General features: G+C 74.4%; 48 protein-coding genes (2 of these 48 only partly in view). 20 read left to right on the top strand and 28 right to left on the bottom strand.

The genetic code is table 11. The features are described 5' to 3' along the window. On the top strand, positions 1-1,357 hold the 3' portion of the coding sequence (gene kstD / locus ACFY15_RS18560; protein ID WP_390686536.1) for a 3-oxosteroid 1-dehydrogenase. The gene continues 443 nt to the left of window position 1, outside the view; 1,357 of the gene's 1,800 nt are visible here — the last part of the coding sequence; its start codon lies off the left edge, out of view; it ends in the stop codon at positions 1,355-1,357. Positions 1,358-1,385: 28 nt separating this feature from the next. Here the strand turns inward: kstD and ACFY15_RS18555 are convergent, their stop codons facing one another. Then, a complete protein-coding gene (locus ACFY15_RS18555) occupies positions 1,386-1,886 on the bottom strand; it encodes a hypothetical protein (RefSeq protein WP_390686537.1) in 501 nt (166 codons plus the stop codon). Positions 1,887-2,210: 324 nt separating this feature from the next. Between ACFY15_RS18555 and ACFY15_RS18550 the strand changes: the two genes are divergently transcribed. The 3 genes from ACFY15_RS18550 to ACFY15_RS18540 are packed head-to-tail and all read left to right on the top strand — an operon-like array spanning position 2,211 to position 4,587. After that, complete coding sequence (locus tag ACFY15_RS18550) at positions 2,211-2,834, top strand: hypothetical protein (protein ID WP_390825797.1); 624 nt, start codon at positions 2,211-2,213, stop codon at positions 2,832-2,834. A 14-nt stretch (positions 2,835-2,848) separates the two neighbouring features. Beyond that, positions 2,849-3,379 (top strand): toxin-antitoxin system, toxin component, encoded by a 531-nt coding sequence (locus ACFY15_RS18545; RefSeq protein ID WP_390686722.1) that lies wholly within the window; start codon positions 2,849-2,851, stop codon positions 3,377-3,379. Positions 3,380-3,381: 2 nt separating this feature from the next. Continuing rightward, on the top strand, positions 3,382-4,587 hold the full coding sequence (locus ACFY15_RS18540) for an MAB_1171c family putative transporter (RefSeq protein WP_390686539.1): 1,206 nt from the start codon (positions 3,382-3,384) through the stop codon (positions 4,585-4,587). Between the two features lie 18 nt (positions 4,588-4,605). Here the strand turns inward: ACFY15_RS18540 and ACFY15_RS18535 are convergent, their stop codons facing one another. From ACFY15_RS18535 to ACFY15_RS18505, 7 genes are all read right to left on the bottom strand, one after another. Next, a complete protein-coding gene (locus ACFY15_RS18535) occupies positions 4,606-5,424 on the bottom strand; it encodes a maleylpyruvate isomerase family mycothiol-dependent enzyme (protein ID WP_390686540.1) in 819 nt (272 codons plus the stop codon). Between the two features lie 35 nt (positions 5,425-5,459). Further along, a complete protein-coding gene (locus ACFY15_RS18530; protein ID WP_390825796.1) occupies positions 5,460-8,126 on the bottom strand; it encodes an ATP-binding protein in 2,667 nt (888 codons plus the stop codon). A gap of 726 nt (positions 8,127-8,852) precedes the next feature. Next, complete coding sequence (locus tag ACFY15_RS18525) at positions 8,853-9,092, bottom strand: DUF397 domain-containing protein (protein ID WP_390686542.1); 240 nt, start codon at positions 9,090-9,092, stop codon at positions 8,853-8,855. A gap of 112 nt (positions 9,093-9,204) precedes the next feature. After that, complete coding sequence (locus ACFY15_RS18520) at positions 9,205-10,389, bottom strand: thiolase domain-containing protein (protein ID WP_390686543.1); 1,185 nt, start codon at positions 10,387-10,389, stop codon at positions 9,205-9,207. Continuing rightward, on the bottom strand, positions 10,386-11,453 hold the full coding sequence (locus ACFY15_RS18515; RefSeq protein ID WP_390686544.1) for a thiolase domain-containing protein: 1,068 nt from the start codon (positions 11,451-11,453) through the stop codon (positions 10,386-10,388). The genes ACFY15_RS18520 and ACFY15_RS18515 overlap by 4 nt, the downstream gene beginning before the upstream one ends. Beyond that, complete coding sequence (locus ACFY15_RS18510; RefSeq protein WP_390686545.1) at positions 11,453-12,415, bottom strand: Zn-ribbon domain-containing OB-fold protein; 963 nt, start codon at positions 12,413-12,415, stop codon at positions 11,453-11,455. The genes ACFY15_RS18515 and ACFY15_RS18510 overlap by 1 nt, the downstream gene beginning before the upstream one ends. A gap of 443 nt (positions 12,416-12,858) precedes the next feature. After that, a complete protein-coding gene (locus ACFY15_RS18505) occupies positions 12,859-13,659 on the bottom strand; it encodes a crotonase/enoyl-CoA hydratase family protein (protein ID WP_390686546.1) in 801 nt (266 codons plus the stop codon). Positions 13,660-13,833: 174 nt separating this feature from the next. Here ACFY15_RS18505 and ACFY15_RS18500 point away from each other — a divergent pair, with 174 nt between their 5' ends. Then, on the top strand, positions 13,834-15,471 hold the full coding sequence (locus ACFY15_RS18500; RefSeq protein ID WP_390686547.1) for an acyl-CoA synthetase: 1,638 nt from the start codon (positions 13,834-13,836) through the stop codon (positions 15,469-15,471). Here the strand turns inward: ACFY15_RS18500 and ACFY15_RS18495 are convergent. Beyond that, entirely contained in the window at positions 15,417-16,205 is a 789-nt protein-coding gene (locus ACFY15_RS18495; RefSeq protein WP_390686548.1) for an alpha/beta fold hydrolase, read from the bottom strand. The two genes, ACFY15_RS18500 and ACFY15_RS18495, sit on opposite strands and share 55 nt — an antisense overlap. A 107-nt stretch (positions 16,206-16,312) precedes the next feature. On the opposite strand from ACFY15_RS18495, the gene paaK reads away from it, so the two are divergent. The 3 genes from paaK (at position 16,313) to ACFY15_RS18480 (ending at position 19,568) form a co-directional block, all read left to right on the top strand. After that, positions 16,313-17,665: a phenylacetate--CoA ligase PaaK gene (gene paaK / locus ACFY15_RS18490; protein ID WP_390686549.1), complete on the top strand. Its 1,353-nt coding sequence runs from the start codon at positions 16,313-16,315 to the stop codon at positions 17,663-17,665. Positions 17,666-17,785: 120 nt separating this feature from the next. Continuing rightward, entirely contained in the window at positions 17,786-18,640 is an 855-nt protein-coding gene (locus ACFY15_RS18485) for a YhjD/YihY/BrkB family envelope integrity protein (RefSeq protein ID WP_390686550.1), read from the top strand. Between the two features lie 70 nt (positions 18,641-18,710). Continuing rightward, entirely contained in the window at positions 18,711-19,568 is an 858-nt protein-coding gene (locus ACFY15_RS18480) for an oxidoreductase (RefSeq protein WP_390825795.1), read from the top strand. 54 nt (positions 19,569-19,622) lie between these two features. Here the strand turns inward: ACFY15_RS18480 and ACFY15_RS18475 are convergent, their stop codons facing one another. Both ACFY15_RS18475 and ACFY15_RS18470 read right to left on the bottom strand, forming a co-directional pair. Further along, the gene (locus ACFY15_RS18475) at positions 19,623-21,122 is read right to left on the bottom strand and encodes a fatty acyl-CoA synthetase (RefSeq protein WP_390825794.1); all 1,500 of its coding nucleotides are present in this window, start codon (positions 21,120-21,122) and stop codon (positions 19,623-19,625) included. 115 nt (positions 21,123-21,237) lie between these two features. After that, positions 21,238-22,341, bottom strand: coding sequence for a calcium:proton antiporter (locus ACFY15_RS18470; RefSeq protein WP_390686553.1), 1,104 nt, complete (start codon positions 22,339-22,341; stop codon positions 21,238-21,240). A gap of 166 nt (positions 22,342-22,507) precedes the next feature. On the opposite strand from ACFY15_RS18470, the gene ACFY15_RS18465 reads away from it, so the two are divergent. After that, positions 22,508-22,783, top strand: coding sequence for a DUF664 domain-containing protein (locus tag ACFY15_RS18465; RefSeq protein WP_390686723.1), 276 nt, complete (start codon positions 22,508-22,510; stop codon positions 22,781-22,783). Positions 22,784-22,796: 13 nt separating this feature from the next. On the opposite strand, the gene ACFY15_RS18460 is transcribed toward ACFY15_RS18465, so the two are convergent. Both ACFY15_RS18460 and ACFY15_RS18455 read right to left on the bottom strand, forming a co-directional pair. Next, entirely contained in the window at positions 22,797-24,350 is a 1,554-nt protein-coding gene (locus ACFY15_RS18460) for an acyl-CoA synthetase (RefSeq protein WP_390686554.1), read from the bottom strand. A gap of 5 nt (positions 24,351-24,355) precedes the next feature. Then, entirely contained in the window at positions 24,356-25,471 is a 1,116-nt protein-coding gene (locus ACFY15_RS18455; RefSeq protein ID WP_390686555.1) for an NAD(P)H-dependent flavin oxidoreductase, read from the bottom strand. 411 nt (positions 25,472-25,882) lie between these two features. Between ACFY15_RS18455 and ACFY15_RS18450 the strand changes: the two genes are divergently transcribed. Beyond that, the gene (locus ACFY15_RS18450) at positions 25,883-27,970 is read left to right on the top strand and encodes a serine hydrolase (protein WP_390686556.1); all 2,088 of its coding nucleotides are present in this window, start codon (positions 25,883-25,885) and stop codon (positions 27,968-27,970) included. Between the two features lie 220 nt (positions 27,971-28,190). On the opposite strand, the gene ACFY15_RS18445 is transcribed toward ACFY15_RS18450, so the two are convergent. Further along, positions 28,191-28,610 carry a MarR family winged helix-turn-helix transcriptional regulator gene (locus tag ACFY15_RS18445; RefSeq protein WP_390825793.1) on the bottom strand — a complete coding sequence of 140 codons (420 nt, stop codon included), beginning with the start codon at positions 28,608-28,610 and terminating at the stop codon, positions 28,191-28,193. Positions 28,611-28,671: 61 nt separating this feature from the next. On the opposite strand from ACFY15_RS18445, the gene ACFY15_RS18440 reads away from it, so the two are divergent. Further along, entirely contained in the window at positions 28,672-29,523 is an 852-nt protein-coding gene (locus ACFY15_RS18440) for an alpha/beta fold hydrolase (RefSeq protein ID WP_390686558.1), read from the top strand. Here ACFY15_RS18440 and ACFY15_RS18435 read toward each other — a convergent pair. After that, a complete protein-coding gene (locus ACFY15_RS18435; RefSeq protein ID WP_390686559.1) occupies positions 29,496-29,924 on the bottom strand; it encodes a DUF6234 family protein in 429 nt (142 codons plus the stop codon). The genes ACFY15_RS18440 and ACFY15_RS18435 overlap by 28 nt on opposite strands. A gap of 166 nt (positions 29,925-30,090) precedes the next feature. On the opposite strand from ACFY15_RS18435, the gene ACFY15_RS18430 reads away from it, so the two are divergent. After that, complete coding sequence (locus ACFY15_RS18430) at positions 30,091-30,276, top strand: hypothetical protein (protein WP_390686560.1); 186 nt, start codon at positions 30,091-30,093, stop codon at positions 30,274-30,276. A gap of 50 nt (positions 30,277-30,326) precedes the next feature. Then, complete coding sequence (locus ACFY15_RS18425) at positions 30,327-30,776, top strand: nitroreductase family deazaflavin-dependent oxidoreductase (protein ID WP_390686561.1); 450 nt, start codon at positions 30,327-30,329, stop codon at positions 30,774-30,776. A 35-nt stretch (positions 30,777-30,811) separates the two neighbouring features. On the opposite strand, the gene ACFY15_RS18420 is transcribed toward ACFY15_RS18425, so the two are convergent. The 3 genes from ACFY15_RS18420 to ACFY15_RS18410 are packed head-to-tail and all read right to left on the bottom strand — an operon-like array spanning position 30,812 to position 35,768. After that, positions 30,812-32,404 carry a phytoene desaturase family protein gene (locus ACFY15_RS18420; protein ID WP_390686562.1) on the bottom strand — a complete coding sequence of 531 codons (1,593 nt, stop codon included), beginning with the start codon at positions 32,402-32,404 and terminating at the stop codon, positions 30,812-30,814. Continuing rightward, on the bottom strand, positions 32,401-34,833 hold the full coding sequence (locus ACFY15_RS18415; RefSeq protein WP_390686563.1) for a tetratricopeptide repeat protein: 2,433 nt from the start codon (positions 34,831-34,833) through the stop codon (positions 32,401-32,403). The genes ACFY15_RS18420 and ACFY15_RS18415 overlap by 4 nt, the downstream gene beginning before the upstream one ends. Beyond that, entirely contained in the window at positions 34,815-35,768 is a 954-nt protein-coding gene (locus ACFY15_RS18410) for an oxygenase MpaB family protein (RefSeq protein WP_390686564.1), read from the bottom strand. Before ACFY15_RS18410 ends, ACFY15_RS18415 begins: the two co-directional genes overlap by 19 nt. A gap of 201 nt (positions 35,769-35,969) precedes the next feature. Here ACFY15_RS18410 and ACFY15_RS18405 point away from each other — a divergent pair, with 201 nt between their 5' ends. Then, complete coding sequence (locus ACFY15_RS18405; protein ID WP_390686565.1) at positions 35,970-36,209, top strand: hypothetical protein; 240 nt, start codon at positions 35,970-35,972, stop codon at positions 36,207-36,209. 435 nt (positions 36,210-36,644) lie between these two features. Here ACFY15_RS18405 and ACFY15_RS18400 read toward each other — a convergent pair whose 3' ends face one another. The 3 genes from ACFY15_RS18400 to ACFY15_RS18390 all read right to left on the bottom strand — a co-directional run bounded on the left by ACFY15_RS18400 (position 36,645) and on the right by ACFY15_RS18390 (position 39,991). Continuing rightward, positions 36,645-37,835 carry an acyl-CoA dehydrogenase family protein gene (locus tag ACFY15_RS18400; protein ID WP_390686566.1) on the bottom strand — a complete coding sequence of 397 codons (1,191 nt, stop codon included), beginning with the start codon at positions 37,833-37,835 and terminating at the stop codon, positions 36,645-36,647. Positions 37,836-38,255: 420 nt separating this feature from the next. Beyond that, positions 38,256-39,092 carry a class II fructose-bisphosphate aldolase gene (locus tag ACFY15_RS18395; RefSeq protein WP_390686567.1) on the bottom strand — a complete coding sequence of 279 codons (837 nt, stop codon included), beginning with the start codon at positions 39,090-39,092 and terminating at the stop codon, positions 38,256-38,258. After that, complete coding sequence (locus ACFY15_RS18390; protein ID WP_390686568.1) at positions 39,089-39,991, bottom strand: SIS domain-containing protein; 903 nt, start codon at positions 39,989-39,991, stop codon at positions 39,089-39,091. The genes ACFY15_RS18395 and ACFY15_RS18390 overlap by 4 nt, the downstream gene beginning before the upstream one ends. Before the next feature lie 184 nt (positions 39,992-40,175). On the opposite strand from ACFY15_RS18390, the gene ACFY15_RS18385 reads away from it, so the two are divergent. Then, positions 40,176-40,955: a DeoR/GlpR family DNA-binding transcription regulator gene (locus ACFY15_RS18385; RefSeq protein ID WP_390686569.1), complete on the top strand. Its 780-nt coding sequence runs from the start codon at positions 40,176-40,178 to the stop codon at positions 40,953-40,955. 134 nt (positions 40,956-41,089) lie between these two features. Here ACFY15_RS18385 and ACFY15_RS18380 read toward each other — a convergent pair whose 3' ends face one another. From ACFY15_RS18380 to tdh, 3 genes are all read right to left on the bottom strand, one after another. After that, positions 41,090-42,004: a LysR substrate-binding domain-containing protein gene (locus ACFY15_RS18380; RefSeq protein ID WP_390686570.1), complete on the bottom strand. Its 915-nt coding sequence runs from the start codon at positions 42,002-42,004 to the stop codon at positions 41,090-41,092. Positions 42,005-42,016: 12 nt separating this feature from the next. Next, complete coding sequence (locus ACFY15_RS18375; RefSeq protein ID WP_390686571.1) at positions 42,017-43,225, bottom strand: glycine C-acetyltransferase; 1,209 nt, start codon at positions 43,223-43,225, stop codon at positions 42,017-42,019. A gap of 264 nt (positions 43,226-43,489) precedes the next feature. Next, on the bottom strand, positions 43,490-44,518 hold the full coding sequence (gene tdh / locus ACFY15_RS18370; RefSeq protein WP_390686572.1) for an L-threonine 3-dehydrogenase: 1,029 nt from the start codon (positions 44,516-44,518) through the stop codon (positions 43,490-43,492). Positions 44,519-44,747: 229 nt separating this feature from the next. Here tdh and ACFY15_RS18365 point away from each other — a divergent pair, with 229 nt between their 5' ends. Beyond that, positions 44,748-45,659, top strand: a complete 912-nt coding sequence (locus ACFY15_RS18365) for an alpha/beta hydrolase fold domain-containing protein (RefSeq protein ID WP_390686573.1) — start codon at positions 44,748-44,750, stop codon at positions 45,657-45,659. Between the two features lie 21 nt (positions 45,660-45,680). Here the strand turns inward: ACFY15_RS18365 and ACFY15_RS18360 are convergent, their stop codons facing one another. Next, positions 45,681-46,409: a class I SAM-dependent methyltransferase gene (locus tag ACFY15_RS18360; protein ID WP_390686574.1), complete on the bottom strand. Its 729-nt coding sequence runs from the start codon at positions 46,407-46,409 to the stop codon at positions 45,681-45,683. Between the two features lie 78 nt (positions 46,410-46,487). Continuing rightward, the gene (locus ACFY15_RS18355; protein ID WP_390686575.1) at positions 46,488-47,441 is read right to left on the bottom strand and encodes a LysR family transcriptional regulator; all 954 of its coding nucleotides are present in this window, start codon (positions 47,439-47,441) and stop codon (positions 46,488-46,490) included. 224 nt (positions 47,442-47,665) lie between these two features. On the opposite strand from ACFY15_RS18355, the gene ACFY15_RS18350 reads away from it, so the two are divergent. The 3 genes from ACFY15_RS18350 to ACFY15_RS18340 all read left to right on the top strand — a co-directional run bounded on the left by ACFY15_RS18350 (position 47,666) and on the right by ACFY15_RS18340 (position 52,917). Continuing rightward, positions 47,666-49,084, top strand: coding sequence for an MFS transporter (locus ACFY15_RS18350; protein WP_390686724.1), 1,419 nt, complete (start codon positions 47,666-47,668; stop codon positions 49,082-49,084). Positions 49,085-49,088: 4 nt separating this feature from the next. Further along, on the top strand, positions 49,089-51,218 hold the full coding sequence (locus ACFY15_RS18345; protein WP_390686576.1) for a SpoIIE family protein phosphatase: 2,130 nt from the start codon (positions 49,089-49,091) through the stop codon (positions 51,216-51,218). Positions 51,219-51,510: 292 nt separating this feature from the next. After that, complete coding sequence (locus tag ACFY15_RS18340; protein WP_390686577.1) at positions 51,511-52,917, top strand: APC family permease; 1,407 nt, start codon at positions 51,511-51,513, stop codon at positions 52,915-52,917. An 84-nt stretch (positions 52,918-53,001) separates the two neighbouring features. On the opposite strand, the gene ACFY15_RS18335 is transcribed toward ACFY15_RS18340, so the two are convergent. Next, positions 53,002-54,795, bottom strand: a complete 1,794-nt coding sequence (locus tag ACFY15_RS18335; RefSeq protein WP_390686578.1) for a glycoside hydrolase family 15 protein — start codon at positions 54,793-54,795, stop codon at positions 53,002-53,004. Positions 54,796-54,907: 112 nt separating this feature from the next. Further along, the gene (locus ACFY15_RS18330; RefSeq protein ID WP_390686579.1) at positions 54,908-55,474 is read right to left on the bottom strand and encodes a DoxX family protein; all 567 of its coding nucleotides are present in this window, start codon (positions 55,472-55,474) and stop codon (positions 54,908-54,910) included. 131 nt (positions 55,475-55,605) lie between these two features. On the opposite strand from ACFY15_RS18330, the gene ACFY15_RS18325 reads away from it, so the two are divergent. Then, positions 55,606-55,799, top strand: partial view of a MarR family winged helix-turn-helix transcriptional regulator gene (locus tag ACFY15_RS18325; RefSeq protein WP_390686580.1) — the start only. It continues 271 nt past the right edge of the window; the window shows 194 of its 465 coding nt (coding positions 1-194); its start codon is at positions 55,606-55,608; the stop codon falls past the right edge of the window.

The following is a 55,799-nucleotide window of genomic DNA, read 5'->3' as shown; positions in this document are numbered from 1 at the left end:
CGTCATGGCGAACAGCCCGCTGAGGTTCCGTTTCATGGACGGCTACAGCGACTACTACCCGAACCTGCCGGGCGGCCTGCCGAACGGCCGCTCCATCGAGCCGGACCAGATCGACGGGAACGTCCTGGGAGCCGAACTGGCCCACCTGAACCCGGCGTACATGCCGGTGCCGGCCGGGATGGTGGTGTTCAGTCAGGACTACAAGTGGCTCAACCTCGCGGCGGTCACCGCGAAGGGGCTCGCGGTGTCCACGGAGTGCCTGGCGCGCGGCACGAAGGCGGCGCTGCTGGGGCAGAAGCCGCTGACGATGGGCCAGGCGCTGGCCACCGGGCTGCGGGCCGGGCTGATGCGGGCGGGGGTGCCGGTGTGGCTGAACAGCCCGCTGGTCGACCTGGTCCAGGAGGGCGGGGCGGTCACCGGGGTGGTGGTGGAGAAGGAGGGTGTACGGGGCGTGGTGCGCGCCCGCCGGGGCGTGGTGGTCGGCTCCGGCGGCTTCGAGCACAACGCGGCGATGCGGGAGCGCTACCAGCAGCAGCCGATCGGCACCGAGTGGTCGGTGGGCGCCAGGGAGAACACCGGCGACGGGATCCTCGCGGGGCAGCGGGCGGGCGCGGCGCTGGCGTTGATGGAGGACGCCTGGTGGGGGCCGTCGATCCCGCTGCCCGGGGAACCGTACTTCTGCCTGGCGGAACGGACCCTGCCGGGCGGTCTGATCGTCAACCGCGCCGGGACGCGGTTCGTGAACGAGGCGGCACCGTACAGCGACGTGGTGCACGTGATGTACGAGAAGGACCGGGGTGCGACGGGGTCGCACATCCCGGCGTGGCTGATCGTGGACCAGAACTACCGCAACCGGTACCTGTTCAAGGACATCCTGCCGACGCTGCCCTTCCCGGACGCCTGGTACGAGGCGGGGGCCGCGAAGAAGGCCTGGACCTGGGACGCGCTGGCGGGGCAGATCGGGGTGCCGGCGGCGGCGCTGCGGGCGACGCTGAACCGGTTCAACGCCCAGGCGTGGAGCGGCTCCGACCCCGACTTCCACCGGGGGGACACGGCGTACGACCACTACTACACGGACCCGAACGTGCTGCCGAACTCCTGCCTGGCCCCGATCTGGGCCCCGCCCTTCCACGCCTTCCGGATCGTGCCGGGCGACCTGGGGACCAAGGGCGGCATCGTCACCGACGCCCGGGCCCGCGCGCTGCGGGCGGACGGCTCGGTGATCCGGGGCCTGTGGGCGGCGGGCAACGCGAGCGCGGCGGTGATGGGCCACAGCTACGCGGGGGCCGGGTCGACGATCGGGCCCGCGATGACGTTCGGCTACGTGGCGGCGAACGACATCGCGGACGGCGCCTGACGGCCGGGCGGCATCCCGGCCCGGATGCCTAGCCCTGCTGGAAGAGCTCGGCGGGGAGCGGCTTCAGCAGTGCGTAGAGGTCGTCGGTGATGGGGCGGTCCCAGCTGGCGATCGTCACGAGGACGTTGTCGCTGCGGTCGAACTGGACGCAGGAAATACGGCTCTCGGAGAGCTTGACCTTGCGGACGATGAGGAGGTTGTCGCCCTGCATGACGGGGCAGTCCTCGGCGCCGGTGACCTCGACCTCCTCGTCGTTCTCGAGGGCGTCGAGGAGCTGGGCCACCTCGAAGGGCACCTGGCCCTCGGCGAGGTCCCGGGCCGGAGACCCCTCGGGGAGGTTGCCGATGATCATCGCGGGGCCGCGTCCGCCGAAGAGGTCGTAGCGGAGGAAGACGCCCTGGCAGCTGCCGTCGGGTGCGGGCAGCAGCCCGGCCCCGAGGTTGCCCGGCCAGTCCCCCGGGTCCATGGCCAGGACGTCGAAGTCCGGGCCGGCGGGTGTGGCGGCGCGGTGGCGGCGGAGGAAGGACATGCGGCCCATGGTACGTGGCCGCGCGGGTTTTCCGGCCCCGGGGTGCCTCCGCCTCCGGGGCGGGCCGAGGGGCCGCGGAGATCGCGGACCTGCGGGTACGGCGCGTCCTCGCGCCGCACTCCTTACCGGCCCGGCAGCCTCCGGCATGCTCCTTTTTCTGCCACCACCAGCTCTCCTGGCTGTATCTTGCTGTCCGTCCCCGCCACCGGTCCGCGATCGTTTTCGAATCGGCGGCTACGATCCGAAGGGGGGATCTCGATGGCCGGGGGGCCTACCGCCATCCCGGGTGCGCAGACGCCCTCGGACGTATGGGAGCACAGCCGGATGACCGTGTCTGCTGGCGATCCGCCGCTTCCCCTCGCCGTGACGCTCGACCGGATCCGGGCGCTCGCCGAGGAGGGGCGGCTCGAGCTGGACGAGATCCTGGACCCCGAAGCCCTCGCGGAGCGGGCCGGCGTCGACCTGGAGGTGACGGCGGCCCTGCTGCGCGGCGAGGAGGGGGCCGATCACGGGCCCGGGGGGACCGGGGAGAGGGTCCGCCGGCGGGCGGCGTTCCTCTACGCGGTCTCCCGCGACGTCCACGGCCACCCCTACCGCGTCGCGGACATCGCGGCGGCGATCGGCGCCCCGGCCCGCTGGGTCGACGCCCTGGTGTCCGGGCGCAGGCCCCCGCACCTGCGGCACTGCAAGGCGTTCGCCGCCTTCTTCGGCCGCGAGGCCTCCTTCCTGACGGACACCCCGGCGCAGGCGGTGAGCCGGGCCCTGCGGCCCACCCTCGAATCCCTCGACTACCGATCGGGCAACCTGATGGCCGACCTCGTGGACCAGTACGGCCTGGTCTCCGTCTCCACCCGGGGAAGACCCCTGACCCGCACGCAGGAGACCCTGCTGCTGGGCATGATCACGGGGATGCTCTCCGCCGAGCGGCACGCCGGGGCGGCCCGGTGAACCTGTCCCGTTCGATGCGCAAGCTGTGCACCGCCCTGACGTCCTCGCTCGACCTGGAGGCGCCGGCCGATCCGCAGACCCTCTTCCGCGCCCTGTGCGACGCGATGAGCCGGACCCGCGGCGGCCGCCCCATCGTGCTGCGCTTCGAGCGCTTCCCCACCGAGCTGACCACCTCGGGCCTGTGGCTGAACATGGAGAAGTACGACATCGTCGTCGTGGAGAAGTACACGACCCCGGACCACCAACTGGTCATCCTCGGGCACGAGCTGTGGCACATGAACGCCGGGCACTGCGGCGAGCACGGGCACCGTGCGGCCGACGCGGCCCGCTCGCTGCCGGACGCCTCCTCGCTGACCTACGCGAGCGTCGCCGCGCGGTCCCACTACGAGGACGCCCAGGAGATCGAGGCCGAGCGGTTCGGGCTGATGCTCGGGGACCGGTGCCGGCCGTGGCTGGCGGGCGGGGAGTCCCCCGGGGCCGGACGCATGAACGGCGTGGCGGGCCGGATAGGCAGCGCCCTCGGCTACCGCGGACCGATCGGCTGACGTTGACCTCGGACAGGTTCTACATCCCGTACCTCATCCCGGCGGCGATCCTCACCCTGGCCCTGGCCATCCGCCTGCCGGTGATCATGAGGTTCTGGCGGATCGACCCGAACGTGCGCTCCCTCGGCGGACTGCTCCTGCTGGGCTCGGCCGTGTTCTACTTCGGCCGTCCCAAGACACTCGCCCTGCTGAACAGCTCCACGGGCGTCAGCAACTTCGCGGCGCCGCTGGTCTACTCGCTGCTGACGCTGTTCTGCGCCTCCTGCCTGATCATGATCATCCACTGGCGGGGGGGCGATCCCCGGCGGGTCCGCCGGACCATCTGGACGATCGGATCCGTCTACGCGGCCGTGGTCGCCGGGCTGTGGATCACCTTCGCCTTTGCCGACGTGCCGGCCGAGCGGCTGCGGGACCTGGACACCTACTACGCCAACACCCCCTGGATGCGCGAGCACATCCTGCTCTACCTGGGGGCGCACACGGCCGCCTGCCTGGTGACCTCGGCGGTCACCTGGACGTGGCTGCGCGAAGTGTCCGGCTGGCTGCGGGCGGGCCTGGTGTTCCTGGTCGTCGGGTTCGTCCTGAACCTCTGCTACGACACCGTGAAGCTCGTCGCGGTGGTCGCCCGCTGGACCGGCCACGACCTGGACTGGCTCAGCACGTACGTGGCCCCGCCCATCGCCTCGGTGTGCGCCCTGTTCATCGCCGTGGGATTCATCCTCCCGCACGCCGGCCAGACGGTGCAGGCGCTGTGGACGGACTACCGCCAGTACCGCTCCCTCGCCCCGTTCGTGCGCGAGCTGGCCGGGCTGGAGGCCCCGCTGCGGCTGCCACGGCGCACCCCGGTGAGCCGGCGCCTGGTCCAGCGCCGGACACAGATCAGCGACGGGCTGCTGCGGCTCCAGCCGTACATGGACCCGGACGTGCGCGCACGGGCCCTCGCCGAGGCCCTGGCCCGCGGCGAGGCGCCCGCCCGGGCGGCGGCGACCGCCGACGCCGTGGCGGTGGTCGCGGCGGCGCGCAGCCTGCGCCTGGGCCCCGCGGCCGGGCCCGGCCGCGGGGCGGAGGGCACGGCCGCGGCCGGGGCGGGCCCGGCCGGCACCCCGGACCTCGTCGCCGTGTCCCGGGCCCTGCGCCGCTCCCCCGTCGTCTCCTCCTTCCGCACCCGGCCGGATCCCCCGGTCCGGCCGGAGGGCGTGCGCCGCTGAGCGGTCTTCCCGGGAGGTTCAGGCCGGGGGGACGAGGTCGAACCAGCGGTCGAGCAGGGCCGGGTCACCGGCGACCTCCAGGCCGGCCGCGGGGAGGCGCTGCCAGAGGAACAGGGTGAGGTCGGAGGCCGTGCCCGTCGCTTCGACGGCCACCGGGCCGGTGCCGCCCGGTTCCAGGCGCACCCGGTCCCCGGTGAACTCCAGCGTCCAGGATCCGGGGCCGTCGCTGCGGCGGAAGCGGTAGCACTCCCCGGCGCCGGCCGGGGCCGGCTTCCAGCCGCGCCGGGCGGGGAGCATCACCTCGAAGGTCTGGGCGACCGCGTCGGCGGCGAAGGCCGGGTCGAAGGGGGCCGGCGTGCCCGTGACGGATTCCGCGTCCCAGCGGTGGACGGCCTGTTCGACGGTCTGGACGCGCGCCCAGAAGCCGCTGGTCCGCTCCGCCGACCAGCTCCACACCGGCACGTCGGGGCCGAGCTCGTCCAGCGTGTCCGCCAGCTCCCGGGCGGCGGCGGCCGACCAGTCGAGGAGTTCCGCGGGGACGGGGCCGCGGTGCGGAGTGGCGTCGTGCCGGGGCCAGGCGGCCCGTACGCCGGGGTCGTCGGGGAGCGCGTAGAGTGCCGGGTCCGTCAGGTCGGGGGGCTCGGTGTACCGCCCCCGCAGGACGTGGGTGAGGTAGCGCTGGACGCTGCCGAGGTGGCCTGCGAGGTCGGCGACGGACCAGCCGGGGCAGGACGGGACCGGCGGTCCTTCCCGGCCGCCGTCGGCGGCCCGCCGCAGGGCCCGTTCGTAGGCCGCCGCCTCGGTCCGGAAGACGCTGAGCCTGGTGGAGTGGTCCATGCGGTCCACCCTGCCCCGGGAGGGCGGCCGGCGCCTCAGCCTGCGCCACGGGCGAACGCGCTCAGGGCCTCGGCGGTCCGCGCCTCCAGGGCGTCGGCCCCGCAGGCGCGGCTGGTCAGGTGGGCGCGGGTGAGCAGGTCGGGGTCGCGGAGCTCGGTGCCGAGCGCGGCGAGTGCGCGGGCCAGCTCGTAGGCCGCCGGGGAGTCCTCCAGCCGGGTGACGGCCTCGGCCAGCAGGGGGGCGCGCTGTTCCGGCGGCGCCACCTCGGCCGAGACCCGCAGGGCCTGTCCGATGGCAGAGGGGGCGCCGAAGGCCCTCGCGCGGTGCACTGCCTCGGCGGCCAGGGCGCGGGCCCTGGCGGGGTCCTCGGGGGCCACCGCGCGGGCCAGGTGCAGCCGCCAGGGGCACCAGGCGGGGTTCTGGATCCCACGCGGCGTCAACCGCCGCTCCACCGCCTCCAGTTCGACGGCGGCCGCCTTGCGGTCCCCGGCGGCCAGGAGCAGTTCGGCGTAGACGGTCTGGGAGTCGGGGAAGACCACGGCGGCGGGGAAGGGCTCCCCGTACTCGTGCTCCCGGGCCAGCGCCCAGGCCTCCTCCGTCCGGCCGCGGCCGAGCAGGGTGGTGATGAGGATGGTGATGGCGTACCAGTGCACGGGAGTGCGGCGGCCCACGCGCTCGGCGAGCCGCAGGCCGGCCCGGGCCAGTTCCTCGGCCTCGGTGAGGCGTCCGCGCCGGTAGCGGATGTAGGCGCGCAGGCTGTAGGCGAAGGACAGGTGAGCGCCGTGCCAGCCCTGGCGTTCGAACTCGGCGGTGCCCGCCTCGAAGAGCTCCTCCGCGCGGCCGGGCATGTCGGCGTACATGTGGACCATCGCGGCGAGCACCGGGACCTCGAAGCCGCGGTCCTCCTGGGCCCAGCTGAAGGGCTGTTCCAGGACCCGCCCGGCGTGGTGGAGGGCCACTTCCAGGGGTTCGCCGCGCAGGCAGGCGTCCCAGGCGCGCAGTCCGATGACGTAGCGCTCGGTGAGGTCGCGGCCGGTGAGCCGGTCGGCGAGTTTGGCCAGGCGCCGGGAGCGGGCCGGGGAGTCGGGTTCGGCGGCGTCGAAGGCGTCCCACATGAACTGCTCGGACTGCAGGCGCAGCCGGGCGCGCGGGTCGTGAACACGCGGTATCTCGCCGGCGAGGAGTTCGGAGGCGGCCCGCAGGTGGTCGCTGTGGGCGAGGACCTGGGCGAGCCGGATGACGATCCCCTGGCGCAGCGCGGGGTCGTCGAAGGGCTCGGCGAGGGCGGCCCGCAGGTGGTTGACGGTGGTGGCGGGCTCGGTGAGGAGGGAGGCGCAGCCGAGTTCGTAGAGGACGGCGGCGCGTTCGCCGAAGTCCGGGGGCTCCTGGAGGGCGCGGGCGAGCTGGCGGCGGGCGGCTTCGGGGGCGCCGGCCCGGAGGTTCTCGGCAGCGGCCTCGCGCAGGGTGCGCACCACCCAGGGGTCGTTCTCCGGGTGGGTCTCCAGGAGGTGGCGGGCGGCGGCGGAGGAGCCGAGTCCGGCGTCGACGACGGCGGCCGCGGCCTTGCCGTGCAGGGCGACACGCAGGGCGTCGGGGATGGCCCGGTAGATGGCGGTGGCGATGAGGGGGTGGACGAACTCCAGCCCGGTGTCCTCGTCGTCGGCGTCCGCCGGGGCCGCCGACAGGATGCGGGCCTCGCGCAGCCGCCAGGTGGCGCCGGCGGCCTCCTCGACCCCGAGTCCGGCGACGCGGGCGGCGAGCTGCCGGGGGATGGCGGTGCCCAGGACGGCGCAGGCCCAGGCGAAGCGGACGGTGGAGGGTCCGAGGCTCTGGAGGCGGGCGACGAGGCCGCTGCCGCGCTGGGCGGCGGCGAGGTCGTGCAGGAGCGGGGCGCTGGACTCCACGGGGGTGATGCCACGGGCCCGGACCTTGGCGGTGAGTTCGACCGCCTCGAAGGGGTTGCCGGTGGTGACGGCCCAGGCCTCGTGGCAGAAGGCGTCCTCCGCGTGCGCGCCGACGGTCTCGCGGACCAGGGTGGCGACGGCGGCCTCGGTGAGCGGGGCCAGGCTGAGGGGGCGCCGGCCGGCCCGGCCGGGCAGCGTACGGAAGGCCTCGGCGTGCGCGGGGAGTTCGTCGGGGCGGTAGGCGACGACGAGGAGCAGCGGGAGGTGCTCGGCGCGCGGGGCGAAGGCGGCGAGCCAGCCGAGGGATTCGGGGTCGGCCCAGTGGGCGTCGTCGAGGACGAGGACGACGGGGGCGCGCTGGACGGTGAGGTGGGTGAGCACCCAGTCCAGACCGTCGCGCAGACCCTGGGGGTCCGGCGGGGCGCCCTGTTCGGGGGCGCACAGGCCCAGGGCGGGGCCGACGATGGCGTACCAGCTGCCGAGTGCGGCGCGCAGCTCGGCCTCGGGGCGGCCGGCCAGCTGGGGCTGGATGAGCTGGCGGGCGACGTGGAAGGGCTGGTTCTGCTCCTGTTCGCCGCCGCGTGCGGCGAGGAGGGTGCAGGAGCGGGCGAGGGCGCGGCGGCGCACCTCGGCGAGGAGGGTGGTCTTGCCGAGGCCGGCCGGGCCGGAGAGGGCGAGCAGGCCGCCGACCGCGTCGGGTCCGGTGCCGGTGAGCCGGTCCAGGGCCTCGTCGACGCTGACGAGTTCCGTCTCGCGTTCGAAGAGCGAGCGCCGTGTGCGGGTCCGGCGGTCCGTCATGGCTCGTACCCCCCAGGCCGGTTCGGAGATTCAGCCTACGCCCGCGCGCGTGCCGGGGCGCCCGCTATCGGGAAAGAATCTGATCTTCTCTTCCGGACCTCGCCCCGTGCGCGCGGGGCCCGGGCCGCCGCGGGGCAGGCGACGGGTTTGACGCGGCCTTCAGCGGACAGCCGCCAGGTGAGGCACCCTGACGTGCCGGTCACCGGCCGGCCCCGGGCACCGTGCGGGGCCGGCCGGTGACCCGGAGGCGAAGCATGGACACGAACCGCGGTCAGGCGGATGCGGAGCGGCGTGGCGTGACGGCCCCGGCACCCGCCCGGTCGCAGTGGCTGACCAGGACGCTCACCTCCGCCGCGGGCCCCTCCGCCGTGCGCGCCGCGGCCACCCGTGCGGGATCGGCCGCGGGGCCCGCGCCCGTGCCCGCCCCCGAGAACATGAGGATCTCTGTCGCACCCGCGGAGCTTCTCTCGTACTGGGCGGCCACGCGTGTGGGCCTGCCCGCAGCAGTGCCGGACGCCTCCGGGGGCGCATCGGCTGCCGGACTCGGCAAACCGTCTCCCGACCGCTGTAGGCGCCACCGAGCAAGGTGTCGGGCGCGGAGTCACCCTCGCGGCCAGAACCGAACCTGCTCCGCAGGACACGGAGGGTTGAACGGCGAGCCAAGGGCCTGTCGTCGCACTCCCGCCCGCCCCGCGACGGGCGACGACGGGAGTGCGACGAAGGACCCTAGGCCAGGTCGAAGCGGCCCGCCCGGGCGCCCAGGACGAACTTGCGCCATCCGTTCGGGGCGAAGACGAGTGACGGGTCGTCGGGGCGGTCGCTGTCGCGCATGGCGATGAAGCCCTCCACGAAGGCGACCTGGAGGTCGCCCGCGCCCCGGCTGCTCGGCTGCCAGTCCGCCCCGCTGAGATCGAGGTCGGGCCTGCCCCAGTGCGCGGGGGTCCGCGCTGTCGTGCTCTCGGCCATCTGCCTGCTCCTCCCGGTACGTCGTCGTCCGGGGGCCCAGGGTAGCCATCGCGGCGGGCGCCGCACAGACCACGGCGGGGCCCCCTGGCCGGTGCGCCGAATCCGGGCCGGCTCAGGTGCCCGGCCGCTCCGCGCCCACCAGCCACATGGCGAAGAACTGCGCGCCGCCGCCGTACGCGTGGCCCATGGCCCGACGGGCGCCGGACACCTGGTGTTCCCCCGCCAGGCCCCGGACCTGGAGGGCCGCCTCGGCGAAGCGGATCATGCCGGAGGCGCCGATCGGGTTGGTGGACAGAACGCCCCCGGAGGGGTTGACCGGGAGGTCGCCGTCGAGTTCGGTGACCCCGGCCTCGGTCAGCTTCCAGCCCTCGCCCTCCTGCGCGAAGCCCAGGTTCTCCAGCCACATGGGCTCGTACCAGGAGAAGGGCACGTACATCTCGACCGCGTCGATCTCCCGGCGCGGATCGGTGATCCCGGCCTGCCGGTAGACGTCGGCGGCGCAGTCCTTGCCGGCCTGCGGCGAGACGAAGTCCTTGCCCGCGAAGAGCGTCGGCTCGCTGCGCATCGCGCCGCCGTGCACCCACGCGGGGGGCCGGGGCGAGCGCGCCGCGCCCGCCCGGTCGGTGAGGACCATCGCGCAGGCCCCGTCCGAGGACGGGCAGGTCTCGGAGTAGCGGATCGGGTCCCAGAGCATGGGCGAGGCCTGGACCTTCTCCAGGGTGATGTCGTGCTCGTGCAGGTGGGCGTAGGGGTTCTTCAGCGCGTTGCGCCGGTCCTTGTACGCCACGAGCGAGCCCACCGTGTCGGGCGCGCCGGTGCGCCGCATGTACGCGCGCACGTGCGGGGCGAAGAACCCGCCGGCGCCGGCCAGCAGGGGCTGCTGGAAGGGGACGGGGAGGGAGAGCCCCCACATGGCGTTCGACTCGGACTGCTTCTCGAAGGCCAGGGTCAGGACGGTGCGGTGGACGCGGGCGGCGACGAGGTTGGCGGCGACGAGCGCGGTCGATCCGCCGACCGAGCCGGCGGTGTGCACGCGCAGCATCGGCTTGCCCACCGCGCCGAGGGCGTCGGCGAGGTAGAGCTCCGGCATCATCACGCCCTCAAAGAAGTCGGGGGCCTTGCCGATGACGACCGCGTCGATGTCCGCCCACGTCAGTTCGGCGTCGGCGAGTGCGCGGACCGCGGCCTCGCGGACCAGGCCGGCGAGGGAGACGTCGTGGCGGGCGGCAACGTGCCGGGTCTGGCCGACGCCGACGACGGCCACCGGCTCCTTGCCCGTGGTGCCGGGCGCGCTCATGCTCGGTCCCCTTCCAGGACGGCGACCAGGTTCTGCTGGAGGCAGGGCCCGGAGGTGGCGTGGGCGACGGCCCGGTCCGACTCCCCGCGGTGGATCCGGGCGGCGGCCTCGCCGATGCGGATCAGGCCGGCGGCCATGACGGGGTTGGCGGCGAGGGCGCCGCCGGAGGGGTTGACGGCCACCCCGTCGCCGAGGCCGAGCGCCTTGCGCAGGACGACCTCCTGCGAGGAGAACGGTGCGTGCAGCTCGGCCGTGTCCACCGGGGCGTCGAAGAGCCCGGCGTGCTCGGCGGCGGTCCGGGTGGACGGGGAGTCGGTCAGGTCGCGCAGGCCCAGGCCGTGGGCCTCGATGCGGTGGTCGATGCCGGTGATCCAGGCGGGCCGCGCGCACAGCCGGCGGGCGGTGTCGCCGGCGGCCAGGACGACGGCGGCCGCCCCGTCGCCGACGGGCGGGCAGTCCCCGGTCCGCAGAGGCGCCACCTGGTAGCCGCCCTGCGGGACGGCTCCGCGGAGCTGGGCGTGCGGGTTGCCGGCGGCCGCGGCCCGGCTGCGGGCGCCGACGGCGGCGAGGGCCGGTTCGTCCGTCTCCCCCGCGTCGATGAGCGCCTGCGCCTGGAGGGCGGCCAGGGCCACGGAGTCGGGCCACAGGGGCGCGAGGTAGTACGGGTCGAGCTGGCGGGTGAGGACGTCGCGGACGGACCCCGGGGAGGACTTGCCGTACGCGTAGACGAGCGCCGTGTCGGCCTCGCCGGTCTGGATCTTGACCCAGGCCTCGTAGAGGGCCCAGGCACCGTCCATCTCGACGTGCGACTCGGAGATCGGCGGCCAGGCGCCGACGCCGTCGAGGGTCATGGTGAAGGAGAAGGCCCGGCCGGCAAGGTAGTCGCTGGAGCCGGAGCAGGTGAAGCCGATCTCGCCGGTCTTCAGGCCGGTGGCGGCCAGCACCCGGTGCAGGACCGGCATGACCATCTCGACCTCGCTGAGTTCGTCGGTGCGGCGCAGGTGGTCGCTCTGCGCGAAGGCGACGACGGCGACCTCGCGGGCGTGGCGCGTGCTGCCGGGCATCAGATGAGCTCCTTGTACGCGTCGTAGTCCGCGTCGGGTTCGCCGGTGGGTCGGTAGTGGTCGGGGTAGCGGCCGCCGTCGGTCCACACGGGTTCGACGCGCAGGCCCATGCGGACCTGGTCGTACGGGATGCCGCCGATCCGGCCGTGGAGGGCGAGGCCGGCGCCGTCGAGGGCGATGTGGGCGTAGACGTAGGGGACTTCGATGTCGAGGTTCTTCGCCTTGATGTTGACGATGCAGAAGGTGGTGACCGTGCCGGCCGGGCCCACCTCGACCCGGTCGGTGGTGGCGACCCCGCAGGTGGGGCAGGCGCCGCGCGGGGGGACGTAGACCTTGTGGCAGGAGGGGCAGCGCTCCCCGACGGTCCGCCGCTCGGAGAGGGCGTTGATGTAGGCGGTCTGGGCGCGGCCGGGGCTGTAGGTGTAGTCCAGGCGGGCCTCGGCGACGATGCCGGTGACGGGGTCGGCGAAGACCCCGTCGTGCGGGGCGGCGGTCCCCTCCGCGCCGGTCCCCCCGTCGGGCTCGAAGCAGGCGATGTCGGTGATGGCCCCGGTGCGTTCGGCCGCCCAGCGCACGCGGACCCGCATGCCGGTGCGCACGGCGTCGGGGCCGGGGGCGTCGAGGGCGTGCAGGAGGGCGGTGTCGGCGCCGTCGAGCCGGACGAGCACCCATGCGAAGGGGGTGGCGAGGGGCTGCTGGGGGCGGGGCTCGCCGTTCCAGGCCCAGGTGGTGACGGTCCCGGTGGGCGCGACCTCGACGAGCTCGCGGAGCTCCTCGGCGGTGACGGGGTCGTACTCGACGGGCGGCACCATCACGCCGCCGCCGGAGGTCCGCACGCCGAGGACGACGCGCTCGCGGAGCCCGGTGAGGAAGGCGCTCTGGACGGGCCCGAGGGACCGGGTGAAGGGGAACTCGACGACGAGGGGCGCACGCAGCACCTTGGGCGGGGACGCGGCTGTCATGGGTGGTCTCCGATGCTCGGACGGTGGTACGGGACGGAAGGGACGGGACCGGGCCGTCGCACGGACCCGCTCCCCTGCCCGGAGGCCCGGGCGCGGGGCCACGCCCCCCCATGGGCGGGGTTGCCGGGTGTGCCCCGGCCCGGGGGCACAGCCCCGACAGGCAGGGCCGGGGTGGCTCGCAAGCCCGGGGACCGGTGCCTGGGCGGTGGGGCTCGGCCTGGGGTCGGGTCGTGCCGGTTCGGGCGCAGCCCCTGGCTCCGGGCCGCGGGTGCGGATGGCCGGGGCGCGATCCTGAAGCGGGCACGCCCGCCCGAACCGGGCGCAGCCCCGGGGGTTCCGGGGCACAGCCCCGAGGGTTGCGGGGCACAGCCCCCCCGGGGAACAGGGGAAGGGCAGGTGGGGGATCGGCCCCGCAGGGCCGGGCGCGCCCGGCGAGGGGGCGGTCAGGCCCGCCGGTAGACCGGCGCCCGCTTCTCCGCGAAGGCCCGCGCCCCCTCCTTCGCGTCGGCCGTGTCGAAGACGGGCCAGCCCCGGGCCAGTTCGGCGGCCAGCCCCTCCGTCTCCGTCATCCCGGCCGTCTCGTAGACGGAGGCCTTCACCGCCTCGACGGCCAGCGGCCCGCACGCGTTGATCCGTTCGGCGGTCTCCAGGGCGGCCTCCAGCGCCGTCCCGTCGGGCACCACCCGCCCGACGAGCCCGATCCGCGCCGCCTCCTCGGCCGAGTAGGGGCGCCCGGTGAGCAGCATCTCCAGGGCGTGCGTGCGCGGGATCTGCCGGGGCAGCCGTACCGTCGAGCCGCCGATCGGGAACAGCCCCCGTCTGACCTCGAAGAGCCCGAACGTGGCCCCGGCCCCGGCGACCCGGATGTCCGTGCCCTGGAGGATCTCGGTACCGCCGGCCACACAGTGGCCCTCCACCGCCGCGATCACCGGTTTGCGCGGCCGGTGGTGGCGGAGCATCGCCTTCCAGTGGAGGTCGGGATCGGCCTTGAGGCGGTCCCGGTACGCGTCGCCCGCCATACCCCGCCCGGCCAGCGCCTTGAGGTCCATTCCGGCGCAGAAGTCCCCGCCCGCGCCCGTGAGGACCACCGACCGGATACCGTCGTCCGCGTCCGCCTCCAGCCACCCGTCGTAGAGCCCCACGAGCAGCGGAAGCGAGAGCGCGTTCTTCGCCTCCGGCCTGTTCATGGTGAGCACCAGCGTGGCGCCGTGGCGGTCCACGGTCAGGTGTTCCGTCCCACCCATTGCCGTCCTCCCGTCTCGAGACCTAGAACAGGTTGCAGGAGGGCCGGGTGCAGTACAAGGGTTTTCTGACGCTCAGTCAGTTTTCTTGGCGGGCGCCCTTCCCAGTTGTGCCGGGCGGCGCTCTAATGACCGCCGAGCAGACCGGCCGCCCGGTCCGGGTCAGGAGGAGGAACGGTGGAGTACAACCTTGCCGACCTGTTCGAATCGGTCGTGGACGTGGTCCCCGACCGCGAGGCCCTGGTGTACGTGGACCACCCCGGGACCGGCGCCGAGCGCCGCCTGACGTACGCGGAGCTGGACGCGGCCGCGAACCGCGTCGCGCACCACCTGGCGGACAGCGGCCTGGCGGCCGGCGAGCACGTGGGGCTGCACCTTTACAACGGCGTCGAGTACCTCCAGACCGTGCTGGCCTGCCTCAAGGCACGGCTCGTACCGGTGAACGTCAACTACCGGTACGTGGAGGAGGAGCTGGTCTACCTCTACAACGACGCCGACCTGGCCGCGCTCGTCTTCGAGGGCGAGTTCACGGAGCGGGTCGCGGCGGCTCTGCCGCAGACGCCGGGGCTGCGCCACCTGGTACGGGTCGGCGCCACGCCGCCGGACGCGCCGGAGCCGGCGATCGCGCCCGTGGCGTACGAGGACGCCGAGGCGGCCGGGTCCCCGGAGCGCGGGTTCCCGCCCCGCAGCCCCGACGACCTGTTCATCATCTACACCGGCGGCACGACCGGCATGCCCAAGGGGGTCATGTGGCGGGCCGAGGACCTGTTCTTCGCCGGCCTGTTCGGCGGCGAGCCCTCGGGGGAGCCGGTCAAGCGCCCGGAGGAACTGGCCGAGCGGGTCGCGGCGCGCGGCGCGGGGCTCACCTTCTTCCCGGCTCCCCCGCTGATGCACGGCACGTCGACACTGACGTCGTTCATCGCCTTCAACTACGGGCAGCGGGTGGTGATCCACCGCAAGTACGTGCCCGAGGAGGTCCTGCGCACCATCGAGAAGGAGAAGGTGTCGAGCGTGTCGCTGGTGGGCGACGCCATGCTCCGGCCGCTGATCGACGCCCTGAACGGGCCGTTGAAGGGGACGGACCTCTCCTCGCTGTTCAGCGTCTCCTCCTCGGGGGCGATCATGTCGGAGTCGGTGCGCGCCGAGTTCCTGCGGCTGGTGCCGGACGTGGTGCTGCTGAACAACTTCGGTTCGTCCGAGTCGGGTTCGAACGGGCGGGCCACGGACGACTCCGGTCCGGAGAAGGGGTTCCGGCTCCAGGTCAACGACCGTACGCAGGTGGTGGACCCGGTGACGCACGAGCCGGTGGCGGTGGGGGTGCCGGGGCGCCTGGCCCAGCGCGGGCACGTTCCGCTGGGCTACTACAACGACCCGGTGAAGACGGCGGAGACCTTCTTCCGGAAGGGCGCCGAGCGGTGGGTGCTGCTGGGTGACATGGCGACGGTCGACGAGGAGGGCATCGTCACCGTCCTCGGGCGCGGTTCGCAGTGCATCAACACCGGCGGCGAGAAGGTGTATCCGGAGGAGGTCGAGCAGGCGCTGAAGTCCCATCCGGACGTGTACGACGCCCTGGTCGCCGGCGTCCCCGACCCGACCTGGGGCAGCCATGTGGCCGCGGTGGTGCAGGTGCGGGCGGGCGCCCCGAAGCCCTCGCTGGACGAGATCCAGCGGCACTGCCGGACCCGGCTGGCGGGGTACAAGATCCCACGCCAGCTGGTGATCGCCCCGTCCATCCAGCGCTCGCCGAGCGGCAAGGCGGACTACCGCTGGGCGAAGGCGGTGGCCGCCGAGGCGGATACGGCGGGGCGGGGGTAGGAGCGGTCGGAGCGGCCGCCGGACACGGGCGGGCGCCTCGCACCGACCGCGCCCGGGGGCCTGACGGGGGCCGGGCCGGCCGGCTCGCACCCCGCCAGGCCCCCGGTCAGGCACCGCCAGGACCCTGCCAGGCCCTCGCCCAGGCCCCCGGCCAGGACCCCGTCACGTCCCCGTGGCCGGGAAGCGTCCGACGCGGGCGGCGAAGCGGGGGCCGTCGTCCAGCGAGGAAGGTGCGCGGCGCCGGGCTGGACGCCGAGGACCCCGGCGGGGAGGAGCCGCGCCGGCTCCGCCGCGAGCTCCGGCAGCGGGCGGCCGTCCCGGTCCGCGCCCGCGAGGACCCGTCCGCAGGCCTCGATCGCCGTGCCGTGCGGCGCGCTGCCCGCCCTCGGCCGGGCCGCGCCAAGGCGCTGTCCGGCGGTGATGTCCAGGCCGGCCGCCGAGTGGCCCAGCAGGTCCATGCGCTCCGGGTCCAGGTGAAGGCGGAGCGTCTCGACGTCCGCGACCTGGTGGTCGGCGCGGTGGGTGGACTCGCCCGCGGGGACCGCCGAGTCGCCCGTGCCGCGCAGGTCGAGGCGGATCAGCCGGCGTCCGGGGGCCGGCCCGGCGAGGTCGCCGAGGCAGCGGGACGCCCGCATGGCCCCGCCGGGCAGGCAGACCAGCGGTTCACCGTCACCCTGGAAGTGGTGGGCGAGTCCGGTCCCGTCGCAGGTGGTGCATGCATGCAGGGACCCCACCCCACAGACGATCACTCGTTCGAGTCATTGATTTGCGGGTCGGCGTCCGGCACTCTACCGAATGAACGTTCGGTTGGATTGAGTCGGTCCTTGGTGAGGTGACGGCAATGGCGGCGTACACGGATCTCGACGATCACGGCGGCCCCGACGGGGCCGGCGACGGCGACGAGGGAGAGCGGCTCGGCCGCGACGAGCTGGAGGCGCTCCAGCTCAAGCGGCTCCGGGCGACCCTGCACCGGGTCTACGACCGCGTGCCCTTCTACCAGGAGGCCTTCGACAAGGCGGGGGTGCATCCCGACGACTGCCGTTCCCTGGCCGACCTGGCGCTCTTCCCGCTGACCACCAAGGCGGACCTGCGCGGCCAGTACCCCTTCGGGATGTTCGCCGTCCCCCGCCCCGACGTCCGCCGCCTGCACGCCTCCAGCGGCACCACCGGCCGGCCGACGGTGGTGGGCTACACCGACGGGGACCTCGCCACCTGGGCCGACGTGGTCGCGCGGTCGCTGCGCGCGGCGGGCGCCCGGCCGGGGCAGATCGTGCACATCGCTTACGGGTACGGCCTGTTCACCGGGGGCCTCGGCGCCCACTACGGCGCGGAGCGGCTGGGGTGCACGGTGGTCCCCGCATCCGGCGGCATGACGGACCGCCAGGTCAGGCTGATCCAGGACCTGCGGCCGGAGGTCATCATGGTGACCCCCTCCTACATGCTCACCCTGCTCGACGAGATGGAGCGCCAGGGCGTGGACCCGCGCGCGACCTCCCTGCGGACGGGGGTCTTCGGGGCGGAGCCCTGGACCGAGGAGATGCGCCGGGAGATCGAGGACCGGCTCGGCATCGACGCCGTCGACATCTACGGCCTGTCGGAGGTCACGGGCCCGGGCGTCGCCCAGGAGTTCGCTTCGCACAAGGACGGGCTGCACATCTGGGAGGACCACTTCTACCCGGAGGTGATCGATCCGCTGACCGGGGCGGTGCTGCCGGACGGCGAGCTCGGCGAGCTGGTGTTCACCTCCCTCACCAAGGAGGCCATGCCCCTGATCCGCTACCGCACCCGGGACCTGACGCGGCTGCTGCCGGGTACCGCGCGGCCCGCCTTCCGCCGGATGGAGAAGGTGACGGGCCGCAGCGACGACATGATCATCCTGCGCGGGGTGAATCTCTACCCGACCCAGATCGAGGAGATACTCCTGCGCATCCCCGCCCTGGCCCCGCACTTCCAGCTCCGGCTGACCCGGCGGGGGCGGATGGACGCCCTCACGGTACGGGTGGAGGCGCGCCGGGAGGCCGATGCCGGCCAGCGGCGGGCGGCGGCCGCGGAGCTGGCACGCGCGGTCAAGGAGGGCGTCGGGGTGTCCGTCAGGGTGGAGGTGGTGGAGCCGGAGACCCTGGAGCGTTCGGTCGGCAAGATCAAGCGGGTGAAGGACCTGCGCGAGGCCCGGGAGGGCGCCGGGGAGAGCTGAGGCGCGGCGGGGGCCACCCCTTCCGGGTCACGCGCCCGCCGGCCGGCGGAGCCACCCCTTCGGCCCCACTTCGGCGCGGCTTCCGGGACCTGGCGGGGCCGTCCGGGTAGGGGATGGGGTGTGACCTCGACCCTCCGGCAACTGCACGACCGGTTCCTGGGCTCCCCCGCCGGGCTGGCCTGGAGCCGCGGCCGCGAGATCGAGCTGATGCACCGGGCCATGGGCTTCGCCGCCCTCGGCTTCCTCACCCTGGTGCCGCTGCTGGTGGTCGTGGCGGCGGCCGCACCGGGCAGCGGTTCGGGCTTCGGCCGCTGGCTGGGCCAGGCCCTCGGGGTCACGGCGGCCTCCCGGGCCAAGGTCGAGACGCTCTTCGGGGCGGCCGACCTGGCGCTGGAACGGACCACCGCCTTCGGACTGGCGGCGCTCGCGGTGTTCGGCCTGACGTTCGGCTCCGCCGTGCAGACCGGCTACGAGAAGGTGTGGGACCTGCCGACGGCCCGCTGGCACACCATGTGGCGGCACGTCGTGTGGCTGGCCCTGCTGGTCTGCTACCTGGCGCTGCTGGTCGGGATCCCCCCACCCTCCCCCAACGCGGCGGGCACCCTCCTCGGTACCGTCAGCGACATGGTCGGCACCTGCCTGTTCTTCTGGGGCTCCGGACGGCTGCTGCTGGGCGGGCGGGTGCGCTGGGCCGCGCTGTTCCCCGGGGCGGTGGCGACCACCTTCGGCCTGCTGGGCCTGCGCATCTTCTCGCAGCTGGTGTTCTCCCCGCTGATCGCCTCGAACGCCGTGACGTACGGCCCGTTCGGCACGCTGCTGGTCGTCCAGTCCTGGCTGGTCGGCGTCGGCTTCGTGGTCTACGGAGGGGCGCTGGTGGGCCGTCTGGTCCACGAGCACCTCACCCTGCGGCGGCTGCGGGCGGCCGGAGTCCTCGACTCCGGCGACGGCCCTTCCCAGGATGCGGGACAGGAGTGAGCACGGCGGCCGGACGCATGGCAGGATCACGCCCGTACATCCACAACACCATGTGATATCAGGGGGATTGATGTCTGAGCAGGATCTCGCCGCCGGCCGGGTCTGGCTGATCACCGGGGCGTCCTCGGGCTTCGGGCGGACGCTGGCGGAGGCCGCGCTCGCGGCCGGGGACACGGTCGTCGCGGCGGCCCGCCGGCCCGCCGCGCTCGACTACCTGGCGGCCGCCCACCCGGAGCGGCTGGTACCGGTCACGGCAGACGTGACGGACGCGGCGCGCGTCGACGCGGTCGTCACCGAGGCCGTGGAGCGGTTCGGCCGGATCGACGTCCTCGTCAACAACGCGGGCCGCGGTCTGATCGGGGCGGTGGAGGAGACCTCCGAGGCCGAACTCCGCGACCTGATGGAGCTGCACTTCTTCGGTCCGGCCGCGCTGATCCGCGCCGTGCTGCCGCACATGCGGGAGCGCAAGTCCGGTGCGATCGTGCAGATGAGCAGCATGGGCGGACGGCTGTCCTTCCCGGGCGTCGGCGCCTACTCGGCGACCAAGTTCGCCCTGGAGGGCCTCACCGAGGCGCTGAGGGGCGAGGTCGCGCCCTTCGGGATCAAGACGCTGATCGTGGAGCCAGGGGCCTTCCGCACGGGCTTCGCGGGCGGCGCCGCGCTCCAGCAGTCGGCCGCCGTCCTGCCTGCCTACGCGGACACCGTCGGCGCGGTGCGCACCGGACTGCCCGACAGCGACGGCAAGCAGCCCGGCGACCCGGCCAAGGCCGCCGCCGCGATCCTGGCCGCCCTGGACGCGGAGGAGACCCCGCTGCGGCTCGCCCTGGGCAACGACGCCTTCGACGCGATCCTCGCCCACTCCGACGCGGCCCGCGAGGAGGCCCGTACCTGGGAGTCCGTCAGCCGAGGCACGGACTTCGACGCCTGATCCGCATCCCCGCCGGCCGGGTCCCGCCCTCCGCGGGGCCCGGCCGGCGGGGTGTCAGGAGCCGCCGAGGCGGTCGCGGAGTTCTCGTTTGAGGATCTTCCCGCTGGCGTTGCGCGGCAGGGCCTCCACGAACAGGATCCGCTTCGGGGCCTTGAAGTGGGCGAGCCGCTCGCGGGCGTGGGCCATCAGCTCGGCCTCGGTGACCTCCCCGCGCGGGACGACCACGGCCGTGACCGCCTCGATCCACCGCTCGTCGGGCAGCCCCACGACGGCCGCCTCGGCCACCCCCGGGTGGGTGTAGAGCACGTCCTCCACCTGCCGGGAGGCCACCAGCACCCCGCCCGAGTTGATGACGTCCTTGACCCGGTCGACGACGGTGAAGTACCCCTGTGCGTCGCGTACCGCGAGGTCGCCGGAGCGGAACCAGCCGTCCCGGAAGGCCCTGTCCGTGGCCTCCGCGTCGTTCCAGTAGCCCAGGCACAGCTGTGGCGAGCGGTACACGACCTCCCCCGCCGTCCCGTCCGGGACCTCCGCCCCGGCCTCGTCCACCACCCTGGCCTCCACGTGCAGCACCGGCCGCCCGCAGGACTCCATCCGCCCCTCGTGCTCGTGCGGTCCCAGGACCGTGGCCAGCGGGCCGATCTCGCTCTGCCCGAAGCAGTTGTAGAACGCCAGCCCCGGCAGCCGCTCCCGCAGCCGCTCCAGTACCGGGACCGGCATGATCGACGCCCCGTAGTAGGCCTTGCGCAGCGCGCCGAGCTCCCGCGCCCCGAACTGCGGATGGTCGGCCAGCGCGATCCACACGGTCGGCGGTGCGAACAGGCTGTCCGCGCGGCCCGCCTCCACCAGGTCGAAGATCTCCTCGGCCGCCGGCCCGTCCAGGACGGTGTTGTCCGCGCCCACCGCCAGGTACGGCAGCAGGAACACGTGCATCTGCGCCGAGTGGTAGAGCGGCAGGGAGTGGACGGGCCGGTCCCCCTCCGCCAGGTCCAGGGCGGCGATCGCGCTCTCGTACTCGTGCGCCAGTGCCCGGTGCGTCATCATCGCGCCCTTGGGCAGGGCCGTGGTGCCCGAGGTGTACAGCAGCTGCACCACCGCGGACGCGTCGGAGGAGGGCTCGAAGGGAAGCGGTTCGGCCGAGTCGGCCAGAAAGGATGCGGGTGCGTCGCGCAGCGCCCGTACGGGGTACCCGTCGGGGACCCGGTCGGCCAGGCCGGGGTCGGCGAGGACCAGGGCGCTCGCGCTGTCGCCGAGGAGGTGCGCGAGGTCCTCGCCGGTGAGGTTCTGGTTGACCGGGACGTGGGTGAGGCCGGCGCGGGCGCAGGCGAGGAAGGCGATGAGGTAGGCGTCGGAGTTGTGGGCGAAGGTCGCGACCCGGTCGCCGGCGGCGAGCCCGTACCGCTCCCGCAGTACGGCGGCGCCGGCGGAGACGGCCGCGTCGAGTTCCGCGTACGTCCAGGTCCGCTCGCGGTAGCGGACGGCCGTCCTGCCGGGGTGCCGCCGCGCGGAGGCCCGTACCAGTCCGTCGACCGTGTGGTGCCGTACTGCCGTCATGGCGTGATCCTCGCCCCGCCGCGCGGCCGGGTCAAGATCGGCGCCCGCGTCCGCCGGCGCGCTCCCGGCCGCCGGCGCGCTACGGGCTGACGGCGTGCTACGGGCTGACGGTCCGCTACGGGCTGACGGCGAGGAAGAGGTAGGCGGCGAGGATGACGAGGTGCACCCCGCCCTGGAGGAGGGTGGCGCGGCCTGGGACGATCGTGAGGCCGCCGACCACCACGGTCAGCGCGAGCAGCACCATGTGGGTGGGCCCGAGGCCGAGCAGCAGCGGCCCCTCCAGCCAGACGGACGCGAGGGCGATGGCCGGGATGGTCAGGCCGATGCTGGCGATGGCGGAGCCGTAGCCCAGGTTGAGGCTGGTCTGGACGCGGTCGCGGCGGGCGGCGCGGACGGCGGCGAGGGTCTCGGGGAGCAGCACGAGCAGAGCGATGATCACACCGACGACGGCCTGGGGCAGTCCGGCTTCGGCGACGCCCTTCTCGATGGTCGGGGAGACGGACTTGGCGTCGCCGACCACCGCGACGAGGGCGACGAACAGCAGAACGAGGCTGGCCAGGGTGGCGCGGGTGGTGGGCGGTTCGGCGTGCTCCTCGCCGCCGGCGGGGGTGCTCTCCGTGGCCACGGGCAGAAAGTAGTCCCGGTGGCGGACGGTCTGGACGGCGACGAACAGCCCGTACAGGGCCAGGGAGGCCACGGCAGCGAAGGCCAGCTGGGGGCTGGAGAACTCGGGGCCGGGCTTGCTCGTGGTGAAGGTCGGCAGAACCAGGCTCAGCGTGGCGAGGGTGGCGACGGTGGCCAGGGCCGCGCCGGAGCCCTCCGCGTTGAAGACGGCGACCCGGTTGCGCAGGGCACCCACGAGCAGGGACAGGCCGACGATGCCGTTGCAGGTGATCATCACGGCGGCGAAGACCGTGTCACGGGCGAGGGAGGCGGTCTTGTCACCGCCGTCGGCCATCAGGGTGACGATCAGGGCCACTTCGATGACGGTCACGGCGACGGCGAGGACCAGCGAGCCGAAGGGCTCGCCCACCCGGAGGGCGATGACCTCGGCGTGGTGGACGGCCGCGAGGACCGCGCCCGCGAGGCAGAGGGCGACCAGGGCCACCAGGGGGCCGGGCAGGTCGCGGCCCCAGCTGAGGACGAGCGCGAAGAGCGCCACCACGGGGACCAGGAAGGTCCAGTCGGTCAGGGGGGATCGGTGCGTCGCCGTACTCATGTCTGCCAAGTTGCCAGACTGGCCGCCCGGGTGCGGCGTGAGGCGCACGTCCGGAACCCCGCAGTGGGTTTTCTCACGATATTTCGGACCTGCCCTCCGTTCGGACGACGGTGCCCGGCCCGGCCGGGGGCTTCCTCCGCACCCTCCGCCGGGCGGCACATGACCTATACATGACGAGCCCTACGAGAAGGGACTCGACGGCGCGGGGGCCGCTCCCGGGGCCGCGGAGGAGGCCTGGGCGGCCCGGCGCCACGAGGTGGAGTTCGCGGACCGGTGCGCCGCCAGGGGTCCTCGCCCCCGCCTGGACGTCGAGGGCGAGGACCCCTGGCGCGGGAAGGTGTCGCTGCGGTGGGTGCCGATCCACGTGATCGAGGAGTGCGCGCGCCGCAACGGCCGCGCCGATCTGCTGCGGGAGCGGATCGACGGGGCCGTCGGGATGTGAGGGGAGGGGCTCCTCACACCGCGCGCTCGCGGCCCTCCCAGTAGGGGTCGCGCAGCCGGCGCTTGTAGAGCTTGCCGTTGGGGTCGCGGGGCATCGCCTCGATGAAGTCGACCGACTTCGGGCGCTTGTAGCCGGCCAGCCGGCCCTCGCAGTGCCGCAGGATCTCGGCGGCCAGCGCCTCCCCGGCCTCGAAGCCCTCGGCGGGCTCGACGACCGCCTTGACCTCCTCGCCCCAGCCCTCGTGCGGGATGCCGAACGCCGCGGCGTCCGCCACCGCCGGGTGGGTGAGGAGGGCGGACTCGATCTCGGCCGGGTAGATGTTCACCCCGCCCGAGATGATCATGTCGATCTTGCGGTCGCGGAGGAAGAGGTAGCCCTCCTCGTCGAGCAGGCCGAGGTCGCCGACGGTGAAGAAGTCGCCGATGCGGTTCTTGCGGGTCTTGCCCTCGTCCTTGTGGTAGCTGAAGCCGCCCGTGTTCATCTTGATGTAGACGGTGCCGAGCTCGCCCGCCGGCAGCCGGTTGCCGTCGTCGTCGAAGACGGCGAGCTCGCTGATCGGCCAGGCCCTGCCGACGGTGCCCGGCTTCTTCAGCCAGTCCTCGGCGGTGGCGAAGGCCCCGCCGCCCTCGCTGGCCGCGTAGTACTCCTCCACGCACCGGCCCCACCAGTCGATCATCGCCCGTTTGACGTGGTCGGGGCAGGGGGCGGCGCCGTGGACGGCGTGCCGCATGGAGGACACGTCGTAGGCGTCCCTGGTCTCCTGCGGGAGGGCGAGGAGGCGGTGGAACTGGGTGGGCACCATGTGGGTGTGCGTGCAGGCGTGCCGGTCGATCAGGCGCAGCATCTCCTCGGGCCCCCACTTGTCCATCAGGACCAGCGGGTGGCCGATGTGCAGGGACGCGCCCGCGAACTGGAGTACGGCGGTGTGGTAGAGCGGCGAGCAGACGAGGTGGACGTTGCCGTCGAAGGGGCGGATGCCGAAGATGCCGAGGAACCCGCCGAGGTACGTTTCCTCCGGGAGCCTGCCGGGCAGGGGGCGGCGGATGCCGCGCGGGCGTCCGGTGGTGCCGGAGGTGTAGTTCATGACCCAGCCGAGGGTCCGGTCGGCGGGAGGCTCCGCGCTCCGCCCGTCGAGGAGTTCGGCGTACGGGCGGAAGCCCGGGACCGCTCCGACAGCGTAGCGGCACTCCCCGGGCAGTCCTGCCTCGTCGGCCGCGGCGGTGGCGGCCCCGGCGAAACGCTCGTGGGCGATGAGGACCTTGGCGCCGGAGTCGGAGACGATCCAGGCGATCTCGGGGCCCACGAGGTGGTGGTTGACCGGGACGAGGTAGAAGCCGGCCTGGGAGGCGGCGAGGTAGGCGGTGAGGAACTCGACGCCGTTGGGCAGGACGACGGCGAAGACGTCGCCCCGCTCCAGGCCCGCGGCGCGCAGGCCGTGGACGAGGCGGTTCACGTCGGCGTGCAGCCGTCCGGCGGTCCACTCCGCGCCGTCGGGGGCGACGAGGACGGTGCGCCCGGGGTCGGCGGTGGCCTGCGCCCAGAACCCGTTGGGGGGCTGGTCACTCATGCTGATCACACCTCTCGGGACCGGCCGGCGATGCGGTCGATGCGGTCGACGGCGCGCTCGAAGCCGGCGGTGAGCTCGTCGAAGACGGCCTGGACGCTGCGTTCGCTGTTCATCCGGCCGACGATCTGGCCGACGGGGGTGCCGAGCAGCGGGCGGACCTCGTACTTCTGGATCCGGGAGACGGCCTCGGCGACCAGCAGGCCCTGGAGGGGCATGGGGAGGGCGCCGGGGCCGGCCGGGTCGTCCCAGGCGTCGGTCCACTCGGTACGCAGCTGGCGGGCGGGCTTGCCGGTGAGGGCGCGGGAGCGGACGGTGTCGCCGGAGCCGGCGGCGAGGAGCTTCTCGGTGAGGGCGCGGGAGTGGAGTTCGGCCTCGGTGGTGGTGAGCCAGAGGGAGCCGAGCCAGACGCCCTGGGCGCCGAGGGCGAGCCCGGCGGCGATCTGCTCGCCGCTGCCGATGCCTCCGGCGGCGAGGACGGGGAGCGGGGAGACGGCCTCGGCGATCTCGGGGACCAGGACCATGGTGGCGATGTCCCCGGTGTGGCCGCCGGCCTCGTAGCCCTGGGCGACGACGATGTCGATGCCGGCTTCGGCGTGCCGGCGGGCGTGCTTGGCGCTGCCGGCGAGGGCGGCGACGAGGACCCCGTGGTCGTGGGCGCGGGCGATGACGTCGGGAGGCGGGGAACCCAGGGCGTTCGCCAGGAGTTTGATGGGGTAGTCGAAGGCGACGTCGAGCTGGCTGCGGGCGACCTGCTCCATCCAGCCGGTGATCCGCCAGCCGGAGGCCTCTCCCTCGGCGAGCTCGGGGACGTGGTGCTTGGCGAGGGTGTCACGGACGAAGGCGCGGTGGCCGGGCGGGATCATCGCCTCGATCTCGGCCTCGCCGATGCCGTCGACGGCCTTCTTGGCGGGCATGACGACGTCGAGGCCGTAGGGCTTGCCGTCGGTGTGCGCCTGCATCCAGTCGAGGTCGCGCGCGAGGTCGTCGGGGGCGGTGTAGCGGACCGCCCCGAGCACGCCGAACCCGCCGGCGCGGGTGATGGCCGCGGCGACCGCCGGGAAGGGCGTGAAGCCGAAGATGGCGTGCTCGACTCCCAGTTTCTTGCTGAGCTCCGTCTCCATGGGCGTGAGGATGCCGCAGCGGGGCGGCCGAGGGAAGAGATTTTCTGATGCAGTGTCAGATTCTTGCGGCCCGGCCCGTGCGGAGGGTACGCGGCGGGCGGGCAGATACCCAGTAGCGTGCGGAGCGCCTGCGGCGGGCTTCGGCGGATCCGGGGCCCGGGCCGGGCGGCGCGCACGGCACGGGCCCGGCCCGGACTGCGGTGGCCCCCGGCCGACGGACGGCGGGCGGCGGCCGGCGGGCGGCGGCCGGCGGGCCACACGGCCGGTGAACGGCGGGTGACCCAGCCGACGGTCGGCGGGCGGCACGACCAGCACGCGGCGAGCCGCACGGCCGGTAAGTGGCGGGCCGCGCGGCCGGCAGGCGGAGAGCGGTGCGCGACGGGCAGTTCGGAGCGGACAGGAGGACCGGTCATGAGGGCAGCGACGGGGGCGGGAGCGACGGCGGACGGCCGGGCGACCGACGACGGACCCACCCGCGCCGAAGGCGGGAGCGGCACCGGGACGTGGGCCGGAACCGGGCGCGGGACGGGGAAGGGGACCGGTTCCAAAACCGGGTCCGCCGCCCGGAGCACAGCCCGGACCGGAACCACCGCACCGGCCGGGACCGGGGCGGGGAACAGCGGCGCGGCCGGGCGTGGAGGCGCCGACGGCGGCGGCCACCCCGACCCCGGCGAGAACGGGACCGGGAAGGGCGGCGGGGACCCGGACCGGGCCGCCTCCGGGCCCAGCCGGCGGCGGCTCGGGGCGCGGCTGCTGGCGCTGGGCGGGGTGCTCGTGCTGCACGCGGCCCTGCCGGGTGCCTCCGCCGGGGCGGCGGGCGGGCCGGCCGAGCGGCGGGCCCTCCAGGGGCTGCGCCTGAGGTACGGGTCCGCGCGGCAGGCCGGGCTGCTGGAGCGGCACCTGGAGGGCGTGGCGGAGGAGGCCCGGCGCTTCCTCGGCCCCTCCCCCGAACACCCCTACTACGCCGGGGCCGTGGTCCTCGCGGGGCGGGGCCGCACGGTCGCCCTGCACCGGGCCATGGGGGACGCCGTCCGGTACGCCGACTACGACGGCCGCACCGACCGGCCCAGGGAACTCCCCGCCGCCGAGCGGATCGCGATGGCCGAGGACACCGTCTTCGACCTGGCCTCCCTGAGCAAGCTGTTCACCTCCATCATCGCCGTGCAGCAAATGGAGCGGGGACGGCTGGAGCTGGAGGCGCCCGTCGACCGCTACCTGCCGGAGTTCACCGGCGGCGGCAAGGAGGCCGTCACGATCCGGCAGCTGCTCACGCACACCTCGGGGCTGCGCTCCTGGGCGCCCTTCTACCAGGAGTCCACCCGCGAAGGGCAGTTGAGGCTGCTGTGGTCGGTGCGGCCACAGGACACCCCCGGGACGGTGTACCGCTACTCGGACCTCAACCTCATCACGCTCCAGCTGCTCCTGGAACGGATCACCGGACGCATGCTGGACGCCCTGGTCCACGACGAGATCACCGCTCCGCTCGGGATGCACCGCACGCGCTACAACCCGCCGCGCGCCTGGCGCCGCGCCGTCGCCGCCACCGAGGTGCAGCGTCCGCCGTGGTCGGGGCTGGACCGGGGGCTGGTGTGGGGCGAGGTCCACGACGAGAACGCGCACGCCCTCGGCGGGGTCGCGGGCCACGCCGGTGTCTTCGGCACGGCCTGGGACCTGGCCGTCCTCTCCCGCGCCCTCCTCGACGGCGGGGTCTACGCGGGCCGCCGCATCCTGCGCCCCGCGTCCGTGGAGCTCCTCTTCACCGACTACAACACCGCCTTCCCCGGCGACGACCACGGCCTCGGCTTCGAGCTCTACCAGCACTGGTACATGGGCGCGCTGGCCACCCCGCATTCCGCCGGCCACACCGGCTTCACCGGCACCTCCCTGGTCCTCGACCCCTCCACCGACTCCTTCCTCGTCCTGCTCGGCAACTCCGTGCACCCCGTGCGCACCTGGCGGGCCGGCAGCGCACCCCGTGTGGCCACCGGGAACCGCTTCGCCCGGGCCGTGCCCGTCCGTACCGGGCACGGCGGCCCGGCCTGGTTCTCCGGCATGGAGACCGGCGGCTCGGGCACCCTCACCCTCCCCCCGCTGAACCCCGCCACCGACGGGGCCCGCCTGCGCTGCGCGGTCTGGTGGGACACCGTGCCCGGCGCCGGGGCCTTCCACCTGGAGGCCTCCGCGGACGGAACCACCTGGCAGCCCGTTCCCTTCTCGACGGTCCGCACCACGGGCGGCACGCCGGAGCAGTGGCCGGAGGGCTCGGCGGGCGGCTGGTCGGGCCGCATCTGGCACCGCCTGGAGGCCCCCCTGCCCGCCTGGGCGGGCCGCGAGGTCAGACTCCGCTTCCGCCACACCGCGACGGGCCGCTACGTGGGCAGGGGTGTCTACGTGGACGTCATCCGCGTCTCCGAACCCCGCACCCTCCTCTTCTCCGAGGACCGCCCCCGCGACGCCGCCCGCCTCGAAGCCACGGGCTGGACCCGCTCGGCGGACTAGGGGCCCGTGTGATGCCGTGGTCAACAGTGCGGTTCCGTGCGGGCCGGGAGCGGGAGATCCGACGGCTCCGCTCCGGTGCTCAGCGGCGGGAGCCGCCCTCCGAGTTCGGTCCCCGGCCGACCGACCGTCTGCGGTCGCTTCCGGGCCCGGAGGGACGTCGGCGTCTTCGAAGCCCTGCCGGAGGGGCTGGAAGCACGCATGAGGGGGGCCTGCGGCGGGTCTACGCGTCTCGTTCCGCGGTGAGGCGCCGGAGCAGGCCGAGCAGAGTTGCGCGGTCCGCGTCGGGCAGGGCCGAGAAGCAGTCGGCGAGCACCTTGTCGGCAACCGTGTGGCCGGCCGCCAGGACCTGCTCGCCGACGGGCGTGAGACGGTGCTCGATGCGCCGGCCGTGTCCCGGCCGACGCTCGACGAGGGCCTGGGCAGTGAGGCGGCCGGCAAGCGTTCCGAAGGCCTGCTCGGTCTGGAATGTCGCTGCGGCCAACTCGCGGGCCGATGCCCCGGGCGAGCGGCTGATCGCACGCAGCGCGTCCCACTGGGCCAGCGTCGTGCCGATGGCGGAGAGCGCGCTGTCGAGGGCCCGGTGCTGTCGATACTGGGCTTGCTTGACCGCTCTGCCGAGTTCTTGCAGCTCACTATGCATGGAGCCAGTCTACGCCATAACCAAGCTAGCTTATTTAAAGATGTTTAGTTACGCTCGCGGCATGCCCACAGACGCATCAGCCCCATACGCCGACCTGTCCCTCACACTGGACGAGGCCGGAGCCGGCAGGCCGGTCCTCATCCTGCACGGCGGCGGAGGCCGCGCCACCGTCGCCGGCCTCGCCCGACACCTCTCCCGCATCGCACACACCATCACGCCCGTGCACCCCGGCTGGGACGGCACCCACCGCCCCGCATGGCTCACCGGCATCGACGACCTCGCCCTCGCCTACCTCCACCACCTGCGCGAACGCGGACTGCGCGACGTTCTCGTCGTGGGCTCCTCACTCGGCGGCTGGATAGCCGCCGAGATGGCCGTACGCGACAGCGCGGGAATGATCACCGGCCTTGTCCTGATCGATGCCGTCGGCGTGCAGGTCGAGACGGAGCCCATCACCGACTTCTTCGCCCTTGACGCCCGCGGCGTCGCGGAGCACTCCTGGCACGACTCCGACCGGTACTACCTCGACCCGGCCGACGTCCCGGCCGAAGAGCTCGCGCGCAGACAGACCAGCATGGCCACCATGCGCGTCCTCGCCGGCGACCCCTACATGCACGACCCCAAGCTGCTGCGCCGGCTCGGGCATGTCCAGGTGCCCGCCCTCCTGCTCTGGGGCAGGAGCGACCGCGTCGTCACCCCCGCCTACGGCGCGGCGTACGCGGACGCCTTCGGCAACGGCCGACTCGAGGTCGTCCCCAGGGCGGGCCACCTTCCGCAGATCGAACAGCCCGAAGCCACTTTCGCTCTGATCGACGCGCACCTGCGCCAGACGGGCAACCCGTTCCACCAACGGCCCGTCCAGGCGGAAAGTCCGATGGACGGACGTCAGTTGCACCTGCCGCTGCCGCTGTAGCAGGGGACGTACTCCGGTCCCGGACGGGGCACCGGGGCGGGGTGGGAGCGGTCGTGGTCGTGCTGGGCGAGAACGAGCAGGGCCGCCACCGCGGCAGCGGCCAGGAGGTGGGACACGGCGGTCCAGCGGGCCCGGGAGACCATCGCGAGGACGGCGAGGACCAGCATGGCGACGAGGAAGTGCGACATCCAGACGCGCCCGGCGAGCTCCGCCGCCTCGATCCGCTCCCTGTCGCCCTGGGCGGCCCACGCCTCCATGCCCTGCCCGAAGAGGACGAGCACGAACACGACGGCTTCGAGCAGGAACAGCAGGACGGCAAGGGTGACGTCCGCGCCCGTGGAGGTCCTGTTCGACCAGGGCCAGTGCGCGCGGCGCGGGGTGTCGGAGGCTGTATGTGTCATGGCGTCACCCTGCCGGGACGGCTTCCGGATGCACATGAGTACGCGTACTCAGAGCCCCCCGGGCCGCAGTGCTGTGCGCGGCGCACGGTGCGCAGGGGCACGGTCCCGGCCCCGCGGTGGAGTCGGCGGGCCGGGCGGTGTCGCGGATCGGGCAGGAGGGGAGGCCGTGCCAGGCCCGTACGCCGTCGTCGCCGGGGCGGGGATCGGCGGCCTGACCTCGCTCCGGGCCGCCCCCGCCCGTGCCTCCCTGCACGCCCTGGACGACCTGTTCAACGGCTTCGGCCGCCCCGGACGGGCCGGGTGGGGGCCGAACGAGGCGGGCCGGAATGCCCGCCGTGCCCGGGGGCGTTGAGGCTCGTTGTCGCAGGTGTTGACCGTTCGTACGAGCGCAGGGAGACCGACGTGCCGACCGACATCGACTGGGACCACCCCGCCGACCCCAGGCCGGGGAGCTGGCAGCTGGACCATCTCCGGCAGTACGTGGACTCGAACGGGTCCGAGGGCCACCACTGGCGGGGCACCCGCACCCTGCTGCTCACCACCGTGGGGCGGGTCTCCGGGAAGCCCGTGCGGACCCCGCTGATCTACGGGGAGGCCGACGGCCGCTACCTGCTGGTCGCCTCGAAGGGCGGGGCCCCCGAACACCCTCTGTGGTACCGGAACCTGACCGCCCACCCCGAGGTCCGCATCCAGGTCGGGCCGGAGGTCATGCAGGGCACCGCGCGCACCGCGACCGACGAGGAACAGCGCGCGTACTGGCCGGTGATGGTCGGCGAGTGGCCCGCGTACGACGAGTACCAGGCGCAGACGGAGCGGGCGATCCCGATCGTGGTGATCGAGCCCGCGCGCTGACGGCCGGCGGGGCCCGGCCCCGGGGCGGCCGGGGGTCAGCGTCCCAGCAGCGCCATCGCCGCGTTGTGTCCCGGGATCCCGCTTACCCCGCCGCCGCGGACCGCGCCCGCCCCGCACAGGAGGACGTTGGCGTGCCCCGTCTCGACGCCCCACCGGCCCGGCTCCCGCCCCGGCTCCGCGTACGGCCAGGACAGGTCGCGGTGGAAGATGTGCCCACCGGGCAGGCGCAGTTCCTGCTCCAGGTCCAGTGGGGTCTTCGCCTCGATGCACGGCCGGCCGTCGGCGTCGAAGGCCAGGCAGTCGGTGAGCGGTTCGTCGAGGTGGGCGTCCAGCTGGGCGAGGGTGGCGGTCAGCAGGACCTCGCGCGCCTGCCGGTTGTCCTTCTCGAACAGCCGGGCCGGGGTGTGCAGTCCGAAGAGGGTGAGCGTCTGGCAGCCCCGCGCGGTGAGTTCCGGCCCGAGGATCGTGGGGTCGGTCAGCGAGTGGCAGTAGATCTCCGAGGGCGGCACGGACGGCAGTTCCCCGGCGGCGGCCTCCTCGTGGGCGCGGCGGAGCTCCTCGTAGCCCTCGGCGATGTGGAAGGTGCCGGAGAAGGCCTCGCGGGGATCCACCGATGCGTCCCGCAGCCGGGGCAGCCGGCGCAGCAGCATGTTGACCTTGAACTGGGCCCCTTCGGGGGCCGCGGCGGCCGGGTCCGGGGCCTCGCCGAGGAGTTCGGCCAGCGCCCTCGGGGAGGCGTTGACCAGGACGGTACGGCCGACGACGGTGCCCTCGCCCGTCGCCGTCCGGAAGGAGACCTCGGCCGGGGAGGTGCCGTCGGTACGGATCCGCAGCGCCTCGTGCCCGGTGGCGATCTCCGCGCCGCCCGCACGGGCGGCCCCGGCCAGCGCGTCCGTGAGCGCGCCCATGCCGCCGACGGGCACGTCCCAGTCCCCGGTACCACCGCCGATGACGTGGTAGAGGAAGCAGCGGTTCTGCGCCAGGGACGGGTCGTGGGCGTCGGCGAAGGTACCGATCAGGCCGTCGGTGAGGACCACGCCCCGGACCAGGTCGTCGGCGAAGCGCTCCTCCACCGCCCGGCCGAGCGGCTCCTCGAACAGCATCCGCCAGGCCTGCTCGTCGTCGATCCGGGCACGCAGCTCCGCGCGGGAGGGCAGCGGTTCGGTCAGGGTGGGGAAGACGCGCCGGGCGACCCGGCCGGTGGTGGCGCAGAAGGCGCGCCAGGCCTCGTACTCCCGGTCGGAACCGGTGAGCCGGGCGAAGGACTCCCGCGTACGGTCCTCCCCGCCGCCGACGAGGAGCCCGCCGGGGCGGCCGCCGCGCTCGAAGGGCGTGTACGAGGACACCGCGCGCCGGCGGACGCGGAACCGCAGCCCCAGATCGCGGACGATCTTCTCGGGGAGCAGGGACACGAGGTAGGAGTAGCGCGAGAGCCGGGCGTCGACCCCGGCGAAGGGCCGGGTGGAGACGGCGGCGCCGCCGGTGTGCCCGAGCCGTTCCAGGACCAGGACGGAACGGCCCGCGCGGGCCAGGTAGGCGGCGGCGACGAGGCCGTTGTGGCCCCCTCCGACGATCACCGCGTCGTAGACGTCGTGCGCGAAACCCCGGGAGCCTGCGTTGGCGGTCATGGCTCTTGGTAGCACACCTGGCCGAGCCGCTCCAGACAGTGTGCCTCGTCGGCGTGGGCCAGGACGGTGTCCGGGTGCTCGTCGCCGAGCGAGCGCTCGCGGATCCCGGACAGGTCCCGGTAGATGGGCAGCGCCTGGTCCCAGCGGCCGAGCCGGCCCAGCCCGACGGCGAGTTCCCGCCGGCTGACCAGGGTGTCCGGGTGTTCCGCGCCCAGGGCCCTGGCGCGGGCCGCACCCACTTCGCGGGCTTCGGCCACGGCCTCCTCCCAGCGGTCGAGGCGGCCCAGGTTGACGCCGAGGACGTGCCGGGCCCGCAGGGTCTCCGGGTCGGCCGCGCCGTAGGCCCGGGTGCGGTCGCGGACCAGGGCCCGGAACAGGTCGAGGGCTTCGGCGGCGCGGCCCGTGCGGCCGAGCGCGATCCCGGTCTCGTAGCGGGCCGCGAGGGCGTCGGGATGGTCCCGGCCCAGGATCCGCTCGCGGGCGGCGGCGACCTGGCGGAACACGGTCAGCGCCTCGTTCCAGCGGCCGAGCCGGCCGAGGGCGTAGCCGACCTCGTACCGGGTCAGGAGCGTGTCCACGTGTTCGGGCCCGAGCACGTCGGCGCGGTCGGCCGCCACCGCGGCGGCGGCCTCGTGGGCCTCGGCGTGCCGGCCGAGGGCGCCGAGGGCGCAGGCCAGGTTGTGGCGGCAGCGCAGGGTGTCGGGGTGGCGCGGGCCCTCGGTGCGGACACGGGCGGCGAGCACCGCCCGGTACATCTCGTAGGCCTCGCCGTGACGGCCGAGACGCCCGAGCTCGTACGCCTCCTCCTGGCGGGCGGCCAGGGTGTCGGCGTGGTCGGGGCCGAGCACCCGCGCCCGGCCGTCGGCCACGGCCGCGTACACGGCGAGGGCCTCCTCGGGCCGGCCGGCGCGGCTGAGGGCGAAGGCGCGGATGTGTCCGGCGTCGAGGGAGTCGGGCCGGCCCGGGTCGGTCGGGGCGTGCGCGCGGACCTCCGCCGGCCCGTAGGCGGCGGTGAGCCGGGGGTCGTCGGCGGGGGCGGGCCGCAGGATCCGCTGCTCACCGGACGGACCGCCGGCGACGGGGTACCCGCCGTACCCGTGGCCGATGACGTGGCCCGGCCCGGGCCCGGCGGCATGGTGGCCGGTCCCCGGCGCGGAGGTGTGGTCGGTCCGGCCGGGCGCGGCGGCATGGCCGGTTCCGGACGCGGGCGCCCGGTCCGCCCCGGGGGAAGGGGCCTGGCCGGACCCGTGGGCGTCCGCACGGCCGGGGCCGGGCGCGCCGGGGTGGCCGGAGGCGGCCGTGTGGCCGGACAGGGGCATGGAGACCGTGCCGGATGCGGGCGCCGTCACCGTACCGGGAACGGGACCGGTCGCCGGATGCCCGCCGCCGGAACCGGGGCCCGGTGCCTGCGGGTGGCCTCCGCCCGGGTGGCGGGCGGCCGTCCAGGAGCCGGTGAGCACGGCCCACTCCCCGCTGGCCCGCCGGGCGTCGATGCCCGCCTTGCGCCCGGCGGTCATCCCCGCGGCCCACGCGGGCAGCGGGGCCTGGCCGTGGGCCGCGCCCGCTGCACCGAAACGGGCCTCGACCAGCCGCCGGTGCAGGTGGCGGGCGTCGCCGGGCCGGTCCTCGGGACGCTTGGCCAGCAGCTCCAGCACGATCCGCTCGAAGTACTCGGGCAGCTCGGGCCGGTGGTCGCGGGGCGGCACGGGCGCCGTGTCGCGGTGGCCGACCAGCACGGACCAGGAGTCTCCGAGGTCGAACGGCGGGGCCCCGGTGGCGATCTCGTAGAGGACACAGCCCAGCGAGTAGAGGTCGCTGAGGTGGTCGACCTCGCCACCCGCGATCTGCTCGGGCGACATGTAGTGCGGGGTGCCCATGGCCATGCCGCCGCCGGTGAGCTTGGCGGTGAAGCCGATGTCGTGGGCCAGGCGGGCGATGCCGAAGTCGCAGATCTTCACCGTGCCGTCGGTCAGCCGCATGATGTTGGCGGGCTTCAGGTCGCGGTGGACGACGCCCTGGTCGTGGGTGTAGCCGAGGGCCGCCGCCATCTGCTCGGCGATGTCCAGGACCACGTCGACGGGGAACGGGCGCGCCTCGTTCTCCTCCATCAGCTGGCTGAGGTTGCGGCCCTCCAGGAGCTCCATGACCAGGTAGAGGGGGCCGCCGGCGGCACTGTCGTCGCCGAAGTCGTGGACGACGGTGACGCCCCGGTGCTGGAGGGAGGCGGCGACGCGCGCCTCGCGGCGGAAGCGCTCGCGCAGTACCTGGGTGAAGTGGGCGTCCTGCTCGGCGCCCACCGGCTTGAGGCACTTGACCGCGACCTGCCGGCCCAGCGACTCGTCGCGGGCGCGCCACACCTCGCCCATGCCGCCGCGCCCGATCAGATCGAGTGACCGGTACCGGCCCTGGATCAGTCTGGACTCCGCCATGTCTTAAAGCCGCCCCCGTCATCGTGCCCGTCGTCGTATCGCGCCCTCCCCAGCCGGTCCAGTATGGCCGCTGACTTACGCAGTGTGTACGCGGAGGGGCGGCTCCCGGGGCCCAGTCGGCGCATCGCTCTCAAGATGTGACCTGGAGGCAGCTGCCAGCGTAGACCTGCGGGAACAGTGCGCAGTACGCGACCGGTGAGACGCAGGCGCCGGGTGACTGTGCGTGAGGGCGGTGCGGGGCGGCCGTACAGCTGGTGCGCCCAGCCGGGAAGGGCGGCGTAGGCGAGCCCGGCAAGCGGTCTCCACAGCAGGTTTCGGCCAGGGACCAGGAGCGGCGCGACGGGCGGGGAGCGCAGGAACGCGTCGACGGCCCGGGCGTCGGCCCCGGCGGCGAGACGGGGTCGGACCTGCTCGAAGTAGGCGGCCAGCCCTGCGGTGCCGGCGGGCACGGCGGCCGGGTCGAGGCCGACGAGACGGGCGTTGACCCGGTTCTCGTCCACGTACCGGTCGGCCTGGGCGGGGGTGAGAGGAACACCCGAACGGCGCAGTATGTGCAGGAAGCTGTCGATCTGCGCGCAGTGCACCCACAGGAGGAGTTCGGGGTCGTCCACGGGGAACCGCTCCCCCGTGTCCGGGTCCGTGGCCGAGAGCCTGCGGTGGACGGCGCGGACGTGGGCGCCGGCCCGCTCTGCGGCCTCGGCGGTGCCGTAGGTGACGGTGCCGACGAAGCCGGCGGTGCGCAGCAGCCGCCCCCAGGCGTCGTCGGCGAAGGCGGAGTTCTCCATGACGCCGCGGACGGCACGCGGGTGCAGGGCCTGGAGGTAGAGCGCACGGACCCCGGCGATCCACATGACCGGGTCGCCGTGGCAGTGCCAGGTCACGGACCCGGGCCCGTACAGTCCCGGGTCGGCACCCTCGTACGGAGCTCCGCTCATCGCCCGCCTCCCACGGTGAGCCTACCCAGGAGGGCGCGCACCCGACCGCCCCATGCGCGGCGCGGCGCGAAACCGCCCCGCGCGGGCTGTGGCGGGGTGTCAGCGGTCCGTCAGGACCGGATCCGGGGCTGCTCCGCCCGACCGTGGCGGCGAGCCTTTCCGCGGTGGTGAAGCCGGCGGCGGTACGAGCGCCCGGCGGCCGTGCACGATGCGCACGGCATCGTCCTGCCCGAGCTGGACCCGGGCGGCGGGCACGGCGTCGCCTACCGGCCCAACGAGCCGGCCCTGGACCTCACCGCACCGCCGCGCGAGCTGCGCCCCCCGCCGGCGGGACGCCGCGCGGCCGCAGGGGTGCCCGCGCCCCGTCTGATCGTCGATCCGGGGCGGGCGGGCGCCGGACTCGCGCCAGGGGCCGGGCGTCCCGGTCCGCTCCGCACGTGAGCCGTCCGGTCCCGGTATCCCCACACCGGGAGCCGAACGGCTCATGTGATGCGCGACGAGTGCCGGCGCCGGTCGCCTCGATCCGGGCCCCCCACGGGCCGGAAACGGCACCCTCGGACGGGGTTCGTCGCCCCGCCGTCGGCCCTACGCCGCGGAACTGCCATTCCGCTCCGTCGCCCCTCCAGTCTGCTGCCGTCCTGGGCGCCCCCATGACACCCTTGACGTGTTCCTTCCGCTGGTTCACCGATCCTTGACGTGCCCTTGACGTCCTCATCGGCGTGGCGTGCCCCCGGGCGGAAAGAGTCCGTCCGCTTCTCGCGGATCCCGATTGTGCGGTGCGCGGCACGGTGACCGCTTCTCCGCATCCTGGTGAAAGGACTCTTTCCGCCCTTCCATGGAACCACCCCGGCCAGGAGCCCGCCAGGCTGGCGCCCGTCAGCGGCGGACCCTCGGCATGCCCAGGCCGATCCACGAGATGATCTCGCGCTGGATCTCGTTGTTGCCGCCGCCGAAGGTGAAGATCACGGCGCTGCGGTAGCCGCGTTCCAGTTCGCCGTGGAGGACCGCGCCCGCCGAGCCGTCCTTGAGGGCGCCCGCCGCGCCGACCACCTCCATCAGCCAGGCGTAGGCGTCCCGGCGCGCCTCGGAGCCGTAGACCTTGACCGCCGAGGCGTCCTGGGGGGTGAGGGTGCCCGACTCGACGGCACCCACCATCTGCCAGTTGAGCAGCTTCATCGCGTCGAGGCGGGCGTGGGTGCGGGCCAGCCGGCCGCGTACCCACGGCAGGTCGATCACGCGGCGGCCGTCGGCGAGCTTGGTCCCGGCGGCCCAGCGCTGGACGTCGTGCAGGGCGCGGATGGCCATCGTGCCGTGGGCGGCCAGGGTGACGCGCTCGTGGTTGAGCTGGTTGGTGATCAGACGCCAGCCCTTGTTCTCCTGGCCGACGCGGCGGCTCGCGGGCACGCGGATGTCCTCGTAGTGGCTGGCCGTGGTGTCGTGCGAGGCGAGGGTGTTGATGAGGGTGCAGGAGTAGCCGGGGTCGGAGGTCGGGACCAGGAGCATCGTGATGCCCTTGTGCGCCGGGGCGTCCGGGTCGGTGCGGACGGCGAGCCAGACCCAGTCGGCGGTGTCGCCGTTGGTGGTCCAGATCTTCTGGCCGTTGACCACGTAGGTGCCGGTCTCCTCGTCCCCCTCCCGCACGGCCCGGCACTTGAGGGCGGCGAGGTCGGTGCCGGCGTCGGGTTCGCTGTAGCCGATGGCGAAGTCGATCTCGCCGGAGAGGATCTTCGGGAGGAAGTACGCCTTCTGCTCCTCCGTGCCGAACTGCATCAGCGTCGGCCCGACCGTGTTGAGCGCCATCAGCGGCAGCGGGACGACGGCCTGGGCGGCCTCGTCGAAGAAGATGAACTGGTCCATGGGCGACATGCCGCGCCCGCCGTACTCCTCGGGCCAGCCGACGCCGAGCCAGCCGTCCGCGCCGAGGCGGCGGATGGTCTCGCGGTAGAAGCGCTTCTGCGCGGCGGGGTCCTCGTAGCGGGCGTAGACGTCCTGCGGGACGAGCTCGGCGAAGTAGGCACGCAGTTCGGCGCGCAACTGCTGCTGCTCGGGCGTGTATTCGAGGTGCACGGCCCCTCCGGGATCCTCGCGGTCCAGCCGGTCGCTGCGACGGCGGCGGTCAGAGTAGAACCCGTTACAGGAATAGGGAAGGGGCCGCGGCGGGACGGGGGAAGCTCCCTGCCGGGCCCGGTCCGGGTCCGGCAGGGGGTGCTGCGGCGTCAGTCCGCCCTGCGGCACCGGCCCGTGCGGGCACCGGTCGCATTGACGCCGGACCGGAGGAGTTCCGGGTCGTCGCCCTCGCAGCGCAGGGGGCCGGTGACCCGGGTTGTTGGCGCGGAACGCGACGGAGGCCGGGCCCTGGCGGGAAGCGAGACGGCCGTCGAGCGCTCCGGAGTGACGTCGCCCGGGCGCTGCCGGAGGCCGTCGGGGAGCAGCCGCACGCACCGGCGCCCGGCCGCTGCCGGGCGCCGAACCGTGGGACGGGACGGGTCAGTTCAAGGCCGCGATCATCGCCTCGGCCGTCGCCGCCATGGCCGTCCGGGCGGCGGTGAGGTACGGGCGGGGGTCGGCCGGGGTCAGATGGGCACGGATGGCCCCGGTCATGGCCACGTTGAGCGCGGTCCCGATGTTGACCTTGCGGATGCCTCCGGCCACCGCGGCCGCGAGTTCCCCGTCGGGCAGTCCGGACGAGCCGTGCAGCACCAGCGGCACGTCCACCGCCTTGGCCAGCCGGGCCAGCAGGGCGTGGTCGAGGGAGGCGGTCCTGCTGGTCATGGCGTGGGTGCTGCCGACGGCCACGGCCAGGGCGTCCACCCCGGAGTCGGCGACGAACCGCCGCGCCTCGTCGGGGTCCGTGCGCGCGCCCGGTGCGTGCGGGTCCAGTGGCGCGGCCCCGTCCTTCCCGCCGACCTCGCCCAGCTCCGCCTCGATCCACAGCCCGTTCACGTGTGCCCAGTCGGCGGCGGACCGGGTGGCCTCCAGGTTCTCGGCGTAGGGCAGGTGCGCTGCGTCGTACATCACCGATCCGTACCCGGCGTCGGCGGCCCGCCGCAGCAGGTCGGCACTCTTGACGTGGTCCAGGTGCAGCCCGACGGGCACCCGCGCGGCCTCGGCGCAGGCGGCGGCGGCCCGGGTGATGGGCAGCAGGGCCCCGCCGCGGAACTTCACGGCGTTCTCGCTGAGTTGCAGGATGACGGGCCGACCGGCCCGCTCGGCTCCCTCGACCACGGCTTCGGCGTGCTCCAGGGTGATGACGTTGAAGGCGGCGACGGCCCGACCGGCGGCGGCCGCCTCCGCGACGAGGACCCCGGCGGGGGCGAGGGTCATCGGACCGCCCCCTCACCGCTGGTGAGGATCACCGAGCGGGTGAGGTTGCGCGGCGCGTCCGGGTCCAGCTGCCGCGCGGCGGCCACCGCCACGGCCAGCCGGTGCACCCGCACCAGTTCCGCGAGCGGGTCGAGCGTCCCGTCCACCCACTCGGCGCCGGTGCCCAGCACCTGCTCGGCGATGCCCTCGGGGGTGCCGCCCAGCGACCAGGTCACCGAGCCGGGGCCGGTGACGCTGACCGGCCCGTGCCGGTACTCCATCGCCGGATAGGCCTCGGCCCACGACAGCGAGGCCTCCCGCATCTTCAGGGCCGCCTCGTGGGCGAGGCCGACGCTCCAGCCCCGCCCGAGGAACGTGAACTGCCCCCGGGCCTCCAGTCCGGCGGGAAGCGGTTCGGCCAGCGCGGTGCGGGCGTCGGCGACCACGTCAGGGGTGTGCGCGCCCACGTGGGCCCGCAGCAGGGTGAGGGCCGTGGTGGCGAAACGGGTCTGGACGACGGACCGCTCGTCGGCGAAGTCCAGCACGACCAGCTCGTTCGCGAGGGTGGTCACGGGGGTGGCCGGGTCCCCCACGACGGCGGTGGCGGGGACCCCGGCCTCGCGCAGCCCGGACAGCAGGTCCAGCACCTCGGTGGTGGTTCCGGAGCGGGTCAGCGCCACCACCCGGTCGTAGCGGCGGTGGCGCGGGAACTCCGAGGCGGGGAAGGCGTCGGTCTCCCCCTGCCCGGCCTCCTCGCGCAGGGCGGCGGCGGCCAGGGCCATGTAGTACGAGGTCCCGCACCCGACGATCGCGGTACGCTCCCCCGGCTTGGGCAGCACCGCCCGGTGGGCCGGGGCCAGTTCGGCGGCCCGTTCCCAGCTCTCGGGCTGCGAGGCCAACTCGTACGCGACGTGACTCATGCGGGCTCCCTGCGCGTTGGATGCGTCATCCTGGCGGTTCCTGCGTGCTACTGCGCGTTGCTGCGTGTTCCTGCAAGGTAGCGGGCAGTTTCGCGCAACTTCAAGCATCTTCCGGGGTGTCCGCCTGGGTTAATCTCGACGGCGGGGCCGGGGAGGAAACCCGGGGACGACACGGGAGGGCGCCATGACCCGCACGGAACGCTGGCAGAGACTGCTGGACCTGCTGGTGGAACGGGACGGGCTGGAGGTGGAGTCGGCGGCCGAGGCGCTCGGCGTGTCCGCCGCGACCATCCGCCGCGACCTCGACCAGCTGGCCGAACAGCAGCTCCTGGTCCGCACGCGCGGCGGGGCGGTGCCGCACGGGGTCTCGTACGAACTCCCCCTGCGCTACCGGGCCTCGCGGCGGGCCGCCGAGAAGCGCCGGATCAGCGAGGCCGTCGCGGACCTGATCGCGCCGGGCGAGGTGGTCGGCCTGACGGGCGGCACCACCACGACGGAGGTGGCCCGCGCCCTGGCGGCCCGCCCGGACCTGGCGGGCGGCTCCCCCGCGCTGACGGTGGTCACCAACGCCCTGAACATCGCGGGCGAGCTGGTGGTCCGGCCCCAGTTCAAGATCGTGCTGACGGGTGGGGTGGCCCGCCCCCAGTCCTACGAACTCACGGGCCCGCTGGCCCAGCAGACGCTCGGTCAGCTCACCGTGGACACGGCGGTGGTCGGGGTCGACGCCTTCGACCCGGCGGACGGAGCGGCCACCCGCCACGAGGACGAGGCGGCCGTCAACAGCCTCCTGTGCGCCCGCGCCCGCCGCGTGGTCGTCGCGGCGGACTCCACGAAGCTGGGCGTCCGCGCCTTCGCCCGCATCTGCCCCACCACCTCGGTACACACCCTGGTCACGGACACCGCCCTGTCCGCCCCGCTGGCGGCGGCGTTCGAGGGGGCGGGGGTGGAACTGATACGGGTTTAGGGGGTGGGGTGGGTGGGACGGAGCGGGGGTGCGGCGGAGCAGGGGTGCGGCGGGGTCGGAGGCTCGGCGGTGCACCGGCGGACGGGAGGCGAACGGCCGACCGGAAGCAGCGAGGTCGGGACCTGGGCGGGGCCCTAGCAGCCCGGCACCCGTTCCCCCTCCCGGGACAGGGCCGCCAGGACCGGGGCGATCAGGGGGTGGGACTCCGCGCCGCGGCGGGTGGCGGCGAAGACGCGGCGGGTGGCGGACGGGCCCGAGACCGGGCGGACGCAGACCTCCTTGAGGTCCATGCCCCGCAGCGCCGAGCGCGGGACCAGGGCCACCCCGGCCCCCGCGCCGACCAGGGCTGTCACCGCGCGGAAGTCGTCGGAGGAGTGCACGAACCGGGGCTGGAAGCCGGCCAGCTCGCAGGCCAGCAGGGTCACGTCATGACACGGGTTGCCCGGGTACTGGCCCACCCACTCCGCGTCGGAGAGGTCCGCCAGGGCCACGGCGGGGAGGTCGGCGAGGGGGTGTCCCGTCGGCAGGACCGCGTCGAAGGGCTCCGCGTACAGCGGGATCACCGACAGGCGGCCGTCGTCGGCGCCCGGCGCGCCCCGGTACTCGACCGCGAGGGCCAGGTCGGCCTCCCCGTCGAGCAACTGCAACAGGCTCTGGTCGCCCTCGGCGTCCCGGACGCGGAGCCGGATCCCCGGGTGCTCCCGCGCGAGGCGGGCTATGGCGGGGGCCAGCACCTCGGCGATGCCGGTCGCGAAGGCGGCGACGGTGACCTCGCCGGCCGCTCCGCCCGCGTAGGCGGCGAGTTCCGCCTCGGCGCGCTCGAGCTGGGCGAGCACCTCGTGGGCGTGGGCCAGCAGGATCTCCCCGGCCGCGGTGAGCCGTACCCCGCGGCCGCTGCGGGTGAGCAGCGTGTGGCCGGTCTCCTGCTCCAGCGCGGCGAGCTGCTGGGAGACGGCGGAGGGGGTGAGGTACAGGGCTGCGGCCGCGGCGGTCACCGTACGGTGGTCCGCCACGGCCCGCAGGATGCGCAGCCGGCGGGGGTCGATCACCCCTCCATGATGTCAGCCCTGAGCAGCGGAAAGCGCCGCGCGAGCGTCGACGAAAGCGGCCACCGCGCGCTCCACGTCGGCCGTGGAGTGGGCCGCGGAGAGCTGGACGCGGATGCGGGCCTGGCCCATCGGGACCACGGGGTACGAGAAGCCGATCACGTACACCCCGCGCTCCAGGAGGAGCTCGGCCATCCGGGCCGCCTCGGCGGCGTCACCGATCATGACGGGGGCGATGGCGTGGTCGCCGGGCAGGATCTCGAAGCCGGCCTCGGTCATCTTCGTGCGGAAGAGCTTCGTGTTGGCCGCGAGCTGGTCGCGCAGGTCGCCGGCGGACTCCAGCAGGTCGAGGACCTTGAGGGAGGCGGCGGCGATGACCGGGGCGAGGGAGTTGGAGAAGAGGTACGGGCGCGAGCGCTGGCGCAGCAGCTCGACGATCTCGGTGCGGGCGGCGACGTAGCCGCCGGAGGCGCCGCCGAGGGCCTTGCCGAGGGTGCCGGTGATGATGTCGATCCGGTCCATGACGCCGTGCAGCTCGGGGGTGCCGCGGCCGCCGGGGCCGACGAAGCCCACGGCGTGGGAGTCGTCGACCATGACCATGGCGTCGTAGCGGTCGGCGAGGTCGCAGATCTCGGTCAGCGGGGCGACGTAGCCGTCCATGGAGAAGACGCCGTCGGTGACGATGAGCTTGCGGCGGGCCCCGCCCTCGGTGGCGGTCTTGAGCTGGGCTTCCAGGTCCGCCATGTCGCGGTTGGCGTAGCGGAAGCGGCGGGCCTTGGAGAGGCGGATGCCGTCGATGATGGAGGCGTGGTTGAGGGCGTCGGAGATCACCGCGTCCTCGGCGCCGAGGAGGGTCTCGAAGACGCCGCCGTTGGCGTCGAAGCAGGAGGAGTAGAGGATCGTGTCCTCCTGGCCGAGGAAGGCGGACAGGCGGGCCTCGAGCTCCTTGTGCACCTCCTGGGTGCCGCAGATGAAGCGGACCGAGGCCATGCCGTAGCCCCAGCGGTCCAGGGCGTCCTTCGCGGCGGCGACGACCTCGGGGTGGTCGGCCAGGCCGAGGTAGTTGTTGGCGCAGAAGTTCAGGACCTCGCCGGGGGCGCCGCCCGCGGTCACCGCGACGGCGGCGCTCTGCGGGGTGCCGATGACGCGCTCGGGCTTGTGCAGGCCGGCGGCGCGGATCTCGGCGAGGGTGGCGCGGAGGTCCTCGCGGACGGACTCGAACATGGTCGGTTCTCCTTGTGCGGTGTGCCGTCCGGCGGGCGGACGGAGGAGGGGGCCGGGCCCCGCGGAGGGGGGAGGGTGTGCGGGGCCCGGCCCGGGGGAGATGGTCTTGTGGCTGCCCGGCGGCCGCGGCCGCGACACGCGGACGGGGAAACGGACGGGCGGACGGCGGCGGGTCGGGGCGGAGCGGGGGCGGGCCCTGCCGGACGCCCCGGCCCGGCGGGCGGGCGCCGGCCGGGGCCGGTGCGGGCCGCCCGCCGCCGGGGGCTACTTCGTCCAGTCCAGGATGATCTTGCCGCTGCGGGCCGTGGAGGCCTCGTCGAAGGCGGCCTGGAAGTCGGTGTGCGAGTAGCGGCCGGTGATGACCGGGGTCAGGTCGAGGCCGCCCTCCAGCAGCACGGTCATCGCGTACCAGGTCTCGAACATCTCGCGGCCGTAGATGCCCTTGATGGTGATCATCGAGGTGACCACCTTGGCCCAGTCGACCGGGAACTCCTGGGCCGGCAGGCCCAGCATCGCGATCCTGCCGCCGTGCGTCATGTTGTCGATCATGTCGCGCATCGCCTCGGCGCGGCCGGACATCTCCAGGCCGACGTCGAAGCCCTCGCGCAGGCCCAGGCGCGTCTGCGCCTCGGCGATGGAGGACTCGGCGACGTTCACCGCGAGCGTGGCCCCCGCCTTGCGGGCGATCTCCAGGCGCTCGGGGCTGACGTCGGTGATGACCACGTTGCGCGCGCCGGCGTGCTTGGCGACGGCGGCGGCCATGATGCCGATCGGGCCCGCGCCGGTGATCAGCACGTCCTCGCCGACCAGCGGGAAGGACAGCGCGGTGTGCACGGCGTTGCCGAAGGGGTCGAAGATGGCGGCCACGTCCAGGTCGACGGGCGTGCGGTGCACCCAGACGTTCTGCGCGGGCAGGACGACGTACTCGGCGAAGGCACCGTCGCGGCCGACGCCGAGTCCGATGGTGGAGCGGCACAGGTGGCGGCGGCCGGCCAGGCAGTTGCGGCACTTGCCGCACACCAGGTGGCCCTCGCCGCTGACCAGGGCGCCGACCTCGATGTCGCGGACGTCGGAGCCGAGCGCGGCGACCTCGCCGACGAACTCGTGGCCGAGGACGAGCGGGGCCTTGACCGCGCCCTGCGCCCAGCCGTCCCAGGCACGGATGTGGAGGTCGGTGCCGCAGATACCGGTGCGCAGCACCTTGATCAGCACGTCGCCGGGGCCGTATTCGGGCTCGGGAACGTCCATGAGCCACAGCCCGGGTTCGGCTTTGTGCTTGACGAGTGCCTTCATGGGGGTGGCTCCAGGCGTGCGGAAGGTGGGGCCGCCGGGCCCGCTGGTGCGCGAGCGGCGTGGTGACGGGCACCAATCTGCCGATCGGCGCGGTGATCAGTCCATCGAGACTTTCTTAAGCGGGTCGACAGCGCAGCTTCACGCCTATGCTCCTCCCTGGAACGGGGCAGGGCCCGGACCGGAATCGCCCGTGCGGTCCGGGGCCGGGGTGAAAGGGGAGGTGAGGGGCGTGCCGAGTCTGCGCAGCAGGGCGCTGTCGGCCGCACTGGTCGCGACGGGCCGCCGAAGACGGTTCGCCACCGCGGAGGCGGTACGGGCGACGGTGGCGCAGGCGGCCCGCAGGCCCGCCTCGCATCTGCCGCCGCGTTCGCTGGGGCGGGTCGCAGAGGTGTCGCGGACCTTCGTCGGCGCGTGGCCCGTGTACGACGTCTCCCCGCTCGGGGAGGAGCCGGTGGCGCGGGTGCTGTACGTGCACGGCGGGGCGTACATCAACGAACTGGTGCGGCCGCACTGGTCGTTGATCCGGACGCTGGTCACGCAGGCCCGCGCCCGGGTGGTCGTACCGGCGTACGTGCTGGCGCCGCGCGGGACCGCCGACCGGACGGTGCCGGTCGCGGCGGACCTGCTGAGCGGTCTGATCGAGAGCGGCGGCGCGGGCGGGACGGTGCTGATCGGGGACTCCGCCGGGGCCGGGATGGCGCTGGCGGCCGCGCAGCGGCTGCGGGAGCGGACCGGGGCGCAGCCGTCCCGGATCGTGCTGATCTCGCCGTGGCTGGACGTGAGCATGAGCCATCCGGGGCAGGCGGCGATCGAGGCGGCGGATCCGGTGCTGGCCCGGCCGGGGCTGGCGGAGGCGGGGCGGCTGTACGCGGGGACGCTGACGGCGGACGACCCGAGGGTGAGCCCGCTGCACGGGTCCTTCGCCGGGCTGGCGCCGCTGACGGTGTTCACCGGGACCCGGGACGTGCTGACCACCGACAGCCGGGAGCTGCTGCGTCGGGCGCGGGCGGCCGGCGCGCAGGTGGAGTGGCACGAGGAGCCGGGTCTGCCCCACGGGTACCCGCTGCTGCCGGTGCCGGAGGGGCGGGCGGCGCGGGACCGGATCGTGGAGCTGGTCCGGGCGACCGCCGACGAGGAGTAGCCCCCGGGCCATGGAGGCCCCCTACGCCGTGCAGGTCAGCAGGGAGCTGACGGGTGCGGCGCGGTAGGCCGTCCAGTAGGCCTCGTCGCGCGTGGTGTCGGCGGGCGGGGTGCGGCTGGGCTGCCAGGCGACGGTGGAGAAGCCGGCGTCGACGGCGGCCTCGGCGAAGTCGGCGTGCGCCCATTCGCGGTACTCGAAGTGGAGCGGGGGTTCGGTCAGGAACTGGGCCTTGAGCAGGGGCGCTTCGCCGTCCGGTACCCGGTCGAGGATGCGCATCCCGTACGGGGACCAGTCGACGCGCGGGTAGGCGCCGGGGTTGCGGACGAGGGACAGCAGCCGTCCGCCGGGGCGCAGGTTGGCGCGGATGCCGCGGAACATGGCGTGCAGGGCGGCGCGGTCGGGGGCGTGGCTGAACAGGTAGACGGCGGTGACCAGGTCGAAGGGGCCGAGCTGGGGCATGTCCGCGGCGTCGGCGACGACGTACTCGACGGGGGCCGGGTGCCCGTCCCGGCCGCCGGCCTGCCGTTCGCGGGCCCGGCGGACGCGGTCCGGGCAGCTGTCGACGCCGACGGTCCGGCGGGCGCCGCCGCTCGCGAGCAGCGTGGCGGTGCCGCCGTGTCCGCAGGCCACGTCGAGGGTGTCGAGGTCGCGGACCCCGCCGAGGGCGTCGAGGGCGGTGCGGAGGGTGAAGGCGTCGGCCGCGGTGAAGGCGGCCCGGGGCGCGGGGTGGGTGGAGGTGTCGTCGTGCATGCCGGCATGCCTCCCCGGCGGGGGCGCGGGGGGCGGCGGGTGCGCGGGCGCGTCCCCCGTACGAGGGAGGCGTTCGGGTCAGTCCGTGCGGCGGACGGGGCCGGGCGGGGCCGTGGGCCGTCCGCCGGCGACGAGTTCGCGGGCGCAGGCGCGCAGCCAGGCGTGCGCGGGGTCGGCGTCGTGGCGGGGGTGCCAGGCGAGGCCGAAGGGGAGCGGCGGGAGCTCCAGGGGGACCTCGAAGGTGACCAGGCCGAGGGCTTCGGCCTGGCTGGTGGTGCGGGTGGGGATCAGGCCGATGAGGCCGGTCTCGCGCAGGACGAAGAGGGAGGCGGGCGTCGAGCCGATGCTGCCCACGACCCGCCGGGAGAGGCCCTGTTCGGCGAGGGCGGCGTCCACCGGCCCTTCCAGCCGGCCGCGCCGGGAGACGTTCAGGTGCTCTCCGGCGGCGAAGCGGCGCGCGGTGAGGCGGCCGCGCAGCAGCGGGTGGCCGGCCCGGACGACGCCCAGCATGCGCTCGTCGACGAGGTGCTCGCTGCGGACCTCGGGGGAACGGCTGTCGATGACACCGAGTTCCAGGTCCGCGACCCCCTCGCGCAGGGCCGGCACGTCGATGTGGCTCTCCGACAGGAACCGCAGCCGCACCCGGGGGGCCTCACGGCCGATCCGCTGGAAGAGCGTGGCGCCGAAGGTGGCGGCGAAGGAGTCGTGGGCCATGACGGTGAAGGTGCGTTCCAGGGTCCGAAGGTCGACCTCGCCGCCGGTGAGGAACAGGGCCCTGGCCCGTTCGACCACGGAGCGGACCTCGCCCTGGAGGGAGAGGGCGTGGGGGGTGGGGACCATGGTGCGGCCGGCCCGGACGAGGACGGGGTCGCCGAGGGCCTTGCGGATCCGGCCGAGGGTGCGGCTCATGGCGGGTTCGGAGAGGTGGAGGCGGGCGGCCGCGCCGGAGACGCTCGATTCCTCGAGCAGGACGTCGAGGGCGGCGAGCAGGTTCAGGTCCAGCCCGGCCGATCCGGATTGCGTCACACGCATTCATCCCTTGCGGAAGTTGCACTGGAAAGCAGGTCGCGCCAACTCTACGGTGGTTCGGCGGGGGTTGATCTCCCCCGGACACCATCACCGTCGACCGACTCCCAGGAGGAGCCGTGCTCCGCCATGCCCGCACACCGGCCGCGCCCGACCCCGGCGCCACCGCCGCGCCCTCACCCTCACCCTCCGATACCGCCGACGCCGCCCGGACCGGCGGCCCGGCCGCCCTGGGGCTGTCCCGTGCCGCCCTGCTCGCGCTGTGCGCCTGCGTACTCGTCGCGCAGGGCATGGTGGCCGCGGTCAACCTGCTGATCCCGCAGCTGGCCGCCTCCACCCTGCACCCGAGCCCCGGCGAGCTGCTCTGGGCCGTCGACGCCTATGTGATCGTCTTCGCCGCCCTGCTGATCCCGGCCGGGGCCCTCGGCGACCGCTACGGCCGCAAGGGCGCCCTGCTGGCCGGGCTGGGGCTGTTCGCCGCGGGCGCGGTGCTCAGCGCGCTCGCCCGGGACCCGGCGGCGCTGATCGCCGGGCGCGGGCTGTGCGGGGCGGGAGCCGCTCTGATCATGCCGGCGACCATGTCCGTCCTGGTCCGCCTGACTCCGCCCGAGCGGCGCCCGCAGGCGCTGGCCACCTGGACGCTCTCCGCCGGCCTCGGGGGCCTGGCGGGCAACCTCGGCGGCGGTCTGGCGGCGGAGTTCCTCAGCTGGCGGGCGCTGTTCTGGGCGGTCGTCCCGCTGGCCGCGCTGCTCGCCCTCGCGGTGGCCCGCGCGGTACCGCGTACGCCCTCGCGTCCGGACGCGGCCGTCGACCCGCTCGGCGCCCTGGTGCTGGCGGGGGCGCTGTGCGCCGTCGTCTACGGGATCATCGAGGGGCCCTCGTACGGCTGGGCCTCGGGCCAGGTCCTGGCGGCCTTCGCGGCCGGGGCTGCGCTGCTGGCCGGGTTCACCGTCCGCGCCCTGCGCACCTCCCGCCCGCTGCTGGATCCGCGGATCTTCACCTCCCGCCGGCTGCGTGCCGGGACGCTGGGCATCGGCGCCGCGTTCTTCGGGCTCTTCTCCCTGTTCTTCGTCAACGCCCAGTACCTCCAGTACGCGAAGGGCTTCTCGCCCGCGGAGACCGGTTTCGCGATCGTCCCGCTGACCGTCGGCATGGCGCTGGTGCCGCGCTTCGGCGCACGGCTCCAGCAGCGGACCGGGCCCCGGCTGCCGGTGGGCCTCGGGCTCGTGCTGATCGCGGGGGGCCTGCTGCTGGTGTCCACGGTCGACGCGGGGACCCCGTACGCGGTGTACGCCTGCTACCTGCTGGTGCTGTCCGTGGGGACGGGCCTGTGCGCCCCCGCGCTGACCGTGACGGTGGTCTCGGCCCTGCCCCCGCACCAGGCGGGGCTGGGCTCGGGGCTGAACACGGCCGCCCGGGAGATCGGCGCGGCGCTGGGCGTGGCGGTGGTCGGCACGGTGCTGGCCTCCCGGTTCCACGGGAACCCCGCGGCGGACCCGGCGCAGGCGGCGGCCTTCACGGACGCCATGGGGGTGGCGCTGCGCACGGTGGCGGCGGCGCTGCTGGTCGCCTCGGCGGCGGTGGTGTCCGGCTTCCGGGTGCGCGGGGAGCGCCGGAGTGCAGCGGCCGGGGGCCAGGGAGCATCCTGACTGTGTGACGGCGAGACCGGACGGCGACGGCCCGGCGTCCGACGCCGCGGGCCGGGTGCTCGCGCGGGCGGCGGTGGATGCCGCGCGGGCCGTCGGGGGCTGCGCGGGCGGGGTCTACCTGCGCTCGGGCACGGAGGGGCTGCTGCGGATGGCGGCGGTGACGGGTCTGCCGGGCGTGCTGTTCCGGCCCTGGTGGCGGATCCAGGTGAACCGGCCGTACCCGGTGGCGGAGGCCTTCCGCAGCGGCCAGGCGGTGCACCTGCCGGACGGGGAGACCTCGGTACGACGCTTCCCGCAACTGATGGCGGGGTTGCCCTTCCCGTTCGGGTCGCTGTACGAGCCGGTGGCCGCCGGGGGGCAGCGGGTCGGGGTGCTGCTGGTGGTGCGGCCGGCGACCCCCGGGGTCCCGGTCGACGCCGACGACCGGCGGCGGATGCGGGAGGCCGCCGACGGGCTGGGGCGGGAGCTGGCCGCGCTGGCGGCCGCCGGGGATCCGGTGCGCTGGGACCGGGACCCGCTGAACGTGCCGTGGCCCGAGCCGGGCGGGAGCGCCCGCGAGGCCGCGGACCGGCTGTCCCTGGGAGTGCTGTCCGTGGACCGGCAGGGCGTCATCGGCTTCGCCAACGCCGCAGCCGGGGAGCTGTCCGGGGTGCCGGCGGCGCGGCTGACGGGACGCGGGCTGTGGGAGGCCCTGCCGTGGCTGGGGCACCCCGCGTTCGAGGACCACTTCCGGGGGGCGTACCTGTCCGGGGAGGCGGTCTGCTTCGAGGCCCGGCGCGGGGAGGACGAGGATCCGCCGGCGGTGTCGGTGGGCCTGTATCCGGCGCCCTCGGGGGTGACGGTGACCCTGGAGGCGGGCGAGCGGCCCGTGTACGCGTCCGGTGCGGCGGCCCGGGCGGGACCGGGGTCAGGTGCGGCGGCGGCCCCCCGGGCCTCGGCCCTGTACCGGCCGGTGGCGCTGGCGATCGCGCTGACCGAGGCGATGACGGCCCGCCAGGTCTCGGCGGTGGTCACCGAGGAGCTGCTGCCGGCGTTCGGCGGCCGGCAGCTGGCGATCTACCTCCTGGACGAGCGCCACCTCTACCTCGCCTGGGAGACGGGTTTCCCGCGGGGGTTCCTGGACCGGTTCGACGGGGTCTCCCTGGACGCGCGGCTGCCGGGCGTGGAGACGCTGACCTCGGGGCGGCCGCTGTTCTTCGAGTCGATGCAGCACCTGGCGTCGGCCTATCCGGGGATCCCGCTGGACGCCGACGTCGGCGCCCGCGCCTTCCTGCCGCTGATCGCCTCGGGCCGCCCGGTGGGCTCCTGCATCCTCGGCTTCGACGCGCCGCGCGGGTTCAGCCGGGAGGAGCGCACGGTCCTCACCGCGCTGGCCGGGCTGATCGCGCAGGCCCTGGCGCGGGCGCGGCGCTACGACAGCGAGGCGGCGCTGGCCCGGGGGCTCCAGGCGGCGCTGCTGCCGCACCGGCTGCCGGTGACGGGGCGGGTGGCCACGGTGGGCCGGTACCTGCCCGGCTCGGCCGGGATGGACGTCGGCGGCGACTGGTACGACGTCATCGAGACGGCCCCGGACCGGCTGGCCCTGGTCATCGGGGACGTCCAGGGGCACGGGGTGGCGGCCGCGGCGACCATGGGGCAGCTGCGCAGCGCCGTGCGGGCGTTCGCGCTCAGCGGGAACAGCCCGGAGCAGGTGGTGCGGGGCACCAACCAGCTCCTGATCGACCTGGACCCCGGCCAGTTCGCCAGCTGCTGCTACGTCCTGCTCGACGCGACGTCCGGCCGGTCCCTGGCCGCCCGCGCCGGGCATCCGCAGCCGCTGCTGCGCCACGCCGACGGCCGCACCGAGGTGCTGGACCTGACGGGCGGGGTGGTCATGGGGGTCGACCCGGAGGCCTCGTACCCGGAGACGGAGCTGCTGCTGGAGCCGGGCGCTGTGCTGGCGCTGTACACCGACGGACTGGTGGAGGTGCCGGGCGCGGACATCGACGTAGGGGTGGAGCGGCTGCGGGCCGTGCTGGCCGCCGCCGCCCGCCCGGCCCCGCTGACGGAGACGGCGGACCGGCTGGTGGCGGAAGCGGACGGACGGGACGACCGGCCGGACGACATCGCGCTGCTGCTGGCCTCCCGCTCCTGACGCGGAAAAGGCCCGGTGCAGAGCAAAGCGGAAGAAAATTCATTCGGATCTCCGTGCGGTTCCCGCACCCCTCGCCCGCCCGGTATTTACGCGGCCTTGACGCCCGGGGTGCCGTGTCGCGCTTGCGCCGCACGATGGAATCCGCACATGGACAGCTCTTGACCTGCGGATGTCGTCGAGCTTCCATATCGGCCACCGGCGCCACACAAACGGAAGTGCCCACCACCGCCCCGGAGGCGATAGCGGCCCCGGCTCCCCCTTCTTCACACCTGCCGATCGGAATCCCGCACCGATGACTCAAACGATCAGCGCTCCCCAGGCGCTCGCCCCCGCCACCGGGCCCACCCCGCAGAAGCTCAAGCGCTCCATCGGCGTCGTCGGCGGGACCCTGCTCACGCTGTCGTGCGTGACGCCCGCCTCGACCTTGTTCGTCGTCGTCCCCGATCTCTTCTCCAGTCTCGGCTCCTGGACCGCGCTCACCATCGCGATCGGCTCGCTGCTCTGCATCGGCGTCGCGTTCTGCTACTCGGAGCTGGGCACGCTCATCCCGAGCGCGGGCGGCGAGTACGCCATGGTCTCCACGCTGGCGGGCCGCCTCGCTGGCTGGCTGGTGTTCGTGCTGTCCCTGCTCGTGGTGATGATCGTGCCTCCCGTGATCGCCATGGGGACCGCCGACTACCTCGCCCCGGTGGTCCACATACCGGCCCCGGTCGCCGGCGGCGCGGTGATGCTGCTCGCGACCCTCGCCGGTCTGCTGGACCTGCGGGCCAACGCCTGGATCACGGGCATCTTCCTGGTCCTGGAGGTGATCGCGGCGGCGCTGGTCGCCGTGCTGGGCTTCGCGCACAGCGAGCGGGGCGCCGACGCGCTGGTACACGGCACGGTGGCCGCCGAGGGCGGCGGCACCTCCACGGTGACGGCGATGATGGTGGTCTCCGGCCTGGCGATCGCCCTGTTCATCACCCAGGGCTTCTCGACGGCCGTCTACCTCTCGGAGGAACTGGAGAAGCCGCGCCGCAACGTCCCGCGGACCGTGCTCGCGACGCTGGCCATCTCCACCGCCGTCATCCTGGTCCCGGTCATCGCGATCACCATGGGCGCCCCCGACCTGGACGCGCTGGCCTCCGGTGACCTCGGCGCGATGGTGACGGCCTGGTCGAACTCGGCCGTCGGCACCTTCGTCAGCCTCTGCGTGGCCCTGGCCATCATCAACGCCGGCATCGTCATGGTCATCCAGAACTCCCGGGTGCTCTTCGCCTCCGCCCGCGACAAGGCGTGGCCCGAGCCGGTCAACCGCGGCCTGTCCCGCCTGGGCCGCTTCGGCTCCCCGTGGGTGGCCACCCTGCTCGTCGGCCTGCCGGGCGCGGCGATGTGCTTCGTCAACCTGGACACCCTGTACGGGGTGACCGGCGTGTCGGTGACCGGCATGTACCTGCTGGTCGCGGTGGCCGCGCTGTTCAGCCGGCGCGGGGCGCACCGCGAGGCCGCCGCCTGGCGGATGCCGCTGTGGCCGGCCGTGCCGATCGCGCTGATCGCCGTCCTGGCGTACATCCTGACCCAGCAGGAGACCGAGTACCTGCTGTGGACCGGCGGCATCACCGCCGTCGCCACCCTGTACTGGGCGCTGTACCTGCGGCCGCGCAGGCACACGCGCTGGCTGGTCAGCATTCCGGACACCGAGGAGCCGGCCGAGGCGTAGCCGCCCGGCCCGCCCCTCCTGGGCCCGTGGGGCCGCCGCACGCCGCGGCGGCCCCACGGGCGTTCCCGTCGCCGTTCCCGCGGGTCAGGGGCGGCCGTCGGCCGCTCCGAGGGTGAGGGCGGTGTTCACCAGGCCGATGTGGCTGAAGGCCTGGGGGAAGTTTCCGAGCTGGCGCCCGCTCGACGGGTCGTACTCCTCGGCGAGCAGGCCCACGTCGTTGCGCACGGCCAGCAGGCGCTCGAAGAGCTCGCGGGCCTCCTTGGGCCGGCCGGTCAGGTACAGGGCGTCCGCCAGCCAGAACGAGCAGGCCAGGAAGGCCCCTTCGTCGCCGGGCAGTCCGTCGACCGAGGGGCCCTCGGTGCTGTAGCGGCGGACCAGGCCGTTTCGGCCCAGCTCCGCCCGGACGGCGTCGACGGTGCCGATCACGCGCGGGTCGTCGGGCGGCAGGAAGCCGACACGGGGGATGAGCAGGGTCGCCGCGTCCAGTTCGCGGGAGCCGTAGTACTGGGTGAAGGTGCCCCGCTCGGGGTCGTAGCCGTGCCGGCAGACGTCGCGGTGGACCTCGTCGCGCATGGTCCGCCAGCGCTCGATGTCGCCCGGCATGTGGGGGGCGGCCTCCAGGGTCCGTACGGCCCGGTCGGCGGCGACCCAGGCCATCACCTTGGAGTGGGTGAAGTGGCGGCGCGGGCCGCGCACCTCCCACAGTCCCTCGTCGGGCCGGTGCCAGTTGCGCTCCAGGAAGTCGAGCAGGGCGAGCTGGATCTGCCAGGCGTGCCGCTCCGAGGCCAGGCCGGTGGACCGGGCCAGGTACAGGGAGTCGAGGACCTCGCCGTAGACGTCCAGCTGGAGCTGGTCCACGGCGGCGTTGCCGACGCGTACGGGCGCGGAGTCGGCGTACCCGCGCAGCCACGGCAGCTCCGCCTCGGGGATGCGGCGCTCGCCCCCGATCCCGTACATGATCTGGAGGTCGGCCGGGTCGCCTGCGACGGCGCGCAGCAGCCAGCCGCGCCAGGCGCGGGCCTCGTCGAGGAAGCCGGTGGTCAGGAGCGCGCCGAGGGTCAGGGTGGAGTCGCGGAGCCAGCAGTAGCGGTAGTCCCAGTTGCGGACGCCGCCGGGCTCCTCCGGCAGGGAGGTGGTGGCGGCGGCGACGATCCCGCCGGTGGGGGTGTAGGTCAGGGCCTTGAGGGTGATCAGGGAGCGGGTGACGGCCTCCTCGTAGGGCCCCTGGTAGCGGCACTGGGCGGACCAGTCCCGCCAGTCGGCGAGGCTCTGCTCCAGTGCCTCGTACGGGTCGACGCGCGGGGGGCGCGGTTCGTGCGAGGGGTGCCAGGTCAGGACGAAGGCGACCTTCTCGCCGGGGCCGACGGTGAACTCGGAGCGGGTGCTGCGGTCCACGCCCCAGGTGTGGACGGGGGGCTCGCTGCGGAACCAGACCGAGTCGGGCCCGGCGACGGCGACCCGGTCGCCCTCGCTGCGCCGGACCCAGGGGACGACGTGGCCGTAGTCGAAGCGCAGGCGCAGGGTGCTGCGGACGGTGACCCGGCCGGAGATCCCCTCGACGACGCGCACGACGTCGGGGGCGGTGTCGCGCTGCGGCATGAAGTCGGTGACCTTGACGGTGCCGTCGCCGGTCTCCCAGAAGGACTCGAGGATCAGCGATCCGTCGGCGTAGGCCCTGCGGGTGCACCGCTCGCCCTCGGCGGCCGCGGCCGGGGCGAGCGTCCAATGGCCGTTCTCCCGGTCGCCGAGGAGGGCTGCGAAGCAGGCGGAGGAGTCGAATCGGGGCAGGCACAGCCAGTCGATGGACCCGTCACGGCCGACCAGTGCGCTGGTCATGAGGTCGCCGATGAGTGCGTAGTCTTCGATGGGTTGTGTCATTTATCCGCTGTTCCCCCGATCGCGCCGGGCCAATCAGCGGGCCGCCCCTCCGGCCGCAGGGGGCCGGAGGGGCGAGATTGCCCGTCCGGGGCCGGTCGTGCGGGGCGAGAGGTCAGCTGCGCACGAGGAGGGTGGCTCCGGCGAGGGCCACGCCGAGAGCCAGGGCCGACGCGCCGAGCGACAGGCGGTGGGCGCGCAGCGCGGGGAGCGGCAGGGCGCGGTCCAGGGCGAAGCGGCCTGGGCCGGTGAGGGTGAGGGCGGCGGCGGCCGCCGTGAGGAGCAGTTCGTACTCCATGCCCTTGGGGGCGAAGAAGGCCCCGGCACCGTGGACGGCGAGGGCGTTGATCATCGTGCCGGTGACGGCGGCGCCCGCGAGCGGGGTGAGCAGGCCCGCGGCGAGCCCGAGGCCGCCCAGGGTCTCGGTCAGGCCGGCGAGGGCGGCCATGGTCTCGCCCGCCGGGTAGCCGACGGAGGTGAAGAACTGGCCGGTGCCGCTGATCCCGCCACCGCCGAACCACCCGAAGAGCTTCTGGACGCCGTGGGCGGCCATGGTCAGGCCGAGGACGACGCGCAGGAGCAGGAGGCCGGTGTCGTAGGAGGCGGTGGAGGGGGCGGGGGTGGCGGATACGGCCGGTGCCGTGGCCCGGGCCTTCGTCGCGGTGGCGGAGGCGCTGGTCATGGGGGATTCCTTCCGGTCGGGGCGGCCCGAGGAGTCGTTCGTCGTGCACGGGGCAGGTTGTTCAAATTCGAACCGCCGACGCCGAGACTAACCACTGATTCAAATTCGAACAACTCGTGTACCCTGGCGCCATGGACGGAACGAGATGGCTGGACGAGCGCGAGATGCGGGCCTGGAGGGGCTTCCTGGCCGCTTCCGCCCTGGTGAACCGGCATCTGGACCAGCAGTTGAAGGACGACTCCGGACTCTCCCATCCCCAGTACGAGATCCTCGTGCGGCTCGCCGCGGCGCCCGACGGCGAACTGCGGATGACGGAACTCGCCAA

Origin of the sequence: Streptomyces sp. NPDC001373 (assembly GCF_042895815.1) — a bacterium.
Classification (GTDB): domain Bacteria; phylum Actinomycetota; class Actinomycetes; order Streptomycetales; family Streptomycetaceae; genus Streptomyces.
Note: the sequence above shows the minus strand (reverse complement) of the source record. Positions and strands in the feature narration are given on the sequence as shown.

Coding starts and splice junctions, on each gene's coding strand:
- ACFY15_RS18555 (WP_390686537.1), bottom strand. CDS start 1,886: ATGTCCTTCCTCCGCCGCCACCGCGCCGCCACACCCGCCGGCCCGGAC.
- ACFY15_RS18550 (WP_390825797.1), top strand. CDS start 2,211: ATGACCGTGTCTGCTGGCGATCCGCCGCTTCCCCTCGCCGTGACGCTC.
- ACFY15_RS18545 (WP_390686722.1), top strand. CDS start 2,849: ATGCGCAAGCTGTGCACCGCCCTGACGTCCTCGCTCGACCTGGAGGCG.
- ACFY15_RS18535 (WP_390686540.1), bottom strand. CDS start 5,424: ATGGACCACTCCACCAGGCTCAGCGTCTTCCGGACCGAGGCGGCGGCC.
- ACFY15_RS18530 (WP_390825796.1), bottom strand. CDS start 8,126: ATGACGGACCGCCGGACCCGCACACGGCGCTCGCTCTTCGAACGCGAG.
- ACFY15_RS18525 (WP_390686542.1), bottom strand. CDS start 9,092: ATGGCCGAGAGCACGACAGCGCGGACCCCCGCGCACTGGGGCAGGCCC.
- ACFY15_RS18520 (WP_390686543.1), bottom strand. CDS start 10,389: ATGAGCGCGCCCGGCACCACGGGCAAGGAGCCGGTGGCCGTCGTCGGC.
- ACFY15_RS18515 (WP_390686544.1), bottom strand. CDS start 11,453: ATGCCCGGCAGCACGCGCCACGCCCGCGAGGTCGCCGTCGTCGCCTTC.
- ACFY15_RS18510 (WP_390686545.1), bottom strand. CDS start 12,415: ATGACAGCCGCGTCCCCGCCCAAGGTGCTGCGTGCGCCCCTCGTCGTC.
- ACFY15_RS18505 (WP_390686546.1), bottom strand. CDS start 13,659: ATGGGTGGGACGGAACACCTGACCGTGGACCGCCACGGCGCCACGCTG.
- paaK (WP_390686549.1), top strand. CDS start 16,313: ATGGCGGCGTACACGGATCTCGACGATCACGGCGGCCCCGACGGGGCC.
- ACFY15_RS18480 (WP_390825795.1), top strand. CDS start 18,711: ATGTCTGAGCAGGATCTCGCCGCCGGCCGGGTCTGGCTGATCACCGGG.
- ACFY15_RS18475 (WP_390825794.1), bottom strand. CDS start 21,122: ATGACGGCAGTACGGCACCACACGGTCGACGGACTGGTACGGGCCTCC.
- ACFY15_RS18470 (WP_390686553.1), bottom strand. CDS start 22,341: ATGAGTACGGCGACGCACCGATCCCCCCTGACCGACTGGACCTTCCTG.
- ACFY15_RS18460 (WP_390686554.1), bottom strand. CDS start 24,350: ATGAGTGACCAGCCCCCCAACGGGTTCTGGGCGCAGGCCACCGCCGAC.
- ACFY15_RS18455 (WP_390686555.1), bottom strand. CDS start 25,471: ATGGAGACGGAGCTCAGCAAGAAACTGGGAGTCGAGCACGCCATCTTC.
- ACFY15_RS18450 (WP_390686556.1), top strand. CDS start 25,883: ATGAGGGCAGCGACGGGGGCGGGAGCGACGGCGGACGGCCGGGCGACC.
- ACFY15_RS18445 (WP_390825793.1), bottom strand. CDS start 28,610: ATGCATAGTGAGCTGCAAGAACTCGGCAGAGCGGTCAAGCAAGCCCAG.
- ACFY15_RS18440 (WP_390686558.1), top strand. CDS start 28,672: ATGCCCACAGACGCATCAGCCCCATACGCCGACCTGTCCCTCACACTG.
- ACFY15_RS18435 (WP_390686559.1), bottom strand. CDS start 29,924: ATGACACATACAGCCTCCGACACCCCGCGCCGCGCGCACTGGCCCTGG.
- ACFY15_RS18420 (WP_390686562.1), bottom strand. CDS start 32,404: ATGACCGCCAACGCAGGCTCCCGGGGTTTCGCGCACGACGTCTACGAC.
- ACFY15_RS18415 (WP_390686563.1), bottom strand. CDS start 34,833: ATGGCGGAGTCCAGACTGATCCAGGGCCGGTACCGGTCACTCGATCTG.
- ACFY15_RS18410 (WP_390686564.1), bottom strand. CDS start 35,768: ATGAGCGGAGCTCCGTACGAGGGTGCCGACCCGGGACTGTACGGGCCC.
- ACFY15_RS18395 (WP_390686567.1), bottom strand. CDS start 39,092: ATGACCCTCGCCCCCGCCGGGGTCCTCGTCGCGGAGGCGGCCGCCGCC.
- ACFY15_RS18390 (WP_390686568.1), bottom strand. CDS start 39,991: ATGAGTCACGTCGCGTACGAGTTGGCCTCGCAGCCCGAGAGCTGGGAA.
- ACFY15_RS18385 (WP_390686569.1), top strand. CDS start 40,176: ATGACCCGCACGGAACGCTGGCAGAGACTGCTGGACCTGCTGGTGGAA.
- ACFY15_RS18375 (WP_390686571.1), bottom strand. CDS start 43,225: ATGTTCGAGTCCGTCCGCGAGGACCTCCGCGCCACCCTCGCCGAGATC.
- tdh (WP_390686572.1), bottom strand. CDS start 44,518: ATGAAGGCACTCGTCAAGCACAAAGCCGAACCCGGGCTGTGGCTCATG.
- ACFY15_RS18360 (WP_390686574.1), bottom strand. CDS start 46,409: ATGCACGACGACACCTCCACCCACCCCGCGCCCCGGGCCGCCTTCACC.
- ACFY15_RS18355 (WP_390686575.1), bottom strand. CDS start 47,441: ATGCGTGTGACGCAATCCGGATCGGCCGGGCTGGACCTGAACCTGCTC.
- ACFY15_RS18340 (WP_390686577.1), top strand. CDS start 51,511: ATGACTCAAACGATCAGCGCTCCCCAGGCGCTCGCCCCCGCCACCGGG.
- ACFY15_RS18335 (WP_390686578.1), bottom strand. CDS start 54,795: ATGACACAACCCATCGAAGACTACGCACTCATCGGCGACCTCATGACC.
- ACFY15_RS18330 (WP_390686579.1), bottom strand. CDS start 55,474: ATGACCAGCGCCTCCGCCACCGCGACGAAGGCCCGGGCCACGGCACCG.